The organism is Pseudomonas sp. S3_C06, from assembly GCF_054667675.1.
Window position 1 is genome coordinate 5,702,578 of sequence record NZ_CP162747.1, and the last position, 56,698, is coordinate 5,759,275.

The window sequence follows — 56,698 nt, forward strand, 5'->3', positions numbered from 1 at the left end:
ACAGGCAGGTACGGCTTCAGACCGGGGGTGGTGCCCAGCATGATTGGCTGGAGAACCTGTCCTTCGGCAAAGGATTTGTCGAAGGGGATCTCGAGACGCACCTGGGCCAGTGTCGGGTCCAGCGCCCCGGAGTCCTCGTCCAGCATGATTGGCGCGGCCAGCCGCTGGACTTCGCCGATGGCGCGGATGAATTGGCTTTTCGATTTCAGATCTTTGGAACCGTCGGCTTTTTTCAGACGGTATGACAAAGTGATCTGCGACTTGGCCAACTGGCGCAGCACGGCGTTGGGGGCCTTGATTTCAATAATGCTCGGCACGCTGGTCAACGCCGCGCCTTCTACTTCCAGATCAATCGGCGCACCTTCGACCGGCGTGCCCTTGATCTTGATGAACGGGATGTCACCGATTTTGAAGTTGGTCGTGTCTGTGGCGATAATTTGCACGGTGCCGTCAGCGTCGCCCAGTTGGTCGACATCCAGCACGTTGTTTACCGTTTCCTTGAGCAACGGCGCGATCAGCCGGGTCGCATCAACGGCCACCACCACTCGCTGTTCGGGACTCCAGTCCTCGGAACGGTTGAAGACCTTGTCGTACACCTCGAACACCACGGCTACGCCGGGAAACTCTGCATCACCGGCGTCGGTGATGTCTTTTTCTTCGATTTTCACGATGATCGGGGCCTTGCCTTCGGCCTGTTCCTGAGTCAGCGGCTCACTGAGCACGAAGATCCCGCCCCAACTCACGCGACAAATATCGCCGGCTGCGGCGTAGGGATAGGGGGGTGTGCCGTCGGCCTTGCCAATGCTGATCTTCACGCCTTTTTCCGCAATCTCCTTGTCGATGCCACCGTCAAGAATGTCTTGGGGAATGATCATGATCAGCTTGGAATGCCCGCCGTCACCGTTTTCGTCATGGCCGCCCGGGCGCGTCAGCTTGACCAGCACCTGCATGACTTCAGACGGTTGATCCGTGCCGCCCAACGGCTTGACGACATAGGACACCGCGAACTGACCATCGACCATGTGCCGGGAAGGCACGAACATGCGCAATTGCGTGCCGACCTCATCCTTGAGGACGGTCTTGCCCCCCGCGTCCAGCCCGGTGCCCCAAAAGATCGTCAACCTGTCGCCGCTCGCCATATTCCCCCACGGCCCCGCCTGGCACTGCAGGCCATGCAGCGGAAAGTTGCCCAGCGCCGCGGCGATGTTGATGCCCCAGATATCGGGATCCTTCGACACCGGGTCCTTGCTGCGACCCGGGATGCCGAGTTCCGCGAGTAGCAGGGGTTTGTTGGGGCTGGCCATGGCAACGACTCCGGTCGGGAAGGTGACGGAGTGATTGAACGGCTAAAAGCGAGATTGCGCACCTGTCAGATCTGACAGGTGGCGACGAGTGGTCATTGGCGCGAGACTGAAAAGCCAAAGATCGCAAAAGCGGAAAGCGTGGTCTGCCCTGTTTAGCCCGGCAACTCGAGATTATCCATCACCCGATTCACCGCCAGCTCACCCAGCATGATTAGTTGCGCAATCCCCAGCAGCGTCCTGCGCTGCGACGCCGGTATCAGATGGGCAAAGTCATGGGCGATGGTTCTGGCTGAGGCGAGGGTTTCGCTGGCATCGGCTAGCAGTTCCTCATTTTTGAAATCCGCGGTAACGGCGTACATCCGGCGGGTTTTACGTGGCGGTGGGGTCGAGCCGGGTGGGCAGAGGTAGTGATCGAGGGCGCGGTCGGCGGCTTCGTGGAGTTTTTTGAATCGAGGGATTCGTAGGGGGAGGTGGGGTCGGATTCGGGTGGATTGGATGTTGGTTTGATCATGGTGAAGCTCCTAGAGTCATTGGAGCTGCCGACGTTCGCTGCGAGACGAATGAGGGTGGCAGCTATACGCGGGTCGCAGACCGGGACTCTAGAACCGGCAGACCCGAAGGTCTCCCACGTACAGCCGCCATAAGCAAAGCGGATGTTGTGCGTCCAGAGATCGACGGGCTGCGAGACCCGATCGCTGATTCGTCAGCGACCGATTCACAATAGAACCCGACCCCAAGGCGCACAAGCCGGCGGATTCTGGCTTGGCTGTAGGCAATGGCGCAAGGATTTGTAGCCTTGAAGGCGTGTCCTGAAGTGTCTTTTAAACACCAGAGTTTAATAGGCACTTTGTGCTGACTTCACTGGCCCCTTCGCGAGCAGGCTCGCTCCCACATTTGGATTGCATTCCACTCCAATATTTGGAATGCATTTCCCCTGTGGGAGCGAGCCTGCTCGCGAAGGGGGCATCCCGGTCAGCAGAAAATCCACGGTCAAAACCCCTCTGTTTAAATTCCAGGCAAAAGTTGGAAAGCTTCTTGCAGTACCCGCCGTGAGCCCGCTCTGGGCGTCAAAAGTTTGCTTTAAAGGAACGGGGAAAACCGGTGGATCGCTCTCAGTTATTCAACACTGCTCGCACGAATGTTGCCGACCTCAGTCGAGGCAATCTGGGCGTGCCGTTGTTGCTGCTGGTTATGTTGGCAATGATGATGTTGCCGATTCCGCCGTTCCTGCTCGACGTGTTTTTCACCTTCAACATCGCGCTGTCGATCGTCGTCCTGCTGGTCTGCGTGTATGCGCTGCGGCCGCTGGATTTCGCCGTGTTCCCGACGATTCTGCTGGTCGCGACGTTATTGCGGCTGGCGTTGAACGTGGCCTCGACGCGGGTGGTGATGCTCCACGGTCAGGACGGCCACGCCGCTGCCGGTAAGGTGATTCAGGCCTTCGGTGAGGTGGTGATCGGCGGTAACTACGTGGTCGGTATCGTGGTCTTCGCGATCCTGATGATCATCAACTTCGTCGTGGTGACCAAAGGTGCCGGGCGGATTTCCGAGGTGAGTGCGCGTTTCACCCTCGATGCGATGCCCGGCAAACAAATGGCGATCGACGCCGACCTCAACGCCGGTCTGATCGACCAGAACCAGGCCAAGGCACGCCGTCAGGAAGTCGCCCAAGAGGCCGAGTTCTACGGTTCGATGGACGGTGCCAGTAAGTTCGTCCGTGGTGACGCCATCGCTGGCCTGCTGATTCTGTTCATCAACCTCATCGGCGGCATGGCCGTCGGTATCTTCCAGCACAACATGAGCTTCGGCGATGCGGGCAAGGTTTACGCCTTGCTGACCATCGGTGACGGTTTAGTGGCGCAATTGCCATCACTGTTGTTATCGACAGCGGCAGCGATCATGGTGACCCGTGCTTCCGGTTCGGAAGACATGGGCAAACAGATCAATCGCCAGATGTTCGCCTCGCCGAAAGCGCTGGCAGTGGCGGCCGGTCTGATGGCGGTCATGGGCCTGGTGCCGGGCATGCCGCACTTCTCGTTCCTGACCATGGCCGCGCTGGCTGCGGGCGGCGCGTACCTGTTCTGGAAGAAGCAGAACGTGGCCAAGGTCGTAGCGCTGGAAGAGGTCAAGCGCCAGCAGGAACTGCTGCCGTCGCCGGCTCGCGCCATGGAAACCAAGGAGCTGGGCTGGGACGACGTGACGCCAATCGACATGATCGGTCTGGAAGTCGGTTATCGCCTGATCCCGCTGGTGGATCGCAACCAGGGCGGGCAGTTGCTGGCGCGGATCAAGGGTGTGCGCAAGAAACTCTCGCAGGATCTGGGCTTCCTCATGCCGACCGTGCACATCCGCGACAACCTCGATCTGGCGCCAAGCGCCTATCGCCTGACCCTGATGGGGGTGATCCTCGCCGAAGCCGAGATCTATCCGGATCGTGAACTGGCGATCAACCCGGGTCAGGTCTACGGCACGCTCAACGGTATCAACGCCAAAGATCCGGCTTTCGGCCTGGAAGCGGTGTGGATCGAAATCAGCCAGCGTGCCCAGGCACAATCGCTCGGTTACACCGTGGTCGACGCCAGCACCGTGGTTGCGACGCACTTGAACCAGATTCTGTACAAGCACTCCAGTGAGCTGATCGGCCACGAAGAAGTGCAGCAACTCATGCAATTGCTGGCCAAAAGCTCGCCGAAACTGGCAGAAGAGCTGGTGCCGGGCGTGGTCACGTTGTCGCAGTTGCTCAAAGTGCTGCAAGCGCTGCTCGCTGAACACGTACCGGTGCGCGATATCCGCAGCATTGCCGAAGCCATCGCCAACAACGCCGCGAAGAGTCAAGATACCGCCGCGCTGGTGGCTGCTGTGCGGGTCGGCGTATCGCGCGCCATCGTCCAAAGCATTGTAGGCACTGAGTCGGAGCTGCCTGTGATCACCTTGGAACCAAGGTTGGAACAAATATTGCTCAATAGTCTGCAGAAGGCAGGACAAGGCTCGGAAGAGGGCGTTCTGCTGGAGCCAAGCATGGCCGAGAAGCTGCAGCGTTCGCTCATCGAAGCGGCGCAGCGTCAGGAAATGCAAGGTCAGCCGGTGATCCTTTTGGTCGCTGGCCCGATCCGCGCGATGCTCTCGCGCTTTGGCCGCCTCGCAGTCCCTGGGCTGCATGTGCTGGCCTACCAGGAAATACCGGACAACAAGCAAGTGACCATCGTTGCGACAGTAGGGCCCAACGGCTGAGGTAGTGGTTTATGCAAGTTAAGCGTTTCTTTGCCGCCGATATGCGTCAGGCCATGAAGCTGGTTCGTGATGAGCTGGGCGCTGATGCCGCCATCATTGGCAACCGCCGCATTGCTGGCGGTGTCGAGCTGACGGCGGCACTGGATTACAAATTGTCGGCGCTGGCGCCACGGGTTCCGAACATGGAACTCGAAGACGAGCTGCGCAAGACTCAGTCGCGCATCGTCACCGCCCAGGCCGAACTGAGCCTGCGTGGCGAAGCCGACGGCAACAGCAATCGCCAGATCTTCGCCGGGCTGCCATTGACGGCCGGCCTGCCGCTGACTGCCGCTGAACCGCTGAGCGAGCCGACCTACGCCGCACCGGCGCGTCCGGCCCCGGCGCCTGCGCAGTCTTCCGGCGGCGTTGATCCGCGTGCACTGGATTCGATGCGCTTTGAATTGAACAGCCTGCGCGAGCTGATGGAAGTTCAGCTCGGCACCCTGGCCTGGAATCAGCTGCAAGGCAGCCGTCCGGCGCAAGCCAACCTGTATCGCCGTCTGCAACGTATCGGTCTGTCCGGCCCGTTGTCGCGCGATCTGCTGGCGATGATCACTGATATCGAGGAGCCGCGTCAGGCCTGGCGCATGCTGCTTGCGCACCTGGCGCGGATGATTGCCGTACCGGAAGTCGAGCCGCTGGAAGAGGGCGGTGTGATTGCCATGGTCGGCCCGGCCGGCATGGGCAAGACCACCACGCTGGCCAAGCTGGCCGCGCGTTATGTGCTGAAATACGGCGCGCAGAATGTCGCGCTGGTGAGCATGGACAGCTTCCGCATCGGTGCGCAGGAACAGCTGAAGACGCTGGGCCGCATTCTCAATGTGCCGGTGACTCACGTCGATCCGGGCCAATCGCTGGTGCAAGCGCTGGATCCACTGCTGCGCAAACGCGTGGTATTGATCGATACTGCCGGCCTGCAAGCCAGTGATCCGGCCCTGCGCATGCAGCTCGAAAGTCTGGCCGGGCGTGGCATCCGTTCAAAAAATTATCTGGTCTTGGCAACCACCAGCCAGAAACAGGTTCTAACCGCCGCTTATCACAGTTACAAGCGTTGCGGGCTTGCCGGCTGCATCCTGACTAAACTGGATGAAACGGCCAGCCTTGGCGAAGTGTTGAGCCTGGCGATCAGTCATGAATTGCCGGTCGCGTACCTGACCGATGGCCCACGGATTCCGGATGATTTGCATCTGCCGCGCCGTCATCAATTGGTCAGCCGCGCCGTCAGCGTGCAAATGCAGGAAGAACCCAGCGAAGAAGCCATGGCTGACATGTTCGCTGATATCTATCACAGCCCGACCAAGCAGGTAGGCTGAGGTATTCATGAACAGTTTTTGTACCTACATCGATGGTCTGCCATGCATTGTTCCGGTTGTGAACGCGCAGCCAGTAATGTGGCCTCCGTCTATGCAAGACAAGGTAAAGAAATAACATGGGCAGCATGCATCCCGTACAGGTGATCGCGGTGACCGGCGGCAAAGGTGGCGTCGGCAAGACTAACGTGTCAGTGAACTTGTCTCTGGCGCTGGCAGAGCTTGGCCGTCGGGTCATGCTGCTGGACGCCGATCTGGGACTGGCGAACGTCGACGTTTTGTTGGGTCTGACCCCTAAACGCACATTGGCCGACGTGATCGAAGGCCGCTGCGAATTGCGCGACGTGCTGTTGCAAGGCCCCGGTGGCATTCGCATCGTCCCGGCCGCGTCCGGCACGCAGAGCATGGTGCACCTGAGCCCGGCGCAACATGCCGGTCTGATTCAGGCGTTCAGCGACATCGGCGACAATCTCGACGTACTGGTGATCGACACCGCTGCGGGTATTGGTGACTCGGTAGTCAGTTTCGTACGCGCAGCGCAGGAAGTGTTGCTGGTGGTCTGCGACGAGCCGACCTCGATCACCGACGCCTACGCGCTGATCAAATTGCTCAACCGCGATTACGGCATGAACCGCTTCCGCGTCCTCGCCAACATGGCGCAGAGCCCGCAGGAAGGGCGCAACCTGTTCGCCAAGTTGACCAAGGTCACGGATCGCTTCCTTGACGTGGCCCTACAATACGTCGGCGCCGTGCCTTACGACGAAAGCGTGCGTAAAGCGGTGCAGAAGCAGCGTGCGGTGTACGAAGCCTTCCCGCGTTCCAAGTGCGCACTGGCGTTCAAGGCGATCGCGCAGAAGGTCGACACTTGGCCGCTGCCCGCCAATCCGCGTGGCCACCTTGAGTTTTTCGTCGAGCGCCTCGTGCAGCAAACGGCAGGGCCCGTGCTATGACCGCAAGCGGTATGAACTACTACAAGAAGTCGGCACGTGACGCGCAGTACGAACTGATCGAGCGTTACGCGCCACTGGTCAAACGCATTGCCTACCACTTGCTGGCACGCTTGCCGGCGAGTGTGCAGGTCGAAGACCTGATCCAGGCCGGGATGATCGGCCTGCTCGAAGTCTCGACCAAATATGACGCCAGCAAAGGCGCCAGTTTCGAAACGTACGCGGGCATTCGAATCCGCGGCGCGATGCTCGACGAAGTGCGCAAAGGGGACTGGGCGCCACGCTCGGTTCACCGCAATACCCGTATGGTCAGCGACGCAATTCGCTCAATTGAAGCTAAAACCGGCCGTGATGCTAAAGATCACGAGGTTGCGGCCGAACTCCAATTGAGTCTCGACGATTACTACGGGATTTTGAATGACACCTTGGGCAGCCGCCTGTTCAGTTTCGACGACCTGCTGCAGGACGGCGAACACGAAGGGCTGCACGAGGATGGCGCGAGTGCTCATCTTGAGCCGTCACGCGATCTGGAAGATGAACGTTTCCAGGCTGCGTTGGCGGACGCGATTGCCAATTTGCCGGAGCGTGAGCGACTGGTGTTGGCGCTGTACTACGACGAAGAGCTGAACCTCAAGGAGATCGGTGAAGTCCTTGGCGTCAGTGAATCGCGGGTCAGCCAGTTACACAGCCAGTGCGCGGCCCGTTTGCGGGGGCGTTTGGGGGAGTGGCGAGCGCGCTGAAGGCAGTGTGGGGACACTGCGAACGAGGCTGGTGCGGTGGTGAACGGCACCGGTCTTGCTCTGTTGTGCTCCAGACAGTCTTCGAGTGCTGCGCCGATTGATTGAAGTGGCGCGTCCAGGTGCTGGGCGCGTTTAAGACTGCTTGGAGGTCGAATTGAACAAAGACATGAAAATCCTCATCGTTGATGACTTCTCAACGATGCGGCGGATCATCAAGAACCTGCTGCGTGATCTTGGGTTCACCAACACCGTCGAGGCTGACGATGGCGTCACTGCCATTCCGGTGCTCAACAGCGGCAGCATCGACTTTCTGGTAACGGACTGGAACATGCCGGGCATGACCGGTATCGACCTGCTGCGTCACGTGCGTGCCGATGAAAAACTCAAGCACTTGCCGGTGTTGATGGTGACGGCTGAAGCCAAGCGCGAGCAGATCATTGAAGCCGCTCAGGCCGGTGTAAACGGCTATGTAGTCAAACCTTTCACGGCTCAGGCGTTGAAAGACAAAATCGAGAAGATTTTCGAACGCATCGGCTGATGAACGCGCGGGGGAGCTATGGAGCATAACGAATCTTCACAGGGCGATTTCGAGTCGACCCTGAAAAAACACGCGGTCGAACTGGTCGAGAGCCTTGAAAAAGGCAGGTTCGGCGACGCTGTGCAACTGATCCATGAGCTCAATCAGACCCGTGACCGTGGCCTGTATCAGGAAGTGGGCAAGCTCACACGTGAACTGCACAGTGCGATCGTCAACTTCCAGATCGACCCGAACATGCCGCAGGCCGAGGAAGTGTCGCAAATCACCGACGCCACCGAACGCCTGGGCTATGTGGTCAAGCTGACGGAAGCCGCGGCCAACCGCACCATGGATCTGGTGGAAAGCGCCACGCCGGTGGTCAACAGTCTGGCTGATGAAGCGCAGACCTTGAGCGCCGATTGGGGTCGCTTCATGCGTCGCGAGGTCGGGGCTGAAGAGTTCCGTGAACTGGCGCGCCGGGTCGACGGTTTTCTGTCACGCAGCAGCACGGACAACCGTGCGGTGTCGAGCAATCTCAACGACATCCTGCTGGCCCAGGATTACCAGGACCTCACCGGTCAGGTGATCAAGCGTGTGACCCAACTGGTCACCGAAGTCGAAAGCAATTTGCTCAAACTCGTGCTCATGGCCAGTCAGGTCGACCGCTTTGCGGGCATCGAACATGACCGCGCCGCGATGCTTGCAGAAAAAGATCCACAAAAACATCTCTCGCAGGGTGAAGGTCCGCAGATTCATGCCGATAAACGAGAAGACGTTGTGTCCGGTCAGGACGATGTGGACGATTTGTTATCCAGCCTTGGATTCTAGTGTTTTGGAATTTTAGGTTTTTTGGGTTTTTAGACCTGTAGGAGCACCCCATTAATGAGCTTCGGCGCCGATGAAGAGATCCTTCAGGATTTCCTGGTTGAGGCCGGCGAGATTCTTGAGCAACTGTCCGAACAACTGGTCGAGCTGGAAAGCCGTCCGGATGACGCAGATCTGCTCAACGCAATTTTTCGCGGTTTCCACACTGTAAAAGGGGGCGCCGGCTTCCTTCAGCTCAATGAGCTGGTGGAGTGCTGTCACATCGCCGAAAACGTGTTCGACATCCTGCGCAAGGGTGAGCGTCGCGTTGATGCAGAACTGATGGACGTTGTCCTCGAAGCACTGGACGCGGTGAACAGCATGTTCACTGAGGTTCGTGAGCGTGCTCCGATCACCGCCGCCACCCCGGAACTGCTGGCCGCCCTGGCGCGTCTGGCCGAACCGCAATCGACGGACGCAGCCCCGGCTTCGCCGGTGGCCGAGATGATCGAAGAACTGGTCGTCGAAGGCGACTCGTCGGGCGACATCACCGATAACGAATTTGAGCAACTGCTGGACTCGCTGAACGCCGTCAAGGCTGAAGCTGAAGCCCCGGCCGCTGCTGCGCCTGCGCAAACGGCCGCTGAAGCCGCGAGCGATGAAATCACCGATGCCGAGTTCGAGTCGTTGCTCGATCAACTGCACGGCAAGGGCCAGTTCGCGGTGGACGCGGTTGCGCCAGCGGCGGCAGCCCCTGCGGCTCCGGCCAAGGGCGACAGCTCTGACATCACCGACGACGAATTCGAAGCTTTGCTCGATCAGTTGCATGGCAAGGGCAATTTTGCCGTGGATGCGCTGGAGTCGGCGATTGCTTCGGCACCGGCGCCGGCTGCTCCAGCGGCCGCCGCTGCCGGCAGTGATCTGATCAGCGATCACGAGTTCGAATCGCTGCTCGACGAATTGCACGGCAAAGGCAAGTTCACCGAAGTCGGCACAGCCGCTGCTGGCAGTGCTTCGACCGTCGCCACACCGGCTGCCAAGGCACCGGCCGCTGCTGCAGCGCCCAAGCCTGCCGCCAAGCCTGAGCCAAAAGCCGAAGCGCCAAAACCGGCTGCCGCTGCTGCACCGGCTCCGGCCCGTGCGCCGGCGACACCGCCACCGGAAAAACCGGCGAGCGAAGCCGAAACCACCGTGCGCGTCGACACGGCACGTCTCGACGAAATCATGAACATGGTCGGCGAGCTGGTGCTGGTGCGTAACCGTCTGGTGCGCCTGGGCCTGAACAGTGGCGATGAAGCCATGCAAAAGGCCGTGTCGAACCTCGACGTGGTCACGGCTGACTTGCAGACCGCCGTCATGAAGACGCGGATGCAGCCGATCAAGAAGGTCTTCGGGCGCTTCCCGCGTCTGGTTCGAGATCTGGCGCGTCAGCTGAAGAAAGAGATCAACCTGGAACTGGTGGGTGAAGAAACCGACCTCGACAAAAACCTTGTCGAGGCCCTGGCCGACCCGCTGGTCCACTTGGTGCGCAACGCCGTCGACCACGGCATCGAGTCGCCGGAAGAACGCGAAGCGTCGGGCAAGGCCCGTGGCGGTCGCGTGGTACTGGCGGCCGAGCAAGAGGGCGACCATATCCTGCTGTCGATTTCCGATGACGGCAAAGGCATGGACCCGAATGTCCTGCGCGCCATCGCGGTAAAACGCGGCGTGATGGACAAGGACGCGGCCGATCGCCTCAGCGATACCGAGTGCTACAACCTGATTTTCGCACCGGGTTTCTCGACCAAGACCGAGATCTCCGACGTCTCCGGCCGCGGTGTCGGCATGGACGTGGTGAAGACCAAGATTTCCCAGCTCAACGGTTCGATCAACATCTACTCGACCAAGGGCCAAGGCTCGAAGATCGTCATCAAGGTGCCGCTGACCCTCGCGATCATGCCAACCCTGATGGTCATGCTCGGCAATCAGGCGTTTGCGTTCCCGTTGGTCAACGTCAACGAAATCTTCCACCTCGACCTGTCGACCACCAACGTCGTCGACGGCCAGGAAGTGGTGATCGTGCGGGACAAGGCGCTGCCGTTGTTCTACCTCAAGCGCTGGCTGGTCAGCTCCGCCGCTCACGAAGAGCAGCGTGAAGGCCACGTGGTGATCCTTTCGGTGGGCACCCAGCGGATCGGCTTCGTCGTCGATCAACTGGTCGGCCAGGAGGAAGTGGTCATCAAGCCATTGGGCAAAATGCTGCAGGGCACTCCGGGCATGTCCGGCGCCACCATCACCGGTGACGGCCGCATCGCGCTGATTCTCGATGTTCCAAGCATGCTCAAGCGTTACGCCGCACGGCGTATTTGAATCCGGGGCGGCGGGGCGACAACGTCCCGCCGCACCTAATGGAGTGTTTATGGCAGTCAAAGTCCTGGTGGTGGACGATTCGGGTTTTTTCCGCCGCCGCGTCTCGGAAATTCTATCTGCGGATCCGAGCATTCAGGTGGTCGGCACTGCAACCAACGGTAAAGAGGCGATCGATCAGGCGCTGGCACTCAAGCCGGACGTGATCACCATGGACTACGAGATGCCGATGATGGATGGCATCACGGCAGTGCGGCACATCATGCAGCGCTGCCCGACCCCGGTGTTGATGTTCTCCTCGCTGACCCATGAAGGCGCCCGGGTAACGCTGGACGCGCTGGACGCCGGCGCGGTGGATTTCCTGCCGAAGAATTTCGAAGACATCTCGCGTAACCCGGAGAAGGTCAAGCAATTGCTGTGCGAGAAGGTCCATAGCATCTCGCGCAGTAATCGTCGTTTCAGTGCTTACAGCGCACCGGCTCCCGTTGCTGCCCCAGCACCCACGCCTGCTCCGGCGCCGTCGAGTTTCGGCAGCCACAGCAGCAGTCACAGCACCAGCGTGCCGGCACGTCCGGCTCCAGCGCCGGCACCGACTCGCGCCCCGGCCGCCAGCGCTTCGTCGCCCGCGCCGAAACGCAAAGCTTACAAACTGGTTGCCATCGGTACTTCGACGGGCGGCCCGGTGGCCCTGCAACGCGTGCTGACTCAGTTGCCGGCGAATTTCCCGGCGCCGATCGTGCTGATCCAGCACATGCCGGCGGCATTCACCAAGGCCTTCGCCGAACGTCTCGACAAGCTGTGCCGCATCAGCGTCAAGGAAGCCGAGGATGGCGACATCCTGCGTCCGGGCCTGGCGTTGCTCGCTCCGGGTGGCAAGCAAATGATGATCGATGGCCGTGGCGCGGTGAAAATCCTCCCGGGCGACGAGCGTCTGAACTACAAGCCGTGCGTGGACATCACCTTCGGTTCGGCGGCGAAATCCTACGGCGACAAAGTTCTGGCGGTCGTACTGACCGGTATGGGCGCCGACGGCCGTGAAGGCGCGCGTCTGCTCAAGCAGGGCGGCAGCGCGGTGTGGGCGCAGGACGAAGCCAGCTGCGTGATCTACGGCATGCCGATGGCCATCGTCAAAGCCGACCTCGCCGACGCGGTGTATAGCCTCGACGACATCGGCAAGCACATTGTCGAGGCGTGTATCTGATGGATGTTTTAAGCCTTATCGGGATCATCATGGCGTTCGTCGCCATCATCGGTGGTAACTACCTTGAGGGTGGTCACCTCGGTGCGCTGGCCAACGGCCCGGCGGCATTGATCGTACTGGGCGGCACCATCGGTGCCGCACTGCTGCAATCGCCGATGAGCGCGTTCAAACGCGCCATGCAGATCCTCGCCTGGATTCTGTTTCCGCCACGGGTCGATCTGGCCGGTGGCATCGATCGCGTCGTCAACTGGAGCCTCACCGCGCGCAAGGAAGGCTTGCTTGGTCTGGAAGGCGTGGCCGATGCCGAACCCGACAACTACTCGCGCAAAGGCCTGCAACTGCTGGTCGACGGCGCCGAGCCGGAAGCGATCCGCAGCATCCTCGAGGTGGATTTCTACACCCAGGAAGCCCGCGATATCGAAGCAGCGAAAGTCTTTGAAAGCATGGGCGGCTACGCGCCGACCATCGGCATCATCGGTGCGGTGATGGGCCTGATCCACGTGATGGGCAACCTCGCCGATCCGACGCAACTGGGCAGCGGCATCGCCGTGGCTTTCGTTGCGACCATTTACGGCGTGGCCAGTGCCAACCTGGTGTTGCTGCCAATCGCCGCCAAGCTGAAGTCAATCGCGTTGCGGCAGTCGCGTTATCGCGAAATGTTGTTGGAAGGGATCCTGTCGATCGCCGAAGGTGAAAACCCTCGCTCCATTGAGTTGAAGCTGCAAGGCTTCATGGACTAAGGGAATAACCTCATGGCTCGTCGCAGGCATCAGGAAGAACACGTCAATCACGAGCGCTGGCTCGTGTCCTACGCGGATTTCATCACGCTGTTGTTCGCGTTCTTCGTGGTGATGTACTCGATTTCGTCGATCAACGAAGGCAAGTACAAGGAAATTTCCGAAGCGCTGGTCGGTGTCTTCAAAGACTCCGACCGCGCGCTCAAACCGATCCAGATCGGCGACGAACGGCCGAAAACCGTGACCCCGGCCAAGCCGCTGGTCAAGGACGCCGAGCAGATCGATGCCGGTATCGCCGGCGCCAGCGATCCGTTGAAAAGCATCGCCGATGACATCAGTGCCGCATTCGGCGACTTGATCAGCTCCAACCAGATGACCGTGCGCGGCAACGAGTTGTGGGTCGAGATCGAACTCAACTCCAGCCTGCTGTTCGGCAGTGGCGATGCCATGCCGAGCGACATCGCCTTCAACATCATCGACAAGGTGGCGGCGATTCTGAAACCGTTCGATAACCCGATTCACGTCGAGGGTTTCACCGACGATCAACCGATCCGCACTGCACAGTACCCGACCAACTGGGAACTGTCTTCGGCGCGTTCGGCGAGCATCGTGCGCATGCTGGCCATGCAGGGTGTGAACCCTGGCCGATTGGCATCGGTGGGTTACGGCGAGTTTCAACCGGTGGCCAACAACGCTACCGCTGAAGGCCGGGGGAAAAACCGCCGGGTGGTTCTGGTGGTCTCGCGAAACCTCGATGTGCGCCGCAGCCTGACGGGCACTGGAACCGCTAACGCGCAACCGGACGCTGCGTTGAAGCGTGCTGGCACACAAACTGCACCGACCCCGGTCAAGACGCCGGGACGCGAGAGTGCCGTCAATTCTCCGTCACCCGCATTAACACGCTGAGCTATGTCTCGGTCGAGCATATCGGCCGGGAGGAACGAACTGAATGAGAGTCTGGGCAGTCGCCAATCAAAAGGGTGGTGTCGGTAAAACCACATCTTCCATCGCTTTAGCCGGGTTGCTGGCCGAGGCGGGCAAGCGCGTGGTTGTGGTCGATCTCGACCCGCACGGCTCGATGACCAGCTATTTCGGCTACGACCCCGACAGCCTGGAACACAGCAACTACGACCTGTTTCTGCACAAGGGCAGCGTACCGCAAGGCCTGCCGGGGCAGTTACTGTTGTCGACCAGCGACGAACGCATTTCCCTGCTGCCATCGAGCACCGCGTTGGCGACCCTTGAGCGTCAGTCGCCGGGGCAGAGTGGTTTGGGTCTGGTGATCGCCAAGAGTCTGGCGCAGCTGTGGCAGGATTTCGATTACGCGGTGATCGACAGCCCGCCGTTGCTCGGTGTGCTGATGGTCAACGCCCTCGCGGCGAGCCAGCAACTGGTGATCCCGGTGCAGACCGAACACCTGGCCGTCAAAGGTCTGGAGCGCATGGTCAACACCCTGGCGATGATCAACCGCTCGCGCAAACAGGCGCTGCCGTTCAGCATCGTGCCGACCCTGTTTGATCGCCGTACTCAGGCCTCGATGCATACCTTGCGCGTGCTGCGTGACAAATTTCCCGACGAGATCTGGCAGGGTTATATCCCGGTCGATACCCGTCTGCGCGACGCCAGCCGGGCCGGTGTCACGCCTTCGCAATTCGACGGCAAGAGCCGTGGCGTGCTGGCGTATCGCGCGCTGCTCAAGCACCTGTTGGCGCAACAACTTGTTCCGCAGGTGGCTTGAGATGAACCTGTCCCGATCACGCCTGCCTGACTTGCACAAATCCTGTGGGAGCGAGCCTGCTCGCGAAGCAGGCGACGCGGTTTCCCTGTCCGGCGCTGTTGACCGATGAACCGCCCAGTCAAGCTCACATCGCGTCCGCAATTGGCGCTGCAGTCTTATCTGGATAATTTGCTGCAGGAAATTCCTGAGGAGCTGTCGTCGGTCATTGAGGCGCAGCCTGAAGTTGTGGAAAGCAGCGAGGCGCTGGACGAGTTCCAGGCTGCGGTACTGGAAGAGCAGGCACGTGATGCGCAGAAGGCTGCCCGGCCTGCTGCGCCGGTTGCCGCGCCTGCCGCCGCAGCGGTGACCAAAGCACCGATTGCATTGATCGAAGAAGCCGAGCCGGTTCGCGCATCGGTGTCGACACTGGCACCGCTGCTGCAAACCCAATTGCTGAAAACCGCGCCGGAACCGGAAGTGGTCGAACCGGCTCCAGCACCTGCTCCGGTTGCACCCGCACCCGTCGAGCAGACGCTGGTGCCGCCGCTGGTGGAAGTGCATCTGCCGCCGAACAACACGCCGCCACCAGTGGAAACCGATGGTCGCCCGGCCTGGGCCTCTGAAGCCTTCGAATGCCTGCTGTTCGACGTCGCCGGCCTGACCCTCGCGGTGCCGCTGGTGTGCCTCGGCTCGATCTATTCGCTGGCCGGCCACGAGCTGACGCCGCTGTTCGGTCAGCCGGAATGGTTCCTCGGGATCCTGCCGAGTCAGGCCGGCAATCTGAAAGTGTTGGATACCGCGCGCTGGGTCATGCCGGACCGCTATCGTGATGACTTCCGTCAGGGCTTGCAGTACGTGATTTCGGTACAAGGTTACGAGTGGGGGCTGGCGGTGCATCAGGTCAGCCGCTCGTTGCGTCTGGACCCGAATGAAATCAAATGGAGAAGTCACCGGGGTCAGCGGCCATGGCTCGCCGGCACCGTGATTGAGCACATGTGTGCATTGCTTGACGTTTCCGCACTGGCCGAGTTGATCGCCAGCGGTGGGGCAAAGCACCTGAGCGGCCACAAGCCGCTACATAAACCGACATAGCAGCCGACATAACAATCAGGCGACGGCATTGTTGAATGCCGCCACACAGAACACACACCGCCCAGAGCGGTTTTTTCGAGGGGTCAGGGTATGAGTAGTCAGGCGACGAATGCAAAAGGTTCTGAAGATCCGATCCTGCAATGGGTTACCTTCAAACTGGATAACGAAACCTACGGCATCAACGTGATGCGCGTTCAGGAAGTGCTGCGCTACACCGAGATCGCTCCGGTGCCGGGCGCGCCAAGCTACGTGCTGGGCATCATCAACCTGCGCGGTAACGTGGTTACCGTGATCGACACCCGTCAGCGCTTCGGCCTGAACAGCGGCGAGATCAGCGACAACACCCGTATCGTCATCATCGAAGCCGACAAGCAAGTCGTCGGTATCATGGTCGACAGCGTGGCCGAAGTGGTTTACCTGCGTCAGTCGGAAATCGAGACGGCGCCGAACGTCGGCAACGAAGAGTCTGCCAAGTTCATCCAGGGCGTGTGCAACAAGAACAACGAGTTGCTGATCCTGGTCGAGCTGGACAAGATGATGAGCGAAGAAGAATGGTCGGACCTGGAGAATATCTGATTGATTCTCGAGGTTGCGGTCATTGTCCTGTTCCTCTTCTGGGCAGGCACGCTGGCAATGTTTGTGTCGTACATCAAGGCGCAAAAAGTCATTGCTGCGCAACAGGCTCAGGGCGATGCGCTGCGTGATCAGCGCATCAAGGACCTGGCCAAGCGCGTCGACGATTACCAGAACGGTAATGTGCGCATGGGCGAGGCGCTGCACGAGTTGCGTGCGGTAGTCAGCCCTTTGCCGGACAAGATCGTTCAGCTGGAACAGCGCGATCCATCGAGCCTGTCGTTCGCCCAAGCGGCGAAACTGGTGGGCATGGGTGCGAGCGTTGATGAACTGACTCAGTCCTGCGGGTTGACCCAGGCTGAGGCGGAGTTGATGCGCAAGTTGCACAAGAACTAGAAGCAAGATCAAAAGATCGCAGCCTTCGGCAGCTCCTACATTGGAATGCATGTTCCTGTAGGAGCTGCCGAAGGCTGCGATCTTTTGCTTTCAGGGCTTAATAATCATCCCCGCGATCGGTGATGTCTTTCTCGACCATCGGCGCATTCGGGTCCTGCCCCTCGGGGAATTTGCCCTTCAGATTCCACGCAAACGCGATGATCTCGGCGATGGTGCGATACAGCTCCTCTGGAATGCTGTCGCCCAATTCCATGCGCGCCAACAAGCGCACCAATTCGGCGTTCTCATAGATTGGCACTTCGCAATCGCGAGCAATGCGCAGGATTTCTTCGGCCAGTTCCTCATCACCTTTGGCGGTGAGGGTCGGGGCGTGGTTGCCGTCGTATTTGAGGGCGATGGCCTGGCGTGGGGCAGTGGAATCGTTCATGCGGTTTCGTCGACCCAGCGGTGTTCGAGACGGGTTTGGTTGCCTTGCGGCGGGGTGCCGAGGTGGCAGTCGATGTCGCCAACGTTGAGCCCGCGATCGAGTAGGCGCTGACGCAGGGCGAACAGGTTGTTGCCGATCAGATCGGCGGTGTACGGCCGTTCGGCCCACAGTTGGCTGGACAGGCTGCCGGCGATCAGTTGCGCCTGAATCTGCATCGGCCCGAGCGGCTCCATGTCGAACGCCAGATCGACGCGCCACAGCTGTTGCTTGGGCTCGCGCTCGTCGCGGCGTTCGTTTGGTTGCGGCTCTCGCTCCGGCGCTTCTTCACGCTGGAACTTGACCTGCAACGGCACGATGTCCTGCAGGTTGCGCATGGGGATCTCCAACTGCCAGGTGCTGAGCAGACGCCCGTCGTCGGTAACGCCGGTCTGTTCCAGGCTCGACAGTTGGTGGCTTTGCAGGCGCGAAACCGCTGCGGCGGCGAGGCGCAACAACTGTTCCAGATCACCTTCGCCGTCCAGGCTTTGCAGCAAACGCTCGGGCAGCGGGAAGCTGCTCGGTACCGGTTTGGCGCTGACCTGGCCGAGCATGCCGAGGGCGTTGCGGACGAAACTCGGCAGCGCTTGCGCCAGGGTGTTGGCGGCGATGATCGCGTTGAAACTGGTGTTGCTCGGCAGGCCCGGGGTCAGTTGTGCGATCAGCTTGAGCAAATCGGCTTTCATGTCCGGAGCCAGCGTCGGGTTCTGGCCGGTCAACAGTTTGGCTTCGAGGAACGCGCCGCTGTTGGCCAGCGCCAGCGCCACGCCTTTGGCGGTGCTCAGTTGTTGCACGTCCGGGAGGCTGGCGAGCAGTTTTTCGACCGCCGCACGCAGATCTGCCGAGGTCGAGTCATCGGCTGGCGGCAGATTCTGTAATGCGTTCAACAGACCGCTGAGCGAAGCCTGGCGACTTTGCTGGCCGACCAATTGCTGACTGACGGCCAGTTGTTCCTGGCGGCTGCTCATGGGCAGAAACTTGAGAGTTTGTGAATCTTCCACCAACGCCGAAAGCAAAGTGCCAATGCGCAGCGGCTGCGGGCTGTCGATGGTCAGTGTGCTGCCGCTCTGCGCGGTATTGAGCAGAGTGACCAGCGAGCGGAATACCGCGGCTTGCCCCGGCGTCTGCGGCAGCGCCTGCGAGGTCAGCACCTTGCCTTGCAGCAGCGTACCGACCGGCAATTGTGCGGTGTCGATGCGGGTGAGGGCGGCGACGCTGCTGGCAATGGCTTGCTGCACGGTAATCGCCAGGTTGCCCGCCGATGGCTGGGTGATCGCCAGGCTGGTGCCTTGGGGCAGCGGCAGATTGCTGGTCGCCTGCACGGTGGTCTGGCGTCCGCCGTCGACGGTGACCTTGAGCAATAACTGAAAGGTCTGATCCGCCTGCTTGAGCGACAACACCTCGGCCTTGGCGCTTTGCCCGGCGCCGATCAGGCCTTCGACCGGGGTCAGCAGCTTGAGCAGCTCACCGACCTGCGGGCGAACGGTCGCCGGGGTAGTGGGCGGGAGCGGGAGGATGTTCATTTCGCCTGTCATACGCGGACACAACCTGAGGAAAATGCACTCTTGAGAGTAAGGCACGACATGTATAATGCCGCCCGTCTTGCGCTTCGAATAAAAAACATAGCAATTGTTTGACCCAGCTCTCTAGATCGAGCCGTCAATGCATCTATGCTGCATCTCTTTAACGGCCGCGCCAGAGCCGACTTGAACCGTATAAGGCCCGTGATCCCTTGACCAGTCCTGTCCTGCAAACCGTTGCCCTCGCGTGTGAACGTGATCTGCGGCTGCTCTTCGAAAATCTCGAATTGAGACTCGCCAGTGGCGATATGGTGCAGATCAGCGGACCCAACGGCAGCGGCAAGACTAGCCTTTTGCGTCTGTTGTCCGGGCTGATGCAGCCGACCGCCGGGCAAGTCCTGCTCAATGGCCAGCCGCTGACCGAACAACGCAGCGAACTCGCACGCAACCTGCTGTGGATCGGCCACGCCGCCGGGATCAAGGATCTGCTGACCCCGGAAGAGAACCTCTCGTGGCTCTGTGCCCTGCATCATCCCGCCGAACGCGAGGCCATCTGGCAAGCGTTGGCAGCTGTAGGATTGCGCGGCTTCGAAGATGTTCCCTGCCACAGCCTGTCCGCCGGTCAGCAACGCCGTGTGGCGCTGGCGCGTTTGTATCTGGACAGCCCGCCGTTGTGGATTCTCGATGAGCCGTTTACTGCCCTTGATAAACAAGGCGTGGCACAACTTGAAGAACATCTGGCCGGGCACTGCGAACGCGGCGGTCTGGTGGTGTTGACCACGCACCACACGCTGAGCCGGATGCCGGCCGGTTATCGCGACATCGATCTGGGGAACTGGGCAGTATGAGTGTGTTTGGCCTGCTGGTTGCCCGTGAATCCCGACTGCTGTTTCGCCGCCCGGCGGAGCTGGCCAATCCACTGATTTTCTTCGCCATCGTCATCGCATTGTTCCCGTTGGCCGTCGGCCCGGAAACTCAAGTGTTGCAAAACCTGTCCCCCGGGTTAGTCTGGGTGGCGGCGCTGTTGTCGGTCCTGCTCTCGCTGGACGGGCTGTTCCGCAGTGATTTCGAAGACGGATCCCTGGAACAGTGGGTCCTTTCGTCGCACCCGCTGCCACTTCTGGTCTTGGCCAAGGTGCTGGCACACTGGCTTTTCTCTGGATTGGCTCTGGTTCTGCTCTCACCGCTGCTGGCGTTGATGCTCGGTTTGCCTGCCGCCTGCCTGCCGGTTTTGCTGTTTTCGTTGCTGCTGGGAACACCGGTGCTGAGCTTGCTCGGCGCGGTGGGCGCGGCACTGACAGTCGGTTTGAAACGTGGCGGCCTGTTGCTGGCGCTGCTGATTCTGCCGTTGTACATCCCGGTGTTGATCCTTGGCAGTGGCGCCTTGCAGGCCGCCTTGCAAGGCATGCCGGCGACCGGGTATCTGCTGTGGCTGGGTAGCCTGACCGCCCTGGCGATCACCCTGACACCTTTTGCAATAGCTGCTGGCCTGAAGATCAGCGTCGGCGAATAATGAGGTCTGGTTAAAATTTAACCAGCAAAGACCCTGAGACTGCTCACTCCGATGAGCGGCACCCGTGATGGAAACAGTATGAACTGGACCTGGTTTCACAAGCTCGGCTCGCCCAAGTGGTTCTACGGCATAAGCAGCAAGTTCCTGCCGTGGTTGAGCATTGCAGCGTTGCTGCTGATTGGCGTCGGCGTCGTTTGGGGTCTGGCCTTTGCGCCGCCGGATTATCAGCAAGGCAACAGCTTTCGCATCATCTATATCCACGTACCTGCTGCGATGCTCGCTCAGTCGATCTACGTGATGCTGGCGGTCTGCGGTGTGGTCGGGCTGGTGTGGAAGATGAAACTGGCCGATGTCGCCCTGCAATGCGCCGCTCCGATCGGCGCGTGGATGACCGCCGTGGCGCTGGTCACCGGGGCGATCTGGGGCAAACCGACCTGGGGTTCGTGGTGGGTCTGGGACGCGCGCCTGACCTCGATGCTGATTCTGCTGTTTCTGTATTTCGGCGTGATCGCGCTGGGCAATGCCATCAGCAACCGCGACAGCGCCGCCAAGGCCTGCGCGGTGCTGGCCATCGTCGGCGTGATCAACATCCCGATCATCAAATACTCGGTGGAGTGGTGGAACACCCTGCACCAGGGCGCGACCTTCACCCTCACCGAAAAACCGGCGATGCCGGCAGAGATGTGGCTGCCGCTGTTGCTGACCGTGCTGGGTTTCTACTGTTTCTTCGGCGCTGTGCTGTTGCTGCGCATGCGTCTTGAAGTGCTCAAGCGTGAAGCCCGCGCCAGTTGGGTGAAAGAAGAAGTGCAGCACAGCCTGGAGGCCGCTCAATGAGTTTTGCTTCATTCGGCGACTTCCTCGCCATGGGCCATCATGGCCTGTATGTCTGGTCGGCCTACGGCATCTGTCTGGCGGTGCTGATCCTCAACGTGGTGGCGCCGATTGCGGCCCGCAAGCGCTATCTGCAACAAGAGGCGCGTCGTCTGCGTCGGGAGAACGGCAAGTGAATCCGCTGCGCAAGAAACGTCTGATCATCATTCTGGCCATTCTGGTCGGGGTCGGCGCTGCCGTCGGCCTGGCCCTCAGCGCCCTGCAGCAGAACATCAATCTGTTCTACACGCCGACCCAGATCGCCAACGGCGAAGCGCCGCAAGACACGCGCATCCGTGCCGGCGGCATGGTTGAGGCCGGTTCGCTGCAGCGCTCGAAGGATTCGCTGGACGTAAAATTCGTCGTCACCGACTTCAATAAATCCGTGACCATCGCCTATCGCGGCATCCTCCCGGATCTGTTCCGCGAAGGGCAGGGCATCGTCGCCCTTGGCAAGCTCAATGCCGACGGCGTAGTGGTGGCCGATGAGGTGCTGGCCAAGCACGACGAGAAGTACATGCCGCCGGAAGTGACCAAAGCCTTGAAAGACAGTGGTCAATCCGCGCCAACACCTGCGAAGGAGGGTTGATCGATGACCTCGACGATTTTTATTCCTGAGCTCGGTCATCTGGCGATGATTCTGGCGCTGTGTTTTGCGCTGGTGCAGGCCGTGGTGCCATTGATTGGCGCCTGGCGCGGTGACCGGTTCTGGATGAGTCTGGCCCAGCCAGCGGCGTGGGGCCAATTCGCTTTTCTGCTGTTCGCGTTCGGCATTTTGACCTACGCGTTCATGACCGATGACTTCTCCGTCGCGTATGTGGCGAACAACTCCAACACCGCGTTGCCGTGGTATTACAAATTCAGCGCGGTGTGGGGCGCCCACGAAGGTTCGTTGCTGCTGTGGGCGCTGATTCTTGGCGGCTGGACCTTCGCGGTATCGGTATTCTCGCGGCAGTTGCCGCAGGTGATGCTGGCGCGGGTGCTGGCGGTGATGGGCATGATCAGCACCGGTTTCCTGCTGTTCCTGATCCTGACGTCCAACCCGTTCAAACGCATCCTGCCGCAAATGCCGAGCAATGGCGCTGACTTGAATCCACTGTTGCAAGACATCGGCCTGATCGTTCACCCGCCGATGTTGTACATGGGTTATGTCGGCTTTTCGGTGGCGTTTGCCTTCGCCATTGCGGCGTTGATGGGCGGTCGTCTCGATGCCGCGTGGGCACGCTGGTCGCGTCCTTGGACCATCGTCGCCTGGGCCTTCCTCGGCATCGGCATTACCCTCGGTTCGTGGTGGGCGTACTACGAACTCGGCTGGGGCGGCTGGTGGTTCTGGGACCCGGTGGAAAACGCATCCTTCATGCCTTGGCTGGTCGGCACCGCGCTGATCCACTCGCTGGCAGTCACGGAAAAACGTGGCGTGTTCAAGAGCTGGACGGTGTTGCTGGCGATTGCCGCGTTTTCGCTGAGCCTGCTTGGTACGTTCCTGGTGCGCTCCGGCGTGCTGACTTCGGTGCACGCGTTTGCCTCGGATCCTGAGCGCGGCGTGTTCATCCTGATCTTCCTGTTGTTCGTGGTCGGTGGCTCGCTGACGCTGTTCGCCCTGCGCGCGCCAGTGGTCAAGAGTCAGGTCGGTTTCAACCTGTGGTCGCGGGAAACCCTGCTGCTGGGCAACAACCTGGTGCTGGTGGTGGCAGCGTCGATGATCCTGCTCGGCACGCTCTATCCACTGATTCTCGATGCCCTGAGCGGCGCGAAAATGTCGGTCGGCCCGCCGTACTTCAACGCGCTGTTCATTCCGTTGATGGCGTTGCTGATGCTGGTCATGGCGGTCGGCGTTATCGTCCGTTGGAAGGACACGCCGGTGAAGTGGCTGGCCGGCATGCTCACGCCAGTGCTGCTCGGCAGCGTCGCGCTGGCCGTGGTGGCCGGTGTCGCTTACGGCGATTTCAACTGGGCGGTGATCGCGACCTTCCTGCTGGCTGCGTGGGTATTGCTCGCCGGTGCCCGTGACATCGTCGACAAGACTCGCCACAAAGGCCTGATCAAAGGCCTGCCGACATTGACCCGCAGCTACTGGGGCATGCAGATCGCTCACCTCGGCATCGCCGTGTGTGCGCTGGGCGTGGTCTTGTCGAGCCAGAACAGTGCCGAGCGCGACCTGCGTCTGGCGCCGGGCGAGTCGATGGACCTGGCCGGTTATCACTTCGTCTTCGAAGGCGCCAAGCACTTCGAAGGGCCGAACTTCACTTCCGACAAAGGCACCATTCGGGTCATCCGCGACGGCAAGGAAATCAGCGTACTGCACCCGGAAAAACGTCTGTACACCGTGCAGAACTCGGTGATGACCGAAGCCGGCATCGACGCCGGTTTCACTCGTGACTTGTATGTCGCATTGGGCGAGCCGCTGGATAACGGCGCGTGGGCCGTGCGGGTGCACGTCAAGCCGTTCGTGCGCTGGATCTGGTTCGGCGGCTTGCTCACCGGTTTCGGTGGGTTGCTGGCGGCGCTGGATCGACGGTATCGGGTCAAGGTGAAAGCCAAGGTGCGTGAAGCGCTGGGCATGACGGGAGCGGCTGCATGAGACGTTGGTTGATGCTGGTGCCATTGGCGATTTTCCTGCTGGTGGCGGTGTTTCTTTATCGCGGTCTGTACCTCGATCCGGCGGAGTTGCCGTCGGCGATGATCAACAAGCCGTTCCCGGAGTTTTCCCTGCCCAACGTGCAGGGCGACAAGAGCCTGACCAAGGCTGACATTCTCGGCAAACCGGCGCTGGTCAATGTCTGGGGCACCTGGTGCATTTCCTGCCGGGTCGAGCATCCGGTGCTGAACAAACTCGCCGAGCGCGGCGTGCTGATCTACGGCATCAACTACAAGGACACCAACGCCGATGCGTTGAAATGGCTGGCCGAATTCCACAATCCGTATGCGCTGGACATCCGCGACGACGAAGGCTCGCTGGGCCTCAATCTTGGTGTCTACGGCGCACCGGAAACCTTCTTCATCGATGCCAAGGGCATCATCCGCGACAAGTACGTCGGTGTGATCGATGAGCAGGTCTGGCGTGAAAAACTCGCGGCCAAGTATCAGGCGCTGGTCGATGAGGCCAAGCCATGAAGCGCTTTTTAGCCGCGCTGGTATTGGGCATGAGTCTGTTCGGTGTGGCGCAGGCGGCCATCGATACCTACGAGTTCGTCAAAGAAGCTGATCGTGAGCGTTTCCGCGAACTGACCAAGGAACTGCGCTGCCCCAAGTGCCAGAACCAGGACATCGCCGATTCCAACGCACCGATTGCCGCTGACCTGCGCAAAGAGATTTTCCGCATGCTCGGCGAGGGCAAGGACAACCAGCAGATCATCGATTTCATGGTTGATCGCTACGGTGATTTCGTCCGCTACAAACCGGCGCTCAACGCCAAGACCGCACTGCTGTGGTTCGGCCCGGCCGGCCTGCTGCTCGGTGGTTTGGTGGTGATCGCGGTGATCGTCCGCCGTCGTCGCGGCCAGCGCGCCGAAACTCCGCAAGCGCTGTCCAGCGAAGAGCGTCAGCGCCTCGACCAACTGTTGGATAAAAACCAAGAATGATTGATTTCTGGCTTGCCGCAGGGCTGTTGCTTCTGGTCGCCCTGAGTTTTCTGCTGATCCCGGTACTGCGTGAGCGTCGCGCCCAGCGTGAAGAGGATCGGACTGCCCTGAACGTCGCGTTGTATCAGGAGCGTGTCGCCGAGTTGCAAGCGCAACAGGCCGAAGGCGTGCTCGACGCCGCGCAAATGGACAGCGGCCGTGCCGAGGCGGCGCGTGAGTTGCTGGCGGATACCGAGGGTGTCAGCGCGCCACGGGTTTCCCGACTGGGCAAACCGTTGCCGCTGTTGGCGGCCGTGTTGGTGCCGGTGTTGGGCTTGGGTCTGTACATGCACTTCGGTGCTGCCGACAAGGTCGAGCTGACCCGCGAATTCGCCCAGGCGCCGCAGTCGATGGAAGAGATGACTCAGCGTCTGGAGCGTGCTGTTGCAGCGCAACCGGATTCTGCAGAAGGTCTGTATTTCCTCGGTCGTACCTACATGGCGCAAGAGCGCCCGGCGGACGCGGCGAAGATGTTCGAACGCGCTGCCAATCTTGCCGGTCGCCAGCCGGAGCTGCTCGGTCAGTGGGCGCAGGCGCAGTATTTTGCTGATGGCAAAAAGTGGTCGGCGAAGATTCAGGCGCTGACTGATGAAGCGCTGAAAGCCGATCCGAAAGAAGTCACCAGCCTCGGTCTGCTCGGTATCGCCGCGTTCGAAGGCGAGCGTTATCAGGAAGCCATTGATTACTGGAACCGCTTGCTCGCGCAATTGCCGCCGGAGGACAATTCCCGCGCCGCGCTGCAAGGTGGGATCAAACGCGCCGCCGAACGTCTCGAAGCCAGCGGCGGCAAGGTCGCTGCTGCCCCGGTCGCCGCGAAAGCCGCGCTGTTGAAAGTCAGCGTCGATCTGGCCAGCGAACTCAGAAGCAAAGTGCAACCGGGCGACAGCGTATTCATTTTCGCCCGCGCCACCTCCGGTCCACCGGCACCGCTGGCGGCCAAACGCCTGACCGTGGCCGATCTGCCGGTGACCGTCGAACTGGGCGATGCTGACGCAATGATGCCGCAGTTGAAACTGTCGAACTTCCCTGAAGTCCAACTGGTTGCGCGCATCTCACGCGCCGGCCAACCGACTGCCGGCGAGTGGGTCGGTCGCAGCGGCCCTCTGGCCAGCAGCACCACTGCGCTACAAAAACTGACCATCGACAGCCCGGACAAATAGCCGGACACAACAGGAAAGCACCGCCATGCACACCATCGCCCGAATCACAGTCCTCACACTGGCCCTGGGCTTGAGTGCATGTGCGGTGCAACGACCGGAACCGACTACTAATCTGCCGCCAATCCCGCCGTCGCAACCAAGCCCGACCCCGTCGACCTCGCCAACACCTGGCAAAAGCATCCCGGCGAAACCGGCAAAACCCGTCCCGCGCACCTCGGCCAGCTTCGCCCCACCACCGGGCGGCAACAGCCACTGGGACCAAAAACTCGGCGTCTACGTCCTCGACGACCAGACCAACACCTTCTACCGCCAGCGCACCTACTACCGTTGGAACAACGGCTGGAGCCGCTCGGTCAGCCCCAATGGTCCGTGGGAAGACACCAACATCCACGGCGTGCCACCGGGACTGGGCAAGCAGTTCGGGCAGTAAATGAAAACGGCGATCTTCGGATCGCCGTTTTGCTGTGTGCCTGTTGGGTTCGTACAGAAATTGCTCAAGGAAGCGCTGCGCAAAGCTCAGGGCCTAGCGTTTCAATCACACTCTGTAAAACAACCGGACGTCGCTTCCAGGATTTCTTTGCTTGAGCAAAGATAACTCTAGGGTTATTTTTAAAAGGCCAAGGCAAGGAGGCGGTTGGTGCAAAGCAGGCTATTGATCAAGGAGTTGGAGGAGGCGGGCTGGACGCTGGACCGGGTCACTGGCAGTCATCACATCTTCAGGCACCGTACAACCCGTACACGATTCCCGTTCCTCACCCGAAAAAGGATTTGCCACTGGGAACGGTCAAAAGCATCAGGAGGCGTGCCGGGTTGTACAACCCGCCAGCCAGTTTCGAAGGAGATCCGTAATGCAATATCCAATCTGTATCGAGTGGGGAGACGAGAACACTGCCATCGGTATTCAGATCCCCGATATTCCCGGCGCCGTTACGGCAGGGGATAGCTTTGAAGATGCCTACAAGGCGGCGGTCGAAGTCGCCCACATCATGCTGCAGGAGATTGCGGCGGACGGGGAGTCGATTCCTATGCCGACTTCGGCATCCGCTCATCGCAGTAATCCCGAATTTGCCGATATGGGCTGGGGCATGCTTGAGCTGGACATTTCGCCCTATCTCGGCAAGACCGAGAAGGTCAACGTAACGCTGCCCGGTTACGTGATTCAGCGCATCGATCGTTATGTGCGCGAGCACAACGTCAAAAGCCGCTCCTCCTTTCTGGCGGATGCGGCGATGGAAAAACTGGTTCGTTATTAAGCTTCCTCGCTCCCCCAGGCTCAGTGAATAACCTGTGGGAGCGAGCCTGCTCGCGAAGCTTTTGCGGCCTTACGCCGTTGCCAATGAACCACGCTGCGAAACACTCAAAAACCGCAACAACGCCAGCAGCGGAAACAAACTGCCCACAATCACGATCCACAACCAGCCGCCATGCTCATACACCGCACTGGCCACCGATGAGCCGAAGGCGCCGCCGATGAAGATGCTGGTCATGTACAGCGCGTTCAAACGGCCACGGCTTTTCGCGTCCAGCGAGTAGACGGCGCGCTGACCGAGGACCATGTTCATCTGCACGCAGAAATCGAGCACCACGCCGGTCACGGCCAGGCCGATGACGCTGTAAGCCGGGTGAATGAAGGCGGGCAGGAAGCTCAGGCTGGCGAACAGCATGGCCAGCAGCGAAGCGATGCGAGTGTGGCCGGCGTCGGCCAGGCGTCCGCTGATCGGTGCGGCGATGGCACCGATGGCGCCGACCAGGGCGAAGATGGCGATTTCGCTTTGTGACAGGCCATGGTTGCGTGCCAGTTCCAACGGCACGGCAGTCCAGAACAGGCTGAACGTGGCGAACATGCAGCCCTGATAGAACGCCCGCTGACGCAGTACCGGTTGCTGGCGCAGCAATGTCCACAGCGAACCGATCAACTGACCATACGTGGCGCTGTGATCCGGCTTGCGCTTGGGCACGGTCAACGCGAGCACCACGCTGATCGCCGCCATCAGTGCGGCGGCAATCATGAACATCGCCCGCCAGCCCAAGTGGTCGGCAACCACGCTAGAAACCGGCCGCGCCAACAAAATGCCCAGCAGCAAGCCGCCCATGATCCCGCCAACCACCCGGCCACGGGATTCTTCCGGTGCCAGATGCGCCGCCAGTGGAATCAGGATCTGTACCGACACCGAGCTAAAACCGACCAACAACGAGATCAGCAGAAACACATTCGGCTGATCGGTAAACGCCGCCGCCAACAGGCTGGCAATCGCCACCACCGTGGTGATGATCATCAACCGGCGGTTTTCCAGTAGATCGCCCAGTGGCACCAGGAAGAACAGGCCCAGCGCATAACCGATCTGCGTCAGCGAGACGATGAAGCTGGCCATGGTGTCGGAGAGGCCGATGTCCGGCGCGATCAGGCCGATGATCGGCTGTGCGTAGTAGATGTTGGCAACGATGGCGCCGCAGCAGAAGGCGAACAGCAGCACCATGCCTCGGGTCATTGCGTGAGTGGTGGTGGTCATAAGGTTTCTCGATCCAGCGAAAGGGAATGCGATGAGGCTAAGGGTTAATCCGCAAGGGCAGAAGGCGCCGGCGATTGATATCAGTTATTCCGTTGCGGAATGGCCGGGTGCTAGCGGCGTGTCATCCATCGGCGGACCTTGCGTCCGACCGTTGCGGGTCAATGATACATTCACTTACATCCTGTTCGATAGCGTGCTTATGTTTGCATCGGGCTTGTTCAACATTGATGACCGGAGGATTGCAATGTTTCGTCAGAGGCTTCGCCACACCGCAACGATTGTCTTGATCACCCTGCTGGGCGCGACGAGCGTGCAGGCAGCCGATGCTCCGGGGATGCGCATCGGTGTGCGCGGAGAGATCACCGGGGTCAATACCGACAGCCTGAAAGTCCACGTCAACACTGGCGAGAACGTGGTGATTCAGCTGACCGGCGACACCAAAATTCGCGCCGTCACCCTGGCCAATATCGAAGACATCAAACCCGGCAGTTACATTGGCTCGGCGGCCATGCCGCAGGAGGACGGCACGCTCAAGGCGCTGGAGGTGCATGTGTTTCCGCCGGAGCTGGCGGGCAGCGGTGACGGGCATCGACCGTTCGACCTGGCCAAGGGCAGCAGCATGACCAATGGCAGTGTCGGCGATCTGGTGGTGAGCAACGGGCGGGTGCTGACGGTGAACTACAAGGGCGGGCAGCAGAAAATCCTGGTGCCGGAGGATGTGCCGATCGTTAATTTGATGCCGGGGGATCGGAGCTTGCTGAAGGTTGGGGTGAAGATCGTTATGTTCGTCACGCAGAGTGCGGATGGCACGCTGACGGCGCAGTCGATTTCTGCGGGGAAGGATGGGGTGACGCCACCGATGTAAAAGCCCCTCACCCTTACCCTCTCCCGGAGGGAGAGGGGACTGATTGGGGGATGCATGAGAGGTACGCCGACCTGAACGTGCTGTGGTGAATCCATAATCGATAAGGTCTTTCAGGTCGATGTAACTCGCCAGACACCTCGGTTGGCCCGCTCTCCCTCTGGGAGAGGGCTGGGGTGAGGGTAAAGCGGCCACAAAAAAAGGCGACCTTAGTGGGTCGCCCTTTCATACCTGCTTAAACCTTACTGCCCGCTATAGATCTGATCGAAAACCCCACCATCATTGAAGTGAGTCTTCTGCACCGTACGCCAGTCACCAAAGGTCTTCTCCACCGAGAGGAAATCAACTTTCGGGAAGCGATCGGTGTACTTCGCCAGTACCGCCGGATCACGCGGACGCAGGTAGTTTGCCGCGGCAATCTCCTGACCTTGCGGCGACCACAGGTACTTCAGGTACTCATCCGCCGCCGCACGCGAACCTTTTTTGTCGACCACTTTGTCGACCACAGACACCGGCGGCTCAGCCTCAGCCGAAACACTCGGGTAGATCACTTCAAACTGATCACGACCAAACTCGCGGGCAATCATTTCCGCTTCGTTTTCGAAGGTCACCAGCACGTCGCCGATCTGGTTGGTCATGAAGGTCGTGGTGGCGGCGCGGCCACCGGTATCGAGCACTGGCGCTTGCTTGAACAGTTTGCCGACGAAGTCCTTGGCCTTGTTTTCGTCGCCACCGTTCTTCAGCACATAACCCCAGGCCGACAGGTAGGTGTAGCGGCCATTACCCGAGGTTTTCGGGTTTGGCACGATCACTTGCACGCCATCCTTGAGCAGATCCGGCCAGTCTTTCAGGGCTTTCGGGTTGCCTTTGCGGACGATAAACACGGTGGCCGAAGTGAACGGTGCGCTGTTGTTCGGCAGACGCGTGACCCAATTCTCCGGGACCAGTTTGCCGTTGTCGGCGAGGGCGTTGATGTCGGTGGCCATGTTCATGGTGATGACGTCAGCCGGCAGGCCATCGATCACCGAACGCGCTTGCTTGCTCGAGCCGCCGAAGGACATCTGTACGGTGATGTTTTCGTTGTGCTCGGCTTGCCAGTGTTTCTGGAACGCAGTGTTGTAGTCCTTGTAGAAATCGCGCATCACGTCGTAGGAAACGTTGAGCAGCGTCGGGGCTGCCTGGGCGATGTTGGCCAAGGCCAGGCCGGCGGCGAGAAGTGAGGCGCCAAAGAGTTTTTTCACTGCGCATTCCTTGTTTTATCTGTGTAGGAGCAGGGGGTGATATTCAATTGCCACTGACTATAACGGGGCGCGCATAGTCGTTTAAAGATTTAAAAGCTCTTTGCTTATTCCAATTTCTTGAACAACGCATTGCCACATCGCGAGCAAAACGCCGCGCCGTGTTCATGGCTGTTTTTCTTGCACACCGGGCAATCGTGTTGCAGTTGTTCACCGCGCATGGCGTTGGCCAGTTCAGCGGTGAAAATCCCCGTCGGCACGGCGATGATCGAGTAACCGGTGATCATCACCAGCGACGAAATCACCTGACCCAGCGGGGTCTTCGGCACGATGTCGCCGAAGCCGACGGTGGTCAAGGTGACGATAGCCCAATAGATGCCTTTGGGAATGCTGGTGAAGCCGTGCTCCGGGCCCTCGATCACGTACATCAAGGTGCCGAACACCGTCACCAGCGTGCAGACGCTGACCAGAAACACGACGATCTTCTGCTTGCTGCCACGCAGCGCCGACATCAGGTAATTGGCTTGCTTGAGGTACGGGCTGAGTTTGAGCACACGGAAGATCCGCAGCATGCGGATGATCCGGATGATCAGCAGGTACTGCGCATCGCTGTAATACAGGGCGAGGATGCCGGGCACGATCGCCAGCAAATCCACCAGCCCGTAAAAGCTGAAGGCGTAGCGCAACGGCTTGGGCGAACAGTACAGGCGCAGGATGTACTCACCGAGAAAGATGATCGTGAAGCCCCACTCGATGTAGGCCAGCACGTTCGCGTAGTTCTGGTGAATGCTGTCGATGCTGTCGAGCATCACGATCACCAGACTGGCGAGGATGATCAACAGCAGGATGCCGTCGAAGCGACGCCCGGCGCGGGTGTCGCTCTGGAAAATCATCACGTAAAGCCGTTCGCGCCAACTGTTGCTGCTGTCCATGGATAACGCCTGAATCGAAGATCAGCGCAGCCTAGGTTGATTCTCCCCGTGAGCGCAAGACGCGTTGTCGACCGAGGCTTTGCCAAGCATCTGAATACCGGCGCGGATCAGCCAGCAAGCGAGGATGAATGGCGCGGTCAGAGTGGCGAGGCCGACGGCAGCAAATAGCGGAGTGACCAGCAGCGCCAGCACGATGCCGAGTAGTGGCAGCCATGGTTGTTGGCGTTGCGTGCTGAAGGCGAGGGCGGCGAGCACGGCGTTGTAGCTGCCGAGACCGAGCAAAGCGGAGCTGGTTTCGTGATGCAGCAGGCTGGAGGCGAGGCCGATTGCAGAAGCCAGCATCGCCCAGCAAAACGCGCGACGATCAGCGATCAGCAATCCGGCAGCGATCAGCGCGCCGGCCAGCGGATGGCCGAGGAACATCACCTGGCCCAGTCCACGGAGTTCGGCAGCGAGCAGATTGATCGTATTCGTCTCGATCTGCGCTATCGGTGCCGAAGGTTCGGCAAACAGCAGCAATACCCAGCTCATGGCCACGAACGGCGAGGTGTAGGCCGGTATGGAGCGGCTGCTGTACACATGTTTCAGCCATTGCTGCGTGACCATCGCGCTCAAGCCGCCAGCGGCGAGAATCAGCGGTGGCAGCAGCGGCGACCACGGGAAATACAGGCTCAGCAACAGGCCAAGCAAAATGCCGTTGTAGCTGAACAACCCGGCCTGGCGATCAGCCTTGGCGTAGTTGCGCCGTTGTGCGGTTAGCAATCCGGCGACGGCACCGAGCAGCGCACCGGCGAACAGCACCGGTGCGGTCAGCAGGATCGCCAACAGGCACAGGAGGCCGCACAGCGGATGGCGCTGGAGGAATATTTGACTGAAACCGTTGAGCAAAGCCTCGGCCCAGTCGGGGCAGTGGGTGTTGAAATGATTGGCAGGCATGGCAGGTCATTCGATACTGATCGTTCCCACGCTCTGCGTGGGAATGCCTCAAAGGACGCTCTGCGTCTGCTCTTGGGACGCAGAGCGTCCCGGGCCGCATTCCCACGCAGAGCGTGGGAACGATCATGGTGGGGGGCTTAAATCAATGTTTCGATCCGCAGCGAGTTAGTCGAACCCGGCTGGCCGAACGGCACGCCGGCAGTGATCAGCAGCGTGTCACCGCGCTCGGCCATACCCTGCGCCTGGGCGATTTCCAGCGCGGTCGAGCAGACTTCGTCGACCTGACGCAGGCGATCGTTGACCACCGAATGAATCCCCCACGCCACGCTCAAACGCCGCGCGGTTTGCAGGTTCGGCGTCAGGTTGAGAATCGGCGCTTTCGGCCGTTCCCGCGCCGCACGTAAGCTCGACGTTCCCGACTCGCTGTAGTTGACCAACACCGCCACCGGCAGCACGTTGCTGATGCGCCGGATCGCGCAACTGATGGCATCGGAAACGGTTGCCTCGGCTTTCGGCCGACTGACGTCGAGCTGGGTCTGATAATCCGGGCCGTTCTCAACCTGACGAATGATCTTGCTCATCATCTGCACAGCTTCCAGCGGGTATTCGCCAGAGGCAGTTTCCGCCGACAGCATCACCGCATCGGCGCCTTCGGCCACGGCGTTGGCAACGTCAGTCACCTCAGCGCGGGTCGGGGCAGGGGAGAAACGCATCGACTCAAGCATCTGCGTCGCCACCACCACCGGTTTGCCCAGTTCGCGGCAGGTGGTGATGATGTTTTTCTGGATCTGCGGCACGCTTTCGGCCGGCACTTCGACGCCGAGGTCGCCACGGGCAACCATGATCGCGTCGCTCAATTCCGCGATTTCACGCAGTTGCTCAACGGCCGAAGGCTTCTCGATTTTTGCCATCAGAAAGGCTTTGTCGCCGATCAATGCGCGGGCTTCGATGATGTCCTGTGGGCGCTGCACAAACGACAGCGCGACCCAATCCACGCCCAGTTCCAGACCGAAGCTCAGGTCGCGGCGATCCTTGGCGGTCAGCGGGCTGAGGTCGAGTACCGCTTGCGGCACGTTGACGCCTTTGCGATCCGACAGTTCGCCGCCATTGAGCACGGTGGTGTCGATCGCATCAGCGTATTTGCTGACCACGCGCAGACGCAGTTTGCCGTCGTCGAGCAGCAGATCCATGCCCGCTTCCAGCGCTTCGATGATTTCCGGATGCGGCAGATTTACCCGGCGTTCATCGCCCGGCGTCGCGTCCAGATCCAGACGGAACGCCTGTCCACGATGCAGCTGCACCTTGCCGTCAGCGAACTTGCCGACGCGCAGTTTCGGCCCCTGCAAGTCCATCAGAATGCCCAGCGGATAGTTGAGCTGGCGCTCGACTTCGCGGATCCACTGATAGCGCTTGGCGTGGTCGGCGTGATCGCCGTGGCTGAAGTTCAGGCGGAAGATATTCACCCCGGCCTCGACCAGTTCACGGATGTCTTCGATGCCATCGACGGCAGGCCCGAGGGTGGCGAGGATTTTGACCTTTTTATCAGGCGTCATGATTTGCAGTTCTCAAGGATCAGAATGGCGCGGAAGTCGTTGACGTTGGTGCGGGTCGGCTCGGTGACGATCAGCGCATCGAGCGCCGCGAAATAGCCGTAACCGTTGTTGTTATCCAGTTCGTCGCTGGCGCTCAAACCGAGGGCGGCGGCGCGGGCGTAGCTGTCCGGGGTCATGATCGCGCCGGCGTTGTCTTCCGAGCCGTCGATGCCGTCGGTGTCACCGGCCAGCGCATAGACGCCGGGCTGGCCCTTGAGGCTGTCGGTGAGGCTCAAGAGGAATTCGGCGTTGCGCCCGCCACGGCCATTGCCGCGCACGGTCACGGTGGTTTCGCCGCCGGAGAGAATCACGCACGGCGCTGCCAGTGGCTGACCGTGATGGATGATCTGGCGGGCGATGCCGGCGTGGACTTTCGCCACTTCGCGCGACTCACCTTCGAGGTCACCGAGGATCAGCGTGCTGAAACCGGCCTGCCGGCATTTGACTGCCGCAGCGTCCAGAGATTGCTGCGGCCGCGCGATCAACTGGAAGTGGCTGCGCGCCAAGGATGGATCGCCGGGTTTGACGGTTTCCGACTCAGGGCTTTGCAGCCAGTTGCGCACGGAAGCGGGGATCTCGATGCCGTAGCGTTTGATGATCGCCAGCGCTTCAGCGGAAGTGCTTGGGTCGGCCACGGTCGGGCCGGAAGCGATGACCGTGGCGAGGTCGCCCGGTACATCGGAAATCGCGTAGGTGTAGACAGTGGCAGGCCAGCAAGCCTTGCCCAGACGCCCACCCTTGATCGCCGAGAGGTGCTTGCGCACGCAGTTCATCTCGCCGATGGTCGCGCCGGATTTCAGCAGGGCTTTGTTGATCGACTGCTTGTCAGCGAGGGTGATGCCTTCGGCCGGCAACGCCAGCAGGGCAGAGCCGCCGCCAGAAAGCAGGAAGATCACGCGGTCGTCTTCAGTCAGGTTGCTGACCAGTTCGAGCACGCGTTTGGCCACGGCCAGGCCGGCGGCGTCCGGGACCGGATGCGCGGCTTCTACCACTTCGATTTTTTCGCACGGGGCGCCGTGACCGTAACGGGTCACCACCAGGCCAGACACTTCACCTTCCCAGCAACGCTCGACCACTTGCGCCATCGCGGCGGCGGCTTTGCCGGCACCGATGACGATCACCCGGCCGCTGCGATCGGCAGGCAGATGGGCTTCGAGGACCTGGTTCGGATGGGCCGCGTCGATGGCTGTGGCAAACAGCTCGCGCAGCAGTTGTTGCGGATCGACCGACATGGCGGGCTCCCAATCTTATTGTTCTTGGTTAATGCTGATGATCGTTCCCACGCTCTGCGTGGGAATGCCTCAATGGACGCTCTGCGTCTGCTTCGGCAGGGACGCGGAGCGTCCCGGGCTGCATTCCCACGCGGAGCGTGGGAACGAGCGACGGGGCAGGGCTTATTTGTTGTCGCGAATCGAGAAGTTGGCCATGTGCTCCAGACCTTTGATCAGCGCCGAGTGGTCCCAGTTGCTGCCACCGATGGCCGCGCAGGTGCTGAACACTTGCTGGGCGTTGGCGGTGTTCGGCAGGTTGATGTTCAGCTCCTTGGCGCCTTGCAGGGCCAGGTTCAGGTCCTTCTGGTGCAGGCTGATGCGGAAGCCTGGATCGAAGGTGCCTTTGATCATGCGCTCGCCGTGCACTTCAAGGATCTTCGAGGAAGCGAAACCGCCCATCAGTGCTTCACGCACCTTGGCTGGATCGGCACCGTTTTTCGAAGCGAACAGCAGGGCTTCAGCGACAGCCTGAATGTTCAGCGCAACGATGATCTGGTTGGCGACTTTGGCGGTTTGACCGTCGCCATTGCCACCGACCAGGGTGATGTTCTTGCCCATGGCCTGGAACAGCGGCAGTGCGCGTTCGAAGGCATCGGCGTCGCCACCGATCATGATGCTCAGGGTCGCAGCTTTGGCGCCGACCTCACCGCCGGACACCGGTGCGTCGAGGTACTGCGCGCCTTTCTCGTTGATCTTCGCCGCGAAGGCCTTGGTGGCCGTTGGCGAGATCGAGCTCATGTCGATAACGATTTTGCCCTTGCTCAGGCCTGCGGCAACGCCGTCAGCGCGGAACAGTACGTCGTCTACCTGCGGGGTATCCGGGACCATGACGATGATGAATTCTGCTTCCTGCGCGACTTCGCGCGGGTTGGCCAGGGCGACGGCGCCAGCGGCAACCAGGTCAGCAGGGGCGGCGTCGTGGTGCGCCGACAGGAACAGGCTGTGACCGGCTTTCTGCAGGTTCGAAGCCATTGGGTGGCCCATGATGCCGGTGCCGATAAATCCGATTTTAGCCATGAGAAAATCCTCTTGTTTTTGTCTTGCTCAAGCAAATAGGGGGAAGCTGTTGCTTTTATGTAGGAGTGAGCCTGCTCGCGATTCAGGCGCTGAGGTACATCAGGTGTACCGAGGTGAATTCATCGCGAGCAGGCTCACTCCTACAGGGGGATCTGCGTCAGATTGCGTTGTGGGTTTTCAGCCAGCCCAGGCCTGCTTCGGTGGTGGTCAGCGGCTTGTATTCACAGCCCACCCAACCCTGATAACCGATGCGATCAAGGTGTTCGAACAGGAAGCGGTAATTGATCTCACCGGTGCCTGGTTCGTTGCGCCCTGGGTTGTCCGCGAGCTGCACATGGTTGATCTCGCCCAGGTACGATTGCAGGGTCCGGGCCAGATCGCCTTCCATGATCTGCATGTGATAGATGTCGTATTGCAGGAACAGATTGGCGCTGCCGACCTGTTCGCGAATCGACAGGGCTTGCGCCGTGTTGTTCAGGTAGAAGCCCGGGATGTCGCGGGTGTTGATCGCTTCCATCACCAGTTTGATGCCCGCTGCCTGCAGCTTGTCGGCGGCGTATTTCAGGTTGGCGACGAAGGTCTTTTCCACGGTGGCATCGTCTACGCCTTGCGGACGGATACCGGCCAGGCAGTTGATCTGGGTGTTGCCCAGCACTTGTGCGTAAGCGATGGCCAGATCGACACCGGCGCGGAACTCTTCGACACGATCCGGCAAGCACGCGATACCGCGTTCGCCCTTGGCCCAGTCACCGGCCGGCAGGTTGAACAGCACTTGGGTCAGACCGTTGGCGTCGAGCTTGGCCTTGATTTCGGCGGAGCTGAAGTCGTACGGGAACAGGTACTCGACACCGCTGAAACCAGCCTTGGCGGCGGCGTCGAAACGGGCAAGGAAATCCTGTTCGGTGAACAGCATGGACAGGTTGGCTGCGAAACGCGGCATGGTGGTCTCCCGTTCTAGATTCTCGTTCCCACGCTCTGCGTGGGAATGCCTCAATGGACGCTCTGCGTCCGCTTTGGGACGCAGAGCGTCCCGGGCTGCGTTCCCACGCAGAGCGTGGGAACGATCAGCGGTCAGCAGTTAATCAAGCAGCGAAATCGCCGTTGGCGCATCGTTGCCGACCAGCGCCAGGTCTTCGAATTCGTTGACGGCGTTGATCTCGGTACCCATGGAGATGTTGGTCACACGCTCCAGAATGATCTCGACGATCACCGGCACCTTGAACTCTTCGATCATCTGTTCGGCCTTGCGCAGGGCAGGGGCGATTTCCGAGGGTTCGAACACACGCAGTGCCTTACAGCCGAGGCCTTCAGCCACTGCGACGTGGTCAACACCGTAACCGTTGAGTTCCGGCGCGTTCAGGTTATCGAAGGACAGCTGCACGCAGTAGTCCATTTCGAACCCGCGCTGTGCCTGACGGATCAGACCCAGGTACGAGTTGTTCACCACGACGTGGATGTACGGCAGTTTGAACTGAGCGCCGACCGCCAGTTCTTCGATCATGAACTGGAAGTCATAGTCCCCCGACAGGGCCACGACTTTACGGCTCGGATCGGCCTTCACCACGCCCAGCGCTGCCGGAATGGTCCAGCCCAACGGGCCGGCCTGGCCACAGTTGATCCAGTGACGCGGCTTGTAGACGTGCAGGAACTGCGCGCCGGCAATCTGCGACAGACCAATGGTGCTGACGTAGCAGGTGTCCTTGCCGAACACCTGGTTCATTTCTTCGTAAACGCGCTGTGGTTTGACCGGCACGTTGTCGAAGTGGGTTTTGCGATGCAGGCTGGCTTTGCGCTGTTGGCAATCTTGCAGCCAGGCACTGCGGTTTTTCAGCTTGCCGGCGGCTTGCCATTCACGGGCCACTTCGATGAACACGGTCAGTGCTGCAGCGGCGTCGGAAACGATGCCCAGATCCGGCGTGAACACACGACCGATCTGCGTGCCTTCGATGTCGACGTGAATGAACTTGCGACCTTCGGTGTAAACGTCAACCGAACCGGTGTGACGGTTGGCCCAGCGGTTGCCGATCCCCAACACCACGTCGGATTTCAGCATGGTCGCGTTGCCGTAACGGTGCGAAGTCTGCAGACCAACCATGCCGACCATCAACGGGTGATCGTCAGGGATGGTGCCCCAGCCCATCAGGGTCGGGATCACCGGGATGCCGGTCAGTTCAGCGAATTCAACCAGCAGATCGCTGGCGTCGGCGTTGATGATGCCGCCGCCGGCCACCAGCAATGGACGTTCAGCCTGATCCAGCAAAGCCAGAGCCTTTTCGACCTGCACGCGGGTAGCGGTCGGTTTGGCCAATGGCAGCGGCTGGTAAGCGTCGATGTCGAATTCGATCTCGGCCATCTGCACGTCGAACGGCAGATCGATCAGCACGGGGCCTGGACGGCCGGAGCGCATTTCAAAGAACGCTTTCTGGAACGCGTAAGGCACTTGGCCCGGTTCCAGAACAGTGGTCGCCCACTTGGTGACTGGCTTGACGATGCTGGTGATGTCGACAGCCTGGAAATCTTCCTTGTGCATACGGGCGCGGGGTGCCTGGCCGGTGATGCAGAGGATTGGAATCGAGTCGGCCGAGGCGCTGTAGAGCCCGGTGACCATGTCGGTACCGGCAGGGCCGGAAGTGCCGATGCACACGCCGATGTTGCCGGCCTTGGTGCGGGTGTAGCCCTCGGCCATGTGCGAGGCGCCTTCAACGTGGCGAGCAAGGACGTGATCGATGCCACCGACTTTCTGCAAGGCGGAGTACAGCGGGTTGATGGCAGCGCCCGGGATGCCAAAAGCGGTATCAACCCCTTCACGGCGCATCACCAGAACGGCGGCTTCGATTGCTCTCATTTTGCTCATGGTTTTGTGCCTCTTTATGTTTTGTAATTGTATACAAGTGGCTTTGCGCAGAGTGTATTCACGGCGGACGGCGCAGGTCAATCCATTTTCTCAAGCGCCTGTTTCATTCGTCGGAAGCCTGTCTGAGTGTGGCTTTTCGTCGCATGTGGCGCTTTTCGAGAATTATTGTATACAAAAAAATAACTCATTGTGTTCTATTTGTTGCATCGGCCTGCGGCAGAAAACCGCAGGCCCACGACTTTCCCTATAACAAAATGAGGACGGCACCATGAGCGCTTTAACCTTGAAAGTCGCAGTCAACCTGGTCAACGAAGCCATCAATACAGGGCGCGGCATCAACGCCGCGCCGCTGACCATCGCGGTACTCGATACCGGCGGCCACCTGATCGCCCTGCAACGCGAAGACGGCGCCAGCCTGCTTCGTCCGAACATCGCCATTGGCAAAGCCTGGGGCGCCATCGCGCTGGGTAAAGGCTCACGCCTGCTCGCACTCGACGCGCAACAACGCCCGGCGTTTATTGCCGCGCTCAACAGCATGGGCCAGGGCAGCGTCGTGCCGGCGCCGGGTGGTGTGTTGATTCGGGATCAGGCGGGGAATGTGCTGGGCGCGATCGGGATTAGCGGGGATTTGTCGGATATTGATGAGCAGGTGGCGATTAAAGCGGTGGAGGCGTTGGAGTTGCGGGCGGATGCGGGGGTGGCTGCTTGAATCTGCGTTGATTGAATAACCGCTATCGCGAGCAGGCTCACTCCTACAGGAATTTTTGTTCAGACACAAAATGTATGAACACCCCAGATCCCCTGTAGGAGTGAGCCTGCTCGCGATCGCTATCTACCAGACACATCCAGCCAACAGTTGACCGCTCCATTTGTCTTTCCCGGTACTAGCCTTTTCATGACCTGATCACAGAGGGCAAAGGAATGCCGGATCTACCTGCAGCACATAAATTGCGAGTCGGGCGCTATATCGAAGTCAGTCGAATCTATCTGTTAACCAGCACCACTTATCAACGAAAGCCGATTTTCACGGATTTTGCCTTGGGAAAACTGGTCGCTGATCAATTTCGACACGCGCAAGATTCGGGGCTGGTGAACTCATTAGCCTGGGTAGTGATGCCAGATCATTTCCATTGGCTGATTGAATTGCGACGAGGCTCATTGAGTGAGGTGATGCAAAAAACCAAATCGCTGAGTACCAAGGCTGTCAGGCAAGCTTCCGGTGGAAACAGCGTTCTCTGGCAGAGAGGGTTTCATGACCGCGCGCTGAGACGGGAAGAAGACCTGGTGAAGATGGCGCGTTATGTCGTGGCCAACCCGTTGCGGGCCGGGCTGGTGGAGAAGCTTGGCGACTATCCGCTGTGGGATGCTATTTGGGCTTGAGCTGAAACCGAGTTGCCTCGATCGCGAGCAGGCTCGCTCCCACAGGGGATTTGTGAACGCCACAGATCCAATTTGGGAGCGAGCCTGCTCGCGAAGCAGTCACCGCGGTGTTTCAGTCCGGCTCACACCCCTTCAACACCAACCGGATAATCGTCTGCGCCGCCGCTTCATAATCTGCCTCATCCAGCTTGTCCTTACCCGTGACCGCAGAAATCTGCCAGTCGAAGTCGGCGTAGGTCTGGGTTGCGGCCCAGATGCTGAACATCAGGTGGTTGGGGTCGATCGGGGCGATTTGTCCGCGGTCGATCCAGCTCTGGATACAGTCGATGTTGTGCTTGGCCTGGCCGTTGAGCTGCTCGACCAGGTCGGCGCTCAGGTGCGGGGCGCCGTGCATGATTTCGCTGGCGAATACTTTCGAGGCGAAGGGCAGGTCGCGGGAGATGCGGATCTTCGAGCGGATGTAGCCACTCAGCACTTCGCTTGGCACGCCGTCCGGGTTGAACGGGGTCGAGGCCTGCAAAATCGGCACGATGATGCTTTCCAGCACCTCGCGGTAGAGGTTTTCCTTGGACTTGAAGTAGTAGTAAACGTTGGGCTTGGGCAATCCCGCCTTGGCGGCGATGTCGCTGGTTTTGGTCGCAGCGAAGCCCTTGTCGGCAAACTCCTCACTGGCGGCACGCAGGATCAGTTCTTTGTTACGCTCGCGGATTGTGCTCATAAACCCGGTGGTTCCTTGCCTGTTCTGGCGGTTGCGCATGGTAGCACCGGCCTCGCGCGACGCTCAAGAATGCCCCGCGTGGTCTAAGGTCGCGTTATGCTTCGCAACATTCATACATAAAAGGAAACAGGATTCATGGCAGGAAGCAGTTTGCTGGTGCTGGTCGACGATATTGCCACCGTGCTGGACGACGTGGCGTTGATGAGCAAAATGGCCGCCAAGAAGACTGCCGGCGTGCTCGGCGACGATCTGGCGCTCAACGCCCAGCAGGTCTCCGGTGTGCGTGCCGAGCGCGAAATTCCCGTGGTCTGGGCTGTAGCCAAAGGCTCGTTCGTCAACAAACTGATTCTGGTGCCCTCTGCGCTGGCGATCAGTGCGTTCGTGCCGTGGCTGGTGACGCCGCTGTTGATGGTCGGTGGTGCGTACCTGTGTTTCGAAGGTTTCGAGAAGCTTGCGCACAAATTTCTGCACAGCAAGGCTGAAGACGAGGCCGAACATGCGCAACTGACTGAAGCAGTTGCTGATCCGGCGACCGATCTGGTGGCATTCGAGAAGGACAAGATCAAAGGCGCGATTCGCACTGACTTTATCCTTTCGGCAGAGATTATCGCGATCACCTTGGGCACCGTGGCGGATGCATCGCTGACGCAGCAAGTGATTGTGATGTCTGGTATCGCCATTGTCATGACTGTCGGCGTTTATGGTCTGGTGGCGGGCATCGTCAAGCTCGACGATCTCGGTCTGTGGCTGACGCAAAAACCTGGGCAGTTCGCGAAGAAAGTCGGCAGCGCCATCCTCAGCGCCGCACCGTACATGATGAAAACCTTGTCGGTGGTCGGTACGGCAGCGATGTTCCTGGTCGGTGGCGGCATTCTCACCCACGGCGTGCCGGTGATTCATCACTGGATTGAAGGTGTTGGCGCGGCGGCCGGCAGTGTCGGGTTTGCGGTGCCGATGTTGCTCAATGGCGTGGCGGGGATCATCGCTGGTGCGGTGGTGTTGGCGGTGGTTTCGGTTGTCGGCAAGATCTGGAAAGCCCTGAAAAACTGACATTCAACACAAAACCCTTGTAGGAGTGAGCCTGCTCGCGATAGCGGTGTATCAGCCTCATAAGTGTCGCCTGACACACCGCTATCGCGAGCAGGCTCACTCCTACAATTTGATCTGTGTGATGCCATGAAAAAGGGCCATTCGACTCGCATCGAATGGCCCTTTTTTGTGCCTGTCGGAATTACTCGGCGATCTGCAACTTGCGCGCTTCGGTGTACACGTAACGCACTTTCTCGTACTCGAACGGCGAGTTCATCTGGCCATAACGGAAACTGGTCTGATAACGCTTGTCGACCGCACGCAGGGCCCAGACTTCCGGATGGTTGGAGCTGACTTCCGAGACGTTGAGGAAGTTGATCGCCGATTCGGTGGTGTAATCCACGGCCAGACCTGCGGTATCGCGGATGTTCGACGGGCCGAAAATCGGCAGCACGAAATACGCACCCCCCGGCACCCCATAGAAGCCCAACGTCTGACCGAAGTCTTCGCTCTGACGCGGCAGGCCCATGGCGGTGGCCGGATCCCACAGACCGGCGATGCCGATGGTGGTGTTGAGCAGCAGGCGCGCGGTGGTTTCCATCGAACGCTGGCCTTTGAACTGCAACAGGCTGTTGACCAGGTTCGGTACGTCACCGAGGTTGTTGAAGAAGTTGCTCACGCCCGTGCGCAAAAAGCTGGGTGTGATGTAACGGTAGCCATCGACCACCGGCAGGAACACCCATTGGTCGAAGCGATAGTTGAAGTGGTAAACCCGGCGGTTCCACGATTCCAGCGGGTCGTAGACGTTCAGCGCGTTGAGCGTCGAGCGCTCGAACTCGCGCTGATCCAGCCCCGGGTTGAATTTGAGTTTGGACAGCGGCTCCTTGAAGCCGTCGCTGTCGACCACGACGGGCGCGTTAGCTTTGCTGTTGTCGGCCTGGGCCACGCCTGCGCAGAGAAGCGCTGCAATCAGCAGGAGATATTTAGCCACGGAAGAACTCCAGCATGGCGTCGCTGTTGACGCGGTAGTTAAGGTTGCCGCAGTGGCCGCCCAGTGGGTAAACGGTCAGGCGATCACCGAAGGTCTTGCGCAGGAAACCGAGGTCGCCCGGGCCGAGGATCACGTCGTCGGCGTTGTGCATCACGGCGATTTTCGGGCTGTCATGCAGATAATCCTTCAACGCATACAGGCTGACCTGATCGATCAGTTGCAGCAGGCTGCCGCCGTCGGTGCGCGCACGCCACATCGGGATTACTTGATCGGTCAGGTAGCAATCGAAATCGCATTGCAGCGCACGCTTTAGGAACGGCGTGAGGCTGGTGCCTTCGGTGATCGGGAATTTCGGCGGGGTGATCAGGCCGCGACGGTTGATCAGGTCCGAGGTGAACGCAATGTCGGCTGCCGAGAAACGGAACGAGGTGCCAATCAACATCGCCATCTGTTCGTTGGTCAGGTGTTGCTTGGACTGCTGGAAGTCGTAGAGCAGCGCGTCATTGAGGTCGATGTAGCCTTTCTGCTGGAAGTAGCGGGTCAGCTTGGACAGCACCAGCTCATAGAATGTCGTGCTGGTGTTGATGCCTTTAACTTCGGTTTGCACCAGTTTGTCGAGGTTGGTGACCGAGGTGTAAAGGTTGACCGGCGGGTTGAGCAGCAGGACTTTCTTGAAGTTGAAGCTGCGGCGCGTCTCGTCCAGATGCGCGACGAACGCGGCATCCAGAGCACCGAGGCTGTAACCGGTCAGGTAATACTCTGTCACCGGCAGTTTCGGATTCTGCGCCCGTACAGCCTGCATCACCCGGTACATGTCTTCGGCGTCTTCCTTGGTCACGCCCGGGGTGGCGAAACGCGAGGCAGCGCTGATGAAGTCAAAACTGGTCGGCGACGACAACTGCACGACGTGGTAGCCGGCCTTGTAGTAGAGCTTTTTCAGATATTCGTTGAGCGTGCTGTCATAGCGTGCGCCCGTGCCGGCGATCAGGAAGATCAGCGGTGCCGGTTTGTCCTGGGTGGCGATGCGGTAGGTGAGCTTTTTCACCGCCCAGAAGTTGTCTGGCAGGATGAACTCTCGCTCGGGGCGCAACGTCAGGCTGCGGTCCGACTGATTGATGTCGTCGTCCAGCGGCAGCTCCGGGCGTAAATCGGGCGGGGTCGTGGCGATGGTCGCCTCGAACGGATTGGTCAGCGGGTAGCCATAGCTGGCGGCATCGATATCCACCGCCAGTGCGGACGCACTCAAAATAAGGCCGCTGAACAGCGCGGCGAAGCGCAAGGAACGGAGCATGACTAGATCCCTTAGAGGAAGGTGCCGAATGAAGTTCGCAGGCTATGACCACCGGGGTTGCGCCAAAGTGCCATGCTGCGGCACCAAACAGGCAGAATTCGGAGTAATAGTAGCTGGACGATACACTTTGCACCGACTGAATGAACAGTTAACAGTTGTTAGTTCTTGCGAACGGCTGGCGGCAGATTAAGCTGGCCGCCGATTCCCGAAGATTGGAGTGTTTCATGTCCCGCCGCTTGCCCGTGATTTTGCTGCTCGTTCTGTTGCCGTTGTGGCTGGCCGCCAGTTATGGAGCGCGTTATGGCTTTATGGAAGACGGAAAATGGGTGGGCATCTGCGTGGATGAGGCCAGCCGCTGGGAATGTCAGGTGCGTTCGAATCTGGGCTTGATGATTCACTTCAAGGTGCTGGGCTGGACGGCGCTGGGCGCGGCGCTGATCGGTTTTGTCGTGCCCGGGCGGGCAGGGTGGTGGCTGGCGGTGCTGGCGCTGGTGTTTGGGGTGCCGGCACTGGCGTTGTACAACACCACGTTGGCGGTGTTTGCATTGGTGATTGCCGGGTTGCGGTTGGTCCGTAAGTCCTGCAGCGTCTGATCGTCAGCTATCGCGAGCAGGCTCACTCCTACAAGGGGAACGCATTCCAAACTGTAGGAGTGAGCCTGCTCGCGATTGGGCATTTCAGTCGATGAATATTAAATCTTGTGAACGCGCAGGCAGCGCCACAAAGCAGCCACCATCAACACACTCACCAGCGCCCAGCCCCACGCCTGCTGATTCTGCAAACCTTCCTGATACAACTGCGGCGCAATCCCCGCGCCGACAATAAACGTCAGCAGGGCAATTTCCCGGCGCGGCACACTCACCGGGCGACACAGATAAACCAGCGCCGGCAGCACAAACGCCATGCTCGCAAAGCTGCGATAACGCGGATCGAACACCATCTCCAGCATCATCACCGCAGCGGCAAAACCTGCTGCCGCGACCAGCCAGCCGGCGCGACGCTCCAGCAGATTGAACGCCCGTTCACGCCAGCCAGTGCGCGGGCTCAACGTCAATGCTGCGTGCGCCAACACCAACAGATTCAACGCGGTCAGTACACCGACCCATAGCCACTCACTGGCAAATCGCGTAGTCACCCGCGCAAGATCACCCCAGGCGCCAATCGAGCAGGCGGCGAGGGCGCCCAGCAGCGGCAACACCAGCGCCGAGCGCGTCGTGCGAACGCGACCGCCGAGCATCAGTGTGCCAAGAAAAATCAAACCACCGACCGCCAGCCATTCCTTCCAGTACGGCACGTTGGTCACCGGCCCGGCGAGCACGCCTTTGTCCTGACGATCCGCGTCGAACAGCCCCCAGTAACCGCCGACCGCGCCTTCACTGCCGCGCTTCCACGGCTGGTCAAAGGCTTCGATCAGGTTGTAATGCCAGCCTTCTTTCTCGGCCATTGCGACAAAACCACGAATGAATTTGGCCTCGTTGACCCGACTCGGCAGGGCGGTCTCGCGCTGGCGGCCTTCGCTCGGCCAGCCGGTTTCACCGATCATCACGTCTTTCGGGGCGAACTTGTTGCCGAACACTTGGCGCACATCCGCGACATGTTGCAGGGCGGCATCGATGTTTGATGGATCATCTTCCCAGTACGGCAGCAAATGGATGGTCAGGAAGTCCACTGCCGGCGCGACTTCCGGATGCTTGAGCCAGAACTCCCAGACATCGGCGTAGGTGACCGGTTGCTTGATCTGGCTCTTGACCTTGTTGATAAACCGGACCAGTTGCGCGCCGGTGACTTCCTTGCGCAGCAGCGCTTCGTTACCGACGATCACTGCACTGACCACGTCCGGGTTGGCGTTGGCCGAGGCGATCAGCAGGTCGACTTCTTTCTCGGTGTCTACCGGGTTGCTGTTGACCCATGCGCCGATCATCAATTTGAGACCATGTTTACGCGCCAGATCCGGCAGCGCCTCAAGGCCCGTCATCGAATAGGTACGAATGCACTCAAAGCGAGTCGCCAGCAACGCGAGGTCGGCGTCCATGCGCTCCGGGCGCAGTTTGAATGGCACGTCGAACGGTGATTGGTCTTTATCGAACGGTGTGTACGAGGCGCACTGCAGCTTGTGCGTCGGCGTCGCCGCATCCGGCAGAATCACCGGTTGGCCGAGGCCGTACCAGAAGCCACCGAGGGCAAACAGCCCGAGTAGGCAGGCGAAGAGATAAGGCAGAGTGGGGAAACGGGAAGTCGCGGACATGGTCAGGCCGAGTGGCTGCAAAGCGAGGCATGTTACCTGCATTTATAGAGGGGTTGGTGACCTGCATGATTTGCACATGCAAAGTTCGGGCGGATAATTTGGCGTCATTTATATAGTCGCGATTAATGGCCTTCTGATGTCGTTTCTCGTTGCCTTGAGGTCGCTGACAGAGCAGGTCGCCTGCGGCGTCAGGTTGATGATCAGGGCATCAGTACTCCGCTGATGTTCGAGTTGGTTTGCGGTCAGGCGTGATGGGGGCGCTGTGCACCATAACAATACGTTGACGATGCCCGGCATCCGTCGGGCGCAGCATTTCGGGGAAGTAACGATGAAGATGCGACGACTTTTAGGCGCAGGTGCCGCTCTGGTGCTTGCGATGAGTTCCACTTTCGCCAGCGCAGAAAAACAGACCCTGAACATCGGTTACGTTGACGGTTGGTCCGACAGCGTCGCGACCACCCACGTGGCGGCCGAAGTCATCAAACAGAAACTCGGCTACGACGTGAAGCTGCAAGCCGTCGCCACCGGGATCATGTGGCAGGGTGTTGCCACCGGCAAGCTCGACGCCATGCTCTCGGCCTGGCTGCCAGTGACCCACGGCGAATACTGGACGAAGAACAAGGATCTGGTCGTCGATTACGGCCCGAACTTCAAGGATGCGAAAATCGGCCTGATCGTGCCGGAGTACGTTAAAGCCAAGTCAATCGAAGACCTGAAAACCGATGACACCTTTAAGAATCGCATCGTCGGCATCGACGCCGGTTCAGGCGTGATGCTCAAGACTGATCAGGCGATCAAGGATTACGGCCTCGACAAGTATTCCCTCAAGGCCAGTTCCGGCGCCGGCATGATCGCCGAGCTGACCCGTGCCGAGAAGAAAAACGAATCCATCGCCGTCACCGGTTGGGTGCCGCACTGGATGTTCGCCAAGTGGAAACTGCGCTTCCTCGACGACCCGAAAGGCGTGTACGGTGCAGCTGAAACCGTGAACAGCATCGGCAGCAAAGAACTGGCAACCAAAGCGCCGGAAGTGGCCAAGTTCCTGAAGAACTTCCAGTGGGCGTCGAAAGATGAAATCGGCGAAGTCATGCTGGCGATTCAGGACGGTGCCAAGCCTGACGCGGCGGCCAAGGATTGGGTGGCCAAGCACCCGGATCGCGTGGCTGACTGGACCAAATAACCGCCTCACCGCTGTACCCCTGTAGGAGTGAGCCTGCTCGCGATAGCAATCTGTCAGTTCATGCTTTAGGTGACTGACACACCGCCATCGCGAGCAGGCTCACTCCTACATTTTTTTGTGCATGCTTGAAATTGGCAAAAGTGTCATGGCGTTCTACTACTAAGGTCGTCTGTTACCGCGCTCGCAGCCGCATACATTAGCTATGTTCCAACAATAATCTGTGCTGCGAGGATAAAAACAATGAACGACAGCATTTACCTCTCGATTCAAAACAGTCCCCGATTCAAGGAGCTGGTGCGAAAAAGGGAAAAGTTCGCCTGGATACTCTCGGCGATCATGCTCGGGCTTTACTCTGGCTTCATTCTTCTGATCGCTTACGGGCCGCATATCCTGGGCGCGAAACTCAGTCCTGAGTCCTCGATTACCTGGGGTATTCCGATCGGTGTCGGGCTGATTCTTTCGGCATTCATCCTCACCGCTATCTATGTGCGCCGCGCCAATGGCGAGTTTGACGACCTGAACAATGCGATTCTCAAGGAGGCTCAGCAATGATCCGGCGTCTACTGGCTCTATTGAGTGTTGCGGCTTTCGCGCCGAGTGTCTGGGCGGCTGACGCGTTGACGGGTGAGGTGGCCAAACAGCCGCTGAACATTCCGGCGATCCTGATGTTCGTGGCGTTCGTGGGTGCGACGCTCTACATCACCTACTGGGCCTCGAAGAAAAACAATTCGGCGGCCGACTACTATGCGGCGGGCGGCAAGATCACCGGTTTCCAGAACGGTCTGGCGATTGCCGGTGACTACATGTCTGCGGCGTCCTTCCTGGGGATTTCCGCGCTGGTGTTCACCTCCGGCTACGATGGCCTGATCTACTCGATCGGCTTCCTGGTGGGCTGGCCGATCATTCTGTTCCTGATCGCCGAGCGTCTGCGTAACCTGGGTAAATACACCTTTGCCGACGTGGCGTCCTACCGCCTCGGGCAAACCCAGATCCGCACCCTGTCTGCCTGCGGCTCGCTGGTGGTGGTGGCGTTCTATCTGATCGCGCAAATGGTTGGTGCCGGCAAGTTGATCCAGTTGTTGTTCGGTCTGGACTACCACGTCGCGGTGATTCTGGTCGGTGTGCTGATGTGCATGTATGTGCTGTTCGGCGGCATGCTGGCGACCACCTGGGTACAGATCATCAAGGCCGTGCTGTTGCTGTCCGGTGCCTCGTTCATGGCGCTGATGGTGATGAAGCACGTAGGCTTTGACTTCAACACATTGTTCTCCGAAGCGATCAAGGTTCACGCCAAGGGCGAAGCGATCATGAGCCCGGGCGGTCTGGTCAAGGACCCGATTTCGGCATTCTCGCTGGGTCTGGCGCTGATGTTCGGTACGGCTGGCTTGCCACACATTCTGATGCGCTTCTTCACCGTGAGTGACGCAAAAGAAGCCCGCAAGAGTGTGCTCTACGCCACTGGCTTCATTGGTTACTTCTACATTCTGACCTTCATCATCGGCTTCGGCGCGATCCTGCTGGTCAGCACTAACCCGGCCTTCAAAGATGCGGCTGGCGCGCTGTTGGGCGGCAACAACATGGCGGCGGTGCATTTGGCCAACGCGGTCGGTGGCAGTATCTTCCTCGGCTTTATCTCGGCGGTGGCGTTCGCGACCATTCTGGCGGTTGTGGCAGGTCTGACGCTGGCCGGTGCTTCGGCGGTTTCTCACGACTTGTATGCCAGTGTGATCAAGAAGGGCAAGGCGAACGAGAGGGACGAGATTCGTGTCTCGAAGATCACTACCATTGCCTTGGCGGTGTTGGCGATTGGCTTGGGCATCCTGTTCGAAAGCCAGAACATTGCGTTCATGGTGGGCCTGGCGTTCTCGATCGCGGCGAGCTGTAACTTCCCGGTGCTGCTGCTTTCGATGTACTGGAAGAAGCTGACTACCCGCGGTGCGATGATCGGCGGCTGGCTGGGGCTGGTAAGTGCAGTTGGCTTGATGATCCTAGGCCCGACCATCTGGGTGCAGATTCTGCATCACGAGAAGGCGATCTTCCCTTACGAGTATCCGGCGTTGTTCTCTATGATCATTGCCTTTGTGGGGATCTGGTTCTTCTCGATTACCGACAAGTCGGCGGCAGCGGACAAGGAGCGGGCGCTGTTCTTCCCGCAGTTTGTGCGTTCGCAGACCGGGTTGGGGGCGAGTGGGGCGGTTTCGCATTGATGGTTTGATGGTTTTGTAATGTTGTGCTGAATGCCCCGGTTGAGAGATCGGGGCATTTTTTGTGGGCGGTTATCGGCTAGAGCTGTGTACATATCCGTTGCTGCGGTAATGGCTTCTTAGGGTTTCGCCCTTACGGCGACTCACTTTTTTTACAAGCGCCAAAAAAAAGTAAGCAAAAAAACGCTTGCTCCTACGTGCGGCCCGCTCGCTAAAGCTCGGGGTCCCTTCGCTCCGGGATCGATCCTGGCGCAACGCCTACGGTTTGCTTCGCTGCACCTCCTCTCGCTGTGTTTGGCTTCGCCAAACGGTCGCTGCGCTCCCACGCCAGGATCAATCCCTCCACTCAGCCTTCCGACGTCGCCTTACAGATCAAGAGCTGCAGCCGAGCTAACGCTCATCCTGTTGAGTGGTGAAGAGCATGCGGTCGGCTTTTGTTCGGTATTGGATTCGCCCCTCAACCCAGCCCTCTCCCGAGGGAGAGGGAGCCGATTTGTGGGCTTTTCAAAATCTGAGTTCAACGCGCTATCGCACATCGGGGTAGCTTTCCCAAACACCTCGTTCAGTCCCCTCTCCCTCCGGGAGAGGGCTAGGGTGAGGGGCTTTTGATCTGATTCAGACTCTGAGTTCGACTCGGTATCTCAGGTCGGCGTAGCTCTGCCAAACACCGCGATCAGTCCCCTCTCCCTTCGGGAGAGGGCTAGCGTGAGGGGCTCTTGATCTGGCTTTTGATCTTGCTTTGGCTTCGGCTTTTGATCTTTTGCCCCATCGGCAGGCCGAGCGAAGGTGTTCATCCGGGGGTAGGCGCGCAGCGCCGTGCGGCGAAGCCGCATTCATCGAGAGGAGGTGCAGCGAAGCAAACCGTAGGCGATGCCCCCGGATGGACACCGTAGCGAGGGAACACTGAGCCTCAGCGAAGTGCCGTACGCCAGGGGCAAAGCCTTTTGGTTCCTTTTTGGCGTTTGAAAAAGGGACTCGCTGTAAGAGCGAAACCGCCAGCGGCAGCACCCGAAGAAACGGATATGCCCCCAATCCCAATCCCAATCCCAATCCCAATCCCAATCCCAATCCCAATCCCAAACCCCAAACCCCAAACCCCAAACCCCAAATCCCAAATCCCAAATCCCAAATCCCAAATCCCAAAACCCAGCACAAACAAAAACGGCCTCTATATAAATAGAGGCCGTTCCCGGTACAACTAAGACTTCATCGCAAGACAGGTCTTATTTACGGTCTTCCAGCTTGGAAATATCACGCGACTCGTAACCAGTGTACAGCTGGCGCGGACGGCCAATCTTGTACGGGCTGGAGAGCATCTCTTTCCAGTGCGAAATCCAGCCAACAGTACGTGCCAGCGCGAAAATCACAGTGAACATGCTGGTCGGAATGCCGATCGCCTTGAGGATGATCCCCGAGTAGAAGTCGACGTTCGGGTACAGCGAGCGTTCGATGAAGTACGGGTCGGTCAGCGCGATCTCTTCCAGGCGCATGGCCAGTTCGAGTTGCGGATCGTTGTTGATGCCCAGTTCCTTCAGTACTTCGTCGCAGGTCTGCTTCATTACAGTCGCGCGAGGGTCGCGGTTCTTGTAAACGCGGTGACCGAAACCCATCAGCTTGAACGGATCGTTCTTGTCCTTGGCCTTGGCGATGAACTTGTCGATGTTGGAAACATCGCCAATCTCGTCAAGCATGGTCAGCACGGCTTCGTTCGCACCGCCGTGGGCAGGGCCCCACAGTGCGGCGATACCGGCGGCGATACAGGCGAACGGGTTGGCACCCGAAGAGCCGGCCAGACGTACAGTAGAAGTCGACGCGTTCTGCTCGTGGTCGGCGTGGAGGATGAAGATCCGGTCCATGGCCTTGGCGAGCACCGGGCTGATCGGTTTGATCTCGCACGGGGTGTTGAACATCATGTGCAGGAAGTTTTCCGCGTACGTCAGGTCGTTGCGCGGGTACATCATGGGTTGGCCCATGGAGTACTTGTAAACCATCGCTGCCAGGGTCGGCATCTTGGCAACCAGACGGATCGCGGAAATTTCGCGATGCTGCGGGTTATTGATGTCGAGGGAGTCGTGGTAGAAGGCCGAGAGGGCGCCGACTACACCGCACATGACGGCCATCGGGTGGGCGTCGCGACGGAAACCGTTGAAGAAGGTTTTCAGCTGCTCGTGAACCATGGTGTGGTTTTTCACGGTGCTGACGAACTGGGCCTTCTGCTCTGCGGTCGGCAGTTCGCCGTTGAGCAGCAGGTAGCAGGTTTCCAGGTAGTCCGATTTTTCAGCCAGCTGTTCGATCGGGTAGCCGCGGTGCAACAGAATGCCGTTGTCGCCGTCGATATAGGTGATCTTCGATTCGCACGAGGCGGTCGACATGAAACCTGGGTCGAAAGTGAAGCGGCCCGTGGCCGTCAGGCCCCGAACATCGATTACATCGGGACCAACGGTGCCGGTTAAAATGGGCAGCTCGACGGGGGCTGCGCCCTCGATGATCAACTGCGCTTTTTTGTCAGCCATGTGGCCTCCTATTTATGCTTGAACCATCAGACAGACCCCCCACGCAGGGCCCGCACCACTATAGTGAGATAAATTCGAATGTCAATTTGCCTAAAGTCTTGCTCCAGAAGGCTTTAAGCGCACTTTTTCCTCGAAATTGACTGCCATTTACGCCTTTTATACGACTTGTGCAATCAGCTATTTGGGGTAGGTGATTGCGTTGTCATTAGTAGCCTAACTGTCTATACTCGGCCACCGACCGCCAAGGGCTTTTGGGCTTGCTTTCATTGGGGGTCGCATCCCTGGGTGGTGGTTACCTGACCAGTGCACTCCCCAACAACTTTGCCCTGATTGTTAGGGGCTCTTCAGTGTGAAAAAAAAGCCGTGAAAAGCCAACGACCTGTAAACCTAGACCTAAGGACCATCAAACTCCCAGTCACTGCTTACACGTCCATTCTTCACCGTATCTCCGGTGTCATCCTCTTCGTGTGCCTTGCCATCATGCTTTATGCATTGGACAAGTCGCTGAGCTCCGAGGAAGGCTTCGGTCAGGTGAAAGCGTGTCTGACCAGTCCGCTAGCCAAGCTAGTGATTTGGGGCATCCTGTCCGCTCTGCTGTATCACCTGGTAGCCGGTGTGCGCCATTTGATCATGGACATGGGCATCGGTGAGACGCTGGAAGGCGGCAAACTGGGCTCGAAAATCGTTATCGCCGTTTCCGTGGTGGTAATCGTTCTGGCAGGAGTTTGGATATGGTAACTAACGTCACGAACCTGTCGCGTTCGGGCCTCTATGACTGGATGGCGCAACGTGTGTCTGCGGTCGTTCTCGCGGCTTACTTCATCTTTCTGATCGGATACGTCGTGGCCCACCCTGGCCTCGAGTATGCCCAGTGGCATGAACTGTTCGCCCACAACGGGATGCGTATTTTCAGCCTCCTGGCCCTTGTTGCTCTCGGCGCTCACGCCTGGGTCGGCATGTGGACCATCGCGACTGACTACCTGACGCCAATGGCGTTCGGCAAGTCCGCAACGGCGATACGTTTCCTTTTCCAGGCAGTATGCGGCGTTGCGATGTTCGCTTACTTCGTCTGGGGTGTGCAGATTCTCTGGGGTATCTGAGTCATGGCTAACATTCCAACGATTTCTTTCGACGCCATCATTATTGGTGGTGGCGGTGCCGGCATGCGCGCTGCGCTGCAACTGGCACAGGGTGGTCACAAGACTGCCGTGATCACCAAGGTCTTCCCGACCCGCTCGCACACTGTATCCGCCCAGGGCGGCATCACGTGCGCAATCGCGTCCGCTGACCCGAACGATGACTGGCGCTGGCACATGTACGATACCGTCAAGGGTTCCGACTACATCGGTGACCAGGACGCTATCGAATACATGTGTCAGGAAGGCCCGGCTGCCGTTTTCGAGCTGGACCACATGGGTCTGCCGTTCTCGCGTACCGAGCAAGGCCGTATCTATCAGCGTCCATTCGGCGGTCAGTCCAAGGATTACGGCAAGGGCGGCCAGGCTGCGCGTACCTGCGCGGCGTCCGACCGTACCGGTCACGCACTGCTGCACACCCTTTATCAGGGCAACCTGAAAGCCGGTACCACGTTCCTGAACGAGTACTACGCTGTCGATCTGGTGAAAAACCAGGAAGGCGAATTCGTCGGTGTGATCGCGATCTGCATCGAAACCGGCGAAACCACCTACATTCGCGCCAAGGCCACCGTACTGGCTACCGGCGGTGCAGGTCGTATCTACGCTTCCACCACGAACGCCCTGATCAACACCGGTGACGGCGTCGGCATGGCTCTGCGTGCTGGCGTGCCGGTACAAGACATCGAAATGTGGCAATTCCACCCGACCGGCATCGCCGGCGCCGGTGTACTGGTTACAGAAGGTTGCCGTGGTGAAGGTGGTTACCTGATCAACAAGCACGGCGAGCGTTTCATGGAGCGTTATGCTCCGAACGCCAAAGACCTTGCCGGTCGTGACGTGGTTGCTCGCTCGATGGTTAAAGAAATCATCGCCGGCAACGGTTGCGGTCCGAATGGCGACCACGTAATGCTCAAACTCGACCACTTGGGCGAGGAAGTGCTGCACAGCCGTCTGCCAGGCATCTGCGAACTGTCGAAGACTTTCGCCCACGTTGACCCGGTTGTTGCGCCGGTTCCGGTTGTTCCGACTTGCCACTATATGATGGGCGGCGTAGCCACCAACATTCATGGTCAGGCGATCACCCAGAACGCCGAAGGCGTGGACCAGATCATCCCAGGTCTGTTCGCAGTAGGTGAAGTGGCTTGCGTATCGGTGCACGGTGCCAACCGTCTGGGCGGCAACTCGCTGCTCGACCTGGTGGTATTCGGTCGCGCTGCTGGTCTGCACCTGGAAAAAGCGCTGACCGACGGCATCGAATACGACGACGCTACCGAAGCCGACATCGAAGCTGCCCTGTCGCGCCTGAACGCACTGAACAACCGTACCGACGGCGAAGACGTAGCCACCCTGCGTCGCGAGCTGCAAAGCTGCATGCAGAACTACTTCGGTGTATTCCGTACCGGCGAATACATGCAGAAAGGTATCGCTCAGCTTGCTGACCTGCGTACCCGCATCGCCAACGTGAAGATCAATGATAAGTCGCAGGCGTTCAACACTGCCCGTATCGAAGCGCTGGAACTGCAAAACCTGCTGGAAGTGGCTGAAGCTACCGCCATCGCGGCCGAAGTACGTAAAGAGTCGCGCGGTGCTCACGCCCGTGAAGACTTCGAAGATCGTGACGACGAAAACTGGCTGTGCCACACCCTGTACTTCCCGGGTGACAAGCGCGTCACCAAGCGTGCCGTGAACTTCTCGCCGAAGACTGTTCCGACTTTCGAACCTAAAGTCCGGACTTATTAAGGGTGACCGCCATGTTGAAAGTCAGTGTTTATCGCTACAACCCTGATCAGGACGCTGCGCCGTTCATGCAGGAATTCCAGGTCGATACCGGTGGTAAAGACCTGATGGTGCTGGACGTGCTGGCCCTGATCAAAGAGCAGGACGAGGGTTTCTCCTATCGTCGCTCTTGCCGTGAAGGCGTCTGCGGCTCCGACGGCATGAACATCAACGGCAAGAACGGTCTGGCGTGCATCACGCCGCTGTCCGCCGTTGTAAAAGGTAACAAGCTGATCGTTCGTCCGCTGCCAGGTTTGCCGGTTATCCGTGACCTGGTTGTCGATATGAGCATCTTCTACAAGCAATACGAGAAGGTGAAGCCTTACCTGCAGAACGACACGCCGGCTCCGGCCATCGAGCGTCTGCAGTCGCCAGAAGAGCGTGAAAAGCTCGACGGTCTGTACGAGTGCATCCTGTGCGCTTGCTGCTCGACCTCTTGCCCGTCCTTCTGGTGGAACCCGGACAAGTTCCTGGGTCCAGCTGCGCTGCTGCAAGCTTATCGCTTCCTGGCCGACAGCCGTGACACCAAGACCAACGAGCGTCTGGCTTCGCTCGATGACCCGTTCAGCGTATTCCGCTGCCGGGGCATCATGAACTGCGTCAACGTATGTCCGAAAGGCCTGAACCCGACTAAGGCCATCGGTCACATCCGTAACATGCTGCTTTCGAGCGGCGTGTGATTCAGCTGCTGTAACCGCTGCACCGTAGAGGCTGTGGCGCGGGCTTCAACCCGCGTCATGGCTATAACCAGAGCAGTAGCCATAAGCTGCGGCTCTTATTTTGAAGAAATGAGACAAGCAGGGGCATCCGGGCTGGTACCCGGACTATCAGTGTGATCCTAAGTGGCTTGTTTTAGTCGCTGCATTCGGACTTCTGCAAGTTTGCTCGGTGTCGACATCGATGGTGTTCCCCTAACCGAGGGT

54 protein-coding genes and 2 pseudogenes (1 of these 56 cut by a window edge) are annotated in these 56,698 nt (G+C 59.6%); 38 read left to right on the forward strand and 18 right to left on the reverse strand.

Going from position 1 to position 56,698, the window contains the following annotated elements; translation table 11 throughout:
* Nucleotides 1-1,304, reverse strand: the 5' portion of a protein-coding gene (locus AB4N44_RS25365) for a hypothetical protein (RefSeq protein WP_460158135.1). 2,608 nt of this gene lie to the left of the window's left edge; 1,304 of the gene's 3,912 nt are visible here — the first part of the coding sequence; it begins with the start codon at nt 1,302-1,304; its stop codon lies beyond the left edge, outside the window.
* A gap of 152 nt (nt 1,305-1,456) precedes the next feature.
* Nucleotides 1,457-1,815 (reverse strand): annotated as a pseudogene (locus AB4N44_RS25370) (DUF6124 family protein).
* 590 nt (nt 1,816-2,405) lie between these two features.
* Between AB4N44_RS25370 and flhA the strand changes: the two are divergent.
* The 14 genes from flhA to AB4N44_RS25440 all read left to right on the forward strand — a co-directional run bounded on the left by flhA (nt 2,406) and on the right by AB4N44_RS25440 (nt 16,954).
* Nucleotides 2,406-4,535 carry a flagellar biosynthesis protein FlhA gene (flhA, locus tag AB4N44_RS25375; RefSeq protein WP_127926326.1) on the forward strand — a complete coding sequence of 710 codons (2,130 nt, stop codon included), beginning with the start codon at nt 2,406-2,408 and terminating at the stop codon, nt 4,533-4,535.
* Between the two features lie 11 nt (nt 4,536-4,546).
* Nucleotides 4,547-5,887 carry a flagellar biosynthesis protein FlhF gene (flhF, locus tag AB4N44_RS25380; protein ID WP_008077677.1) on the forward strand — a complete coding sequence of 447 codons (1,341 nt, stop codon included), beginning with the start codon at nt 4,547-4,549 and terminating at the stop codon, nt 5,885-5,887.
* A 116-nt stretch (nt 5,888-6,003) separates the two neighbouring features.
* Complete coding sequence (gene fleN / locus AB4N44_RS25385; protein WP_003222917.1) at nt 6,004-6,834, forward strand: flagellar synthesis regulator FleN; 831 nt, start codon at nt 6,004-6,006, stop codon at nt 6,832-6,834.
* Nucleotides 6,831-7,571 carry an RNA polymerase sigma factor FliA gene (gene fliA / locus AB4N44_RS25390; protein WP_007920004.1) on the forward strand — a complete coding sequence of 247 codons (741 nt, stop codon included), beginning with the start codon at nt 6,831-6,833 and terminating at the stop codon, nt 7,569-7,571. The genes fleN and fliA overlap by 4 nt, the downstream gene beginning before the upstream one ends.
* A 166-nt stretch (nt 7,572-7,737) precedes the next feature.
* Nucleotides 7,738-8,109: a chemotaxis response regulator CheY gene (locus AB4N44_RS25395; RefSeq protein ID WP_161986607.1), complete on the forward strand. Its 372-nt coding sequence runs from the start codon at nt 7,738-7,740 to the stop codon at nt 8,107-8,109.
* A gap of 18 nt (nt 8,110-8,127) precedes the next feature.
* Entirely contained in the window at nt 8,128-8,916 is a 789-nt protein-coding gene (locus tag AB4N44_RS25400) for a protein phosphatase CheZ (RefSeq protein ID WP_007920000.1), read from the forward strand.
* Between the two features lie 54 nt (nt 8,917-8,970).
* Entirely contained in the window at nt 8,971-11,241 is a 2,271-nt protein-coding gene (locus AB4N44_RS25405; RefSeq protein WP_460111535.1) for a chemotaxis protein CheA, read from the forward strand.
* A 49-nt stretch (nt 11,242-11,290) separates the two neighbouring features.
* The gene (locus AB4N44_RS25410) at nt 11,291-12,439 is read left to right on the forward strand and encodes a protein-glutamate methylesterase/protein-glutamine glutaminase (RefSeq protein WP_127926328.1); all 1,149 of its coding nucleotides are present in this window, start codon (nt 11,291-11,293) and stop codon (nt 12,437-12,439) included.
* Complete coding sequence (locus AB4N44_RS25415) at nt 12,439-13,179, forward strand: flagellar motor protein (protein ID WP_016987476.1); 741 nt, start codon at nt 12,439-12,441, stop codon at nt 13,177-13,179. Before AB4N44_RS25410 ends, AB4N44_RS25415 begins: the two co-directional genes overlap by 1 nt.
* Nucleotides 13,180-13,191: 12 nt before the next feature.
* Entirely contained in the window at nt 13,192-14,082 is an 891-nt protein-coding gene (gene motD / locus AB4N44_RS25420) for a flagellar motor protein MotD (RefSeq protein ID WP_064390875.1), read from the forward strand.
* A gap of 43 nt (nt 14,083-14,125) precedes the next feature.
* On the forward strand, nt 14,126-14,914 hold the full coding sequence (locus AB4N44_RS25425) for a ParA family protein (protein ID WP_008077691.1): 789 nt from the start codon (nt 14,126-14,128) through the stop codon (nt 14,912-14,914).
* A 105-nt stretch (nt 14,915-15,019) separates the two neighbouring features.
* On the forward strand, nt 15,020-15,985 hold the full coding sequence (locus AB4N44_RS25430) for a CheW domain-containing protein (protein ID WP_460111533.1): 966 nt from the start codon (nt 15,020-15,022) through the stop codon (nt 15,983-15,985).
* 90 nt (nt 15,986-16,075) lie between these two features.
* Nucleotides 16,076-16,561 (forward strand): chemotaxis protein CheW, encoded by a 486-nt coding sequence (locus AB4N44_RS25435; RefSeq protein WP_007919980.1) that lies wholly within the window; start codon nt 16,076-16,078, stop codon nt 16,559-16,561.
* Nucleotides 16,562-16,954 carry a DUF2802 domain-containing protein gene (locus tag AB4N44_RS25440; RefSeq protein WP_008083419.1) on the forward strand — a complete coding sequence of 131 codons (393 nt, stop codon included), beginning with the start codon at nt 16,562-16,564 and terminating at the stop codon, nt 16,952-16,954.
* A gap of 97 nt (nt 16,955-17,051) precedes the next feature.
* On the opposite strand, the gene AB4N44_RS25445 is transcribed toward AB4N44_RS25440, so the two are convergent.
* Together AB4N44_RS25445 and fliK are read right to left on the reverse strand one after the other, a co-directional pair.
* Nucleotides 17,052-17,381: an EscU/YscU/HrcU family type III secretion system export apparatus switch protein gene (locus AB4N44_RS25445; RefSeq protein WP_150774407.1), complete on the reverse strand. Its 330-nt coding sequence runs from the start codon at nt 17,379-17,381 to the stop codon at nt 17,052-17,054.
* Entirely contained in the window at nt 17,378-18,952 is a 1,575-nt protein-coding gene (fliK, locus tag AB4N44_RS25450; protein ID WP_127926330.1) for a flagellar hook-length control protein FliK, read from the reverse strand. The genes AB4N44_RS25445 and fliK overlap by 4 nt, the downstream gene beginning before the upstream one ends.
* A 197-nt stretch (nt 18,953-19,149) precedes the next feature.
* On the opposite strand from fliK, the gene ccmA reads away from it, so the two are divergent.
* The 12 genes and pseudogenes from ccmA (at nt 19,150) to AB4N44_RS25510 (ending at nt 27,353) form a co-directional block, all read left to right on the forward strand.
* Entirely contained in the window at nt 19,150-19,785 is a 636-nt protein-coding gene (gene ccmA, locus AB4N44_RS25455; protein WP_016987486.1) for a cytochrome c biogenesis heme-transporting ATPase CcmA, read from the forward strand.
* On the forward strand, nt 19,782-20,450 hold the full coding sequence (ccmB, locus tag AB4N44_RS25460; RefSeq protein ID WP_008083427.1) for a heme exporter protein CcmB: 669 nt from the start codon (nt 19,782-19,784) through the stop codon (nt 20,448-20,450). Before ccmA ends, ccmB begins: the two co-directional genes overlap by 4 nt.
* A gap of 78 nt (nt 20,451-20,528) precedes the next feature.
* Complete coding sequence (locus AB4N44_RS25465; RefSeq protein WP_460111532.1) at nt 20,529-21,284, forward strand: heme ABC transporter permease; 756 nt, start codon at nt 20,529-20,531, stop codon at nt 21,282-21,284.
* Entirely contained in the window at nt 21,281-21,457 is a 177-nt protein-coding gene (gene ccmD / locus AB4N44_RS25470) for a heme exporter protein CcmD (RefSeq protein ID WP_003222944.1), read from the forward strand. Before AB4N44_RS25465 ends, ccmD begins: the two co-directional genes overlap by 4 nt.
* Nucleotides 21,454-21,909 (forward strand): cytochrome c maturation protein CcmE, encoded by a 456-nt coding sequence (gene ccmE, locus AB4N44_RS25475; RefSeq protein ID WP_007919964.1) that lies wholly within the window; start codon nt 21,454-21,456, stop codon nt 21,907-21,909. Before ccmD ends, ccmE begins: the two co-directional genes overlap by 4 nt.
* Nucleotides 21,910-21,912: 3 nt before the next feature.
* Nucleotides 21,913-23,901 carry a heme lyase CcmF/NrfE family subunit gene (locus AB4N44_RS25480; RefSeq protein ID WP_460111531.1) on the forward strand — a complete coding sequence of 663 codons (1,989 nt, stop codon included), beginning with the start codon at nt 21,913-21,915 and terminating at the stop codon, nt 23,899-23,901.
* Nucleotides 23,898-24,434: a DsbE family thiol:disulfide interchange protein gene (locus AB4N44_RS25485; protein WP_460111530.1), complete on the forward strand. Its 537-nt coding sequence runs from the start codon at nt 23,898-23,900 to the stop codon at nt 24,432-24,434. The genes AB4N44_RS25480 and AB4N44_RS25485 overlap by 4 nt, the downstream gene beginning before the upstream one ends.
* Nucleotides 24,431-24,901, forward strand: coding sequence for a cytochrome c-type biogenesis protein (locus AB4N44_RS25490; RefSeq protein WP_460111529.1), 471 nt, complete (start codon nt 24,431-24,433; stop codon nt 24,899-24,901). The genes AB4N44_RS25485 and AB4N44_RS25490 overlap by 4 nt, the downstream gene beginning before the upstream one ends.
* On the forward strand, nt 24,898-26,100 hold the full coding sequence (gene ccmI, locus AB4N44_RS25495) for a c-type cytochrome biogenesis protein CcmI (RefSeq protein WP_460111528.1): 1,203 nt from the start codon (nt 24,898-24,900) through the stop codon (nt 26,098-26,100). Before AB4N44_RS25490 ends, ccmI begins: the two co-directional genes overlap by 4 nt.
* Before the next feature lie 25 nt (nt 26,101-26,125).
* A complete protein-coding gene (locus AB4N44_RS25500) occupies nt 26,126-26,530 on the forward strand; it encodes a hypothetical protein (protein ID WP_016987493.1) in 405 nt (134 codons plus the stop codon).
* 207 nt (nt 26,531-26,737) lie between these two features.
* Nucleotides 26,738-26,949: pseudogene (locus AB4N44_RS25505) on the forward strand (type II toxin-antitoxin system HicA family toxin).
* Nucleotides 26,949-27,353: a type II toxin-antitoxin system HicB family antitoxin gene (locus tag AB4N44_RS25510; protein WP_123374656.1), complete on the forward strand. Its 405-nt coding sequence runs from the start codon at nt 26,949-26,951 to the stop codon at nt 27,351-27,353. The pseudogene AB4N44_RS25505 and the gene AB4N44_RS25510 overlap by 1 nt, the downstream one beginning before the upstream one ends.
* A 69-nt stretch (nt 27,354-27,422) precedes the next feature.
* On the opposite strand, the gene AB4N44_RS25515 is transcribed toward AB4N44_RS25510, so the two are convergent.
* Nucleotides 27,423-28,610, reverse strand: coding sequence for an MFS transporter (locus AB4N44_RS25515; protein WP_460111527.1), 1,188 nt, complete (start codon nt 28,608-28,610; stop codon nt 27,423-27,425).
* A 244-nt stretch (nt 28,611-28,854) separates the two neighbouring features.
* Between AB4N44_RS25515 and AB4N44_RS25520 the strand changes: the two genes are divergently transcribed.
* Complete coding sequence (locus AB4N44_RS25520) at nt 28,855-29,475, forward strand: DUF5666 domain-containing protein (RefSeq protein ID WP_460111526.1); 621 nt, start codon at nt 28,855-28,857, stop codon at nt 29,473-29,475.
* A 239-nt stretch (nt 29,476-29,714) separates the two neighbouring features.
* Here AB4N44_RS25520 and AB4N44_RS25525 read toward each other — a convergent pair whose 3' ends face one another.
* From AB4N44_RS25525 to gcl, 8 genes are all read right to left on the reverse strand, one after another.
* Complete coding sequence (locus AB4N44_RS25525) at nt 29,715-30,713, reverse strand: sulfate ABC transporter substrate-binding protein (RefSeq protein WP_038363913.1); 999 nt, start codon at nt 30,711-30,713, stop codon at nt 29,715-29,717.
* Between the two features lie 104 nt (nt 30,714-30,817).
* On the reverse strand, nt 30,818-31,642 hold the full coding sequence (locus AB4N44_RS25530; protein WP_038363916.1) for an ion transporter: 825 nt from the start codon (nt 31,640-31,642) through the stop codon (nt 30,818-30,820).
* Nucleotides 31,643-31,663: 21 nt separating this feature from the next.
* The gene (locus tag AB4N44_RS25535; protein WP_150774401.1) at nt 31,664-32,578 is read right to left on the reverse strand and encodes an urea transporter; all 915 of its coding nucleotides are present in this window, start codon (nt 32,576-32,578) and stop codon (nt 31,664-31,666) included.
* 137 nt (nt 32,579-32,715) lie between these two features.
* Nucleotides 32,716-34,131, reverse strand: coding sequence for a pyruvate kinase (gene pyk, locus AB4N44_RS25540; protein ID WP_158834499.1), 1,416 nt, complete (start codon nt 34,129-34,131; stop codon nt 32,716-32,718).
* Nucleotides 34,128-35,402, reverse strand: a complete 1,275-nt coding sequence (locus tag AB4N44_RS25545) for a glycerate kinase type-2 family protein (RefSeq protein ID WP_460111524.1) — start codon at nt 35,400-35,402, stop codon at nt 34,128-34,130. Before AB4N44_RS25545 ends, pyk begins: the two co-directional genes overlap by 4 nt.
* Before the next feature lie 162 nt (nt 35,403-35,564).
* Nucleotides 35,565-36,458 carry a 2-hydroxy-3-oxopropionate reductase gene (locus tag AB4N44_RS25550; RefSeq protein WP_007919937.1) on the reverse strand — a complete coding sequence of 298 codons (894 nt, stop codon included), beginning with the start codon at nt 36,456-36,458 and terminating at the stop codon, nt 35,565-35,567.
* Between the two features lie 157 nt (nt 36,459-36,615).
* Entirely contained in the window at nt 36,616-37,398 is a 783-nt protein-coding gene (hyi, locus tag AB4N44_RS25555) for a hydroxypyruvate isomerase (RefSeq protein WP_460111523.1), read from the reverse strand.
* Nucleotides 37,399-37,536: 138 nt separating this feature from the next.
* A complete protein-coding gene (gene gcl / locus AB4N44_RS25560) occupies nt 37,537-39,312 on the reverse strand; it encodes a glyoxylate carboligase (protein WP_007919935.1) in 1,776 nt (591 codons plus the stop codon).
* Nucleotides 39,313-39,580: 268 nt separating this feature from the next.
* On the opposite strand from gcl, the gene AB4N44_RS25565 reads away from it, so the two are divergent.
* Together AB4N44_RS25565 and AB4N44_RS25570 are read left to right on the forward strand one after the other, a co-directional pair.
* Entirely contained in the window at nt 39,581-40,021 is a 441-nt protein-coding gene (locus AB4N44_RS25565; RefSeq protein ID WP_460111522.1) for a GlcG/HbpS family heme-binding protein, read from the forward strand.
* Nucleotides 40,022-40,233: 212 nt separating this feature from the next.
* The gene (locus AB4N44_RS25570; RefSeq protein WP_460111520.1) at nt 40,234-40,692 is read left to right on the forward strand and encodes an REP-associated tyrosine transposase; all 459 of its coding nucleotides are present in this window, start codon (nt 40,234-40,236) and stop codon (nt 40,690-40,692) included.
* Between the two features lie 112 nt (nt 40,693-40,804).
* Here AB4N44_RS25570 and AB4N44_RS25575 read toward each other — a convergent pair whose 3' ends face one another.
* Nucleotides 40,805-41,410 (reverse strand): TetR/AcrR family transcriptional regulator, encoded by a 606-nt coding sequence (locus AB4N44_RS25575; RefSeq protein ID WP_007919931.1) that lies wholly within the window; start codon nt 41,408-41,410, stop codon nt 40,805-40,807.
* A gap of 135 nt (nt 41,411-41,545) precedes the next feature.
* Here AB4N44_RS25575 and AB4N44_RS25580 point away from each other — a divergent pair, with 135 nt between their 5' ends.
* Complete coding sequence (locus AB4N44_RS25580) at nt 41,546-42,460, forward strand: DUF808 domain-containing protein (protein ID WP_160038819.1); 915 nt, start codon at nt 41,546-41,548, stop codon at nt 42,458-42,460.
* Between the two features lie 181 nt (nt 42,461-42,641).
* Here AB4N44_RS25580 and AB4N44_RS25585 read toward each other — a convergent pair whose 3' ends face one another.
* Entirely contained in the window at nt 42,642-43,430 is a 789-nt protein-coding gene (locus tag AB4N44_RS25585; RefSeq protein WP_127926343.1) for an MlaA family lipoprotein, read from the reverse strand.
* A complete protein-coding gene (locus AB4N44_RS25590; protein ID WP_034151543.1) occupies nt 43,423-44,721 on the reverse strand; it encodes a serine/threonine protein kinase in 1,299 nt (432 codons plus the stop codon). The genes AB4N44_RS25585 and AB4N44_RS25590 overlap by 8 nt, the downstream gene beginning before the upstream one ends.
* A 224-nt stretch (nt 44,722-44,945) precedes the next feature.
* On the opposite strand from AB4N44_RS25590, the gene AB4N44_RS25595 reads away from it, so the two are divergent.
* The gene (locus tag AB4N44_RS25595; RefSeq protein ID WP_455805223.1) at nt 44,946-45,314 is read left to right on the forward strand and encodes a hypothetical protein; all 369 of its coding nucleotides are present in this window, start codon (nt 44,946-44,948) and stop codon (nt 45,312-45,314) included.
* 98 nt (nt 45,315-45,412) lie between these two features.
* Here AB4N44_RS25595 and AB4N44_RS25600 read toward each other — a convergent pair whose 3' ends face one another.
* Nucleotides 45,413-47,008: a glycoside hydrolase family 17 protein gene (locus AB4N44_RS25600; protein WP_460111518.1), complete on the reverse strand. Its 1,596-nt coding sequence runs from the start codon at nt 47,006-47,008 to the stop codon at nt 45,413-45,415.
* A 286-nt stretch (nt 47,009-47,294) separates the two neighbouring features.
* Between AB4N44_RS25600 and AB4N44_RS25605 the strand changes: the two genes are divergently transcribed.
* From AB4N44_RS25605 to AB4N44_RS25615, 3 genes are all read left to right on the forward strand, one after another.
* Nucleotides 47,295-48,146, forward strand: a complete 852-nt coding sequence (locus AB4N44_RS25605) for a glycine betaine ABC transporter substrate-binding protein (protein WP_105709413.1) — start codon at nt 47,295-47,297, stop codon at nt 48,144-48,146.
* A 240-nt stretch (nt 48,147-48,386) separates the two neighbouring features.
* Nucleotides 48,387-48,698 (forward strand): DUF485 domain-containing protein, encoded by a 312-nt coding sequence (locus tag AB4N44_RS25610; protein ID WP_007919908.1) that lies wholly within the window; start codon nt 48,387-48,389, stop codon nt 48,696-48,698.
* A complete protein-coding gene (locus tag AB4N44_RS25615; protein ID WP_186616621.1) occupies nt 48,695-50,353 on the forward strand; it encodes a cation acetate symporter in 1,659 nt (552 codons plus the stop codon). The genes AB4N44_RS25610 and AB4N44_RS25615 overlap by 4 nt, the downstream gene beginning before the upstream one ends.
* 1,220 nt (nt 50,354-51,573) lie before the next feature.
* Here AB4N44_RS25615 and gltA read toward each other — a convergent pair.
* Complete coding sequence (gene gltA / locus AB4N44_RS25620; RefSeq protein WP_007919904.1) at nt 51,574-52,863, reverse strand: citrate synthase; 1,290 nt, start codon at nt 52,861-52,863, stop codon at nt 51,574-51,576.
* A gap of 363 nt (nt 52,864-53,226) precedes the next feature.
* On the opposite strand from gltA, the gene sdhC reads away from it, so the two are divergent.
* The 4 genes from sdhC to AB4N44_RS25640 are packed head-to-tail and all read left to right on the forward strand — an operon-like array spanning nt 53,227 to nt 56,455.
* The gene (sdhC, locus tag AB4N44_RS25625; RefSeq protein WP_016773673.1) at nt 53,227-53,601 is read left to right on the forward strand and encodes a succinate dehydrogenase, cytochrome b556 subunit; all 375 of its coding nucleotides are present in this window, start codon (nt 53,227-53,229) and stop codon (nt 53,599-53,601) included.
* Nucleotides 53,595-53,963 carry a succinate dehydrogenase, hydrophobic membrane anchor protein gene (gene sdhD, locus AB4N44_RS25630; RefSeq protein WP_003222999.1) on the forward strand — a complete coding sequence of 123 codons (369 nt, stop codon included), beginning with the start codon at nt 53,595-53,597 and terminating at the stop codon, nt 53,961-53,963. Before sdhC ends, sdhD begins: the two co-directional genes overlap by 7 nt.
* Nucleotides 53,964-53,966: 3 nt before the next feature.
* Nucleotides 53,967-55,739 carry a succinate dehydrogenase flavoprotein subunit gene (sdhA, locus tag AB4N44_RS25635; protein WP_038363946.1) on the forward strand — a complete coding sequence of 591 codons (1,773 nt, stop codon included), beginning with the start codon at nt 53,967-53,969 and terminating at the stop codon, nt 55,737-55,739.
* An 11-nt stretch (nt 55,740-55,750) separates the two neighbouring features.
* Nucleotides 55,751-56,455 carry a succinate dehydrogenase iron-sulfur subunit gene (locus AB4N44_RS25640; protein WP_007919888.1) on the forward strand — a complete coding sequence of 235 codons (705 nt, stop codon included), beginning with the start codon at nt 55,751-55,753 and terminating at the stop codon, nt 56,453-56,455.
* Nucleotides 56,456-56,698: the final 243 nt, after the last annotated feature.

Bases quoted from the DNA above. Each gene is read 5' to 3' on its own strand.
- AB4N44_RS25640 (WP_007919888.1), top strand. From the start codon at position 55,751: ATGTTGAAAGTCAGTGTTTATCGCTACAACCCTGATCAGGACGCTGCG.
- ccmI (WP_460111528.1), top strand. From the start codon at position 24,898: ATGATTGATTTCTGGCTTGCCGCAGGGCTGTTGCTTCTGGTCGCCCTG.
- AB4N44_RS25425 (WP_008077691.1), top strand. From the start codon at position 14,126: ATGAGAGTCTGGGCAGTCGCCAATCAAAAGGGTGGTGTCGGTAAAACC.
- AB4N44_RS25545 (WP_460111524.1), bottom strand. From the start codon at position 35,402: ATGTCGGTCGATCCGCAACAACTGCTGCGCGAGCTGTTTGCCACAGCC.
- AB4N44_RS25570 (WP_460111520.1), top strand. From the start codon at position 40,234: ATGCCGGATCTACCTGCAGCACATAAATTGCGAGTCGGGCGCTATATC.
- AB4N44_RS25445 (WP_150774407.1), bottom strand. From the start codon at position 17,381: ATGAACGATTCCACTGCCCCACGCCAGGCCATCGCCCTCAAATACGAC.
- ccmD (WP_003222944.1), top strand. From the start codon at position 21,281: ATGAGTTTTGCTTCATTCGGCGACTTCCTCGCCATGGGCCATCATGGC.
- AB4N44_RS25575 (WP_007919931.1), bottom strand. From the start codon at position 41,410: ATGAGCACAATCCGCGAGCGTAACAAAGAACTGATCCTGCGTGCCGCC.
- AB4N44_RS25600 (WP_460111518.1), bottom strand. From the start codon at position 47,008: ATGCAGGTAACATGCCTCGCTTTGCAGCCACTCGGCCTGACCATGTCC.
- AB4N44_RS25535 (WP_150774401.1), bottom strand. From the start codon at position 32,578: ATGCCTGCCAATCATTTCAACACCCACTGCCCCGACTGGGCCGAGGCT.
- gcl (WP_007919935.1), bottom strand. From the start codon at position 39,312: ATGAGCAAAATGAGAGCAATCGAAGCCGCCGTTCTGGTGATGCGCCGT.
- fliK (WP_127926330.1), bottom strand. From the start codon at position 18,952: ATGACAGGCGAAATGAACATCCTCCCGCTCCCGCCCACTACCCCGGCG.
- AB4N44_RS25410 (WP_127926328.1), top strand. From the start codon at position 11,291: ATGGCAGTCAAAGTCCTGGTGGTGGACGATTCGGGTTTTTTCCGCCGC.
- AB4N44_RS25480 (WP_460111531.1), top strand. From the start codon at position 21,913: ATGACCTCGACGATTTTTATTCCTGAGCTCGGTCATCTGGCGATGATT.
- AB4N44_RS25595 (WP_455805223.1), top strand. From the start codon at position 44,946: ATGTCCCGCCGCTTGCCCGTGATTTTGCTGCTCGTTCTGTTGCCGTTG.
- sdhD (WP_003222999.1), top strand. From the start codon at position 53,595: ATGGTAACTAACGTCACGAACCTGTCGCGTTCGGGCCTCTATGACTGG.
- AB4N44_RS25500 (WP_016987493.1), top strand. From the start codon at position 26,126: ATGCACACCATCGCCCGAATCACAGTCCTCACACTGGCCCTGGGCTTG.
- AB4N44_RS25565 (WP_460111522.1), top strand. From the start codon at position 39,581: ATGAGCGCTTTAACCTTGAAAGTCGCAGTCAACCTGGTCAACGAAGCC.
- sdhA (WP_038363946.1), top strand. From the start codon at position 53,967: ATGGCTAACATTCCAACGATTTCTTTCGACGCCATCATTATTGGTGGT.
- AB4N44_RS25465 (WP_460111532.1), top strand. From the start codon at position 20,529: ATGAACTGGACCTGGTTTCACAAGCTCGGCTCGCCCAAGTGGTTCTAC.
- AB4N44_RS25580 (WP_160038819.1), top strand. From the start codon at position 41,546: ATGGCAGGAAGCAGTTTGCTGGTGCTGGTCGACGATATTGCCACCGTG.
- flhF (WP_008077677.1), top strand. From the start codon at position 4,547: ATGCAAGTTAAGCGTTTCTTTGCCGCCGATATGCGTCAGGCCATGAAG.
- AB4N44_RS25610 (WP_007919908.1), top strand. From the start codon at position 48,387: ATGAACGACAGCATTTACCTCTCGATTCAAAACAGTCCCCGATTCAAG.
- AB4N44_RS25435 (WP_007919980.1), top strand. From the start codon at position 16,076: ATGAGTAGTCAGGCGACGAATGCAAAAGGTTCTGAAGATCCGATCCTG.
- AB4N44_RS25395 (WP_161986607.1), top strand. From the start codon at position 7,738: ATGAAAATCCTCATCGTTGATGACTTCTCAACGATGCGGCGGATCATC.
- fliA (WP_007920004.1), top strand. From the start codon at position 6,831: ATGACCGCAAGCGGTATGAACTACTACAAGAAGTCGGCACGTGACGCG.
- gltA (WP_007919904.1), bottom strand. From the start codon at position 52,863: ATGGCTGACAAAAAAGCGCAGTTGATCATCGAGGGCGCAGCCCCCGTC.
- AB4N44_RS25400 (WP_007920000.1), top strand. From the start codon at position 8,128: ATGGAGCATAACGAATCTTCACAGGGCGATTTCGAGTCGACCCTGAAA.
- AB4N44_RS25590 (WP_034151543.1), bottom strand. From the start codon at position 44,721: ATGCTCCGTTCCTTGCGCTTCGCCGCGCTGTTCAGCGGCCTTATTTTG.
- AB4N44_RS25515 (WP_460111527.1), bottom strand. From the start codon at position 28,610: ATGACCACCACCACTCACGCAATGACCCGAGGCATGGTGCTGCTGTTC.
- AB4N44_RS25605 (WP_105709413.1), top strand. From the start codon at position 47,295: ATGAAGATGCGACGACTTTTAGGCGCAGGTGCCGCTCTGGTGCTTGCG.
- fleN (WP_003222917.1), top strand. From the start codon at position 6,004: ATGGGCAGCATGCATCCCGTACAGGTGATCGCGGTGACCGGCGGCAAA.
- AB4N44_RS25615 (WP_186616621.1), top strand. From the start codon at position 48,695: ATGATCCGGCGTCTACTGGCTCTATTGAGTGTTGCGGCTTTCGCGCCG.
- AB4N44_RS25550 (WP_007919937.1), bottom strand. From the start codon at position 36,458: ATGGCTAAAATCGGATTTATCGGCACCGGCATCATGGGCCACCCAATG.
- motD (WP_064390875.1), top strand. From the start codon at position 13,192: ATGGCTCGTCGCAGGCATCAGGAAGAACACGTCAATCACGAGCGCTGG.
- hyi (WP_460111523.1), bottom strand. From the start codon at position 37,398: ATGCCGCGTTTCGCAGCCAACCTGTCCATGCTGTTCACCGAACAGGAT.
- AB4N44_RS25520 (WP_460111526.1), top strand. From the start codon at position 28,855: ATGTTTCGTCAGAGGCTTCGCCACACCGCAACGATTGTCTTGATCACC.
- AB4N44_RS25405 (WP_460111535.1), top strand. From the start codon at position 8,971: ATGAGCTTCGGCGCCGATGAAGAGATCCTTCAGGATTTCCTGGTTGAG.
- AB4N44_RS25430 (WP_460111533.1), top strand. From the start codon at position 15,020: ATGAACCGCCCAGTCAAGCTCACATCGCGTCCGCAATTGGCGCTGCAG.
- AB4N44_RS25530 (WP_038363916.1), bottom strand. From the start codon at position 31,642: ATGGACAGCAGCAACAGTTGGCGCGAACGGCTTTACGTGATGATTTTC.
- AB4N44_RS25415 (WP_016987476.1), top strand. From the start codon at position 12,439: ATGGATGTTTTAAGCCTTATCGGGATCATCATGGCGTTCGTCGCCATC.
- pyk (WP_158834499.1), bottom strand. From the start codon at position 34,131: ATGACGCCTGATAAAAAGGTCAAAATCCTCGCCACCCTCGGGCCTGCC.
- ccmB (WP_008083427.1), top strand. From the start codon at position 19,782: ATGAGTGTGTTTGGCCTGCTGGTTGCCCGTGAATCCCGACTGCTGTTT.
- AB4N44_RS25510 (WP_123374656.1), top strand. From the start codon at position 26,949: ATGCAATATCCAATCTGTATCGAGTGGGGAGACGAGAACACTGCCATC.
- AB4N44_RS25485 (WP_460111530.1), top strand. From the start codon at position 23,898: ATGAGACGTTGGTTGATGCTGGTGCCATTGGCGATTTTCCTGCTGGTG.
- AB4N44_RS25490 (WP_460111529.1), top strand. From the start codon at position 24,431: ATGAAGCGCTTTTTAGCCGCGCTGGTATTGGGCATGAGTCTGTTCGGT.